This window comes from Streptomyces sp. NPDC014907 (assembly GCF_055562975.1).
The window spans coordinates 547,177-603,577 of record NZ_JBVHEG010000003.1 but is presented as its reverse complement, the minus strand read 5'-3'; the positions used below and the strand labels follow the sequence as shown (position 1 = coordinate 603,577).

Genomic DNA, 56,401 nt, shown 5'->3' with positions numbered 1-56,401 from the left:
CGGATGACGGGAATTGCGGACGGCAACGTTTCCCCCCGGAAGTTTCGCGAATTCCACGCACGATCCCTGCGAATTGCTGTGCCTGCTCTTCTGCCAGACGACACCCCGCAGTTCCTCGGCCGCCATGCCGTTGTACGCGTGATGCGCAGGATGCACTGGTAGCTCCCGGGTTGTTTGATGCAGGGGTCAACTTCCTCGGATCATAGCTGTGTTCACATGCCGATGCGTGAGCAGATGCACGTGCACGAGGGGTGGCGTAGCGGCTACGCGACAGAGCGTGCGACCGGTCGGCGCGACCCGCCCGCAGGGCCTCCCACCTGGCCGCTTTCCGGCCCGGGGGCCGGGGCGGCGGCGTCCGGTCAGGGTGTGCCGGACGGGCCCCCGCGGCTCCGGGCGGACGCCGTCAGGGCCGTCGTCAGGTCGTCCAGGGCCTCCAGGAGGAGGACGGCGCCCTTGTGCAGCAGGAAGTGGTCCGGCGGCTCGCCGGACCAGGCCCCGACCGTCTCCCGCAGCTCCTCCCAGGCCGGGTCCCCCCGCTCCCGCACCTCCTTCGCGCCCCGCTCCGTCGACCGGCGCAGGGACTCCGCGAGGACGGCGGCGTACGGGAGGGGCGCGGCGCCGTGGTCGGGCAGGTGCGCCTCCATGAGCATCGCCACCCGGCCGAACTCGCCGAGCGCCTCCTCGGCCTGCTCCACCGCCGCGTGCGAGAGGCCCCGGTGGCGCACCGGTTCGTGGGTGGCCCGCGCCAGCGCCTCCTGCCAGGCGACCCGGGCGGCGCGGGTCCGCAGGAGCGCCTCGCGGACCACCGGGTCGGCCGGTCCGGCCGGGTCGGCGTACCCGGCGGCGACCACGGCCGCGTACCGCCCGATCGCCTCCAGCCAGTCCGCGAGCCGGCCGCGCAGCCGGGGCGTCTCCCAGGCCGGGTAGACCGCGTACGCCAGCATCGCGAGGACCCCGCCGACCAGGGTCAGCAGCACCCTCTCCCGCACGGTCTGGTCCACCCCCGCGCCGCCCATGCCGAGGAGGAAGACGACGTAGGCGGAGACGCAGACCTGGCTCACCGCGTACCCCGTCCGCATCAGCAGGTACATCCCGAAGGCGCACAGCACCGCGAGCCCGGCGGAGGGGTACGTGCCCGGGTGGGCCCACCGCACCACCGCCGTCGCGAGGCCGACGCCGACCAGGGTGCCGCCGAACCGCGCCACCGAGCGGGCGTACGTCTGCGAGAAGTCCGGGCGCATCACCATCACCGAGGCCATCGGCGCCCAGTAGCCGTGGCCGAAGGGGAGCGCCGTGCCGAGGAGGTAGCCGGCGGCCGTGACCGCCGAGACGCGGACCGCGTGGCGCAGGACCGGGGAGCCGGGGCGGAGTTCGGCGCGGACCTCCGCGAGGACGACCGGGGCGAGGCGGAGCAGGGTCGGCCGGGAGCGGAGGGCCGTCCCGGCCGGCGCGTCCGCGCCCGGCTCGACCGTCTCCAGGACCTCGCCGAGGAGCGCGGCGAGACGGCGGGCGGCGCGGTGGGAGGGGCCGGCGAGGAGGGAGCCGGTGTCCGGGGTGCGGAGGGCGGCGAGGACGGACGCGGGCACGTCGGCGGGGTCGCCGTGCCGGACCGTGTGCGCGGCGGCGTCCAGGACGGAGGCGGCCGCGGCGAGCAGCTCCCGCACCCGGTCCCGCTCCGGCCCCTCGGCGGGGACGCCGACCGCCGGGTCCGCGAGCGAGGCGAGCACCGGGCGGACGCGTTCCGCGAGGCCCCGGACCCCGTGCAGCTCGGCCGGGCGGCGGCGGGCCTGCCGGGGCGTCACGGCGGCGGCGTTGCGGGCCGTCATGAGCGGTACGGGGTCGAAGGGGGCGACCGGGTCGCGGCACAGGCGGCGGGCGTAGTCGGCCTCGGCGGCGAGCGCGTCCGCGAGGGCGTCGCGCTGGGCGCCCCAGCGGCGGGACGGGAGGAGGACGACCAGGGCGGCCTGGACGAACCCGCCCGCGAAGATCACCAGGGCGTGGCCGGCGGCGGTGGCGACGGAGGTCGGGAGGGTGACCGTCACCAGCATCATCGCCACGTTGGAGGAGGCGATGAGGCCGGCGATCGGCCCCGCGGCCCAGGCGAGCCCCGCCAGGAACGTCCAGAGGAGCAGCAGGGCGAGGAAGAGCGCGTCGTGGGCGGCGGTGAGGTAGCCGAGGAACGTCGACACGGCGAGGCTGGCGCCGGAGGCGAGGGCGAGGACGGGGCGGGGGCGCCAGGAGCGCTGGAAGGTGGCGATGGCCGCCTGGAAGGCGCCGAAGGCGGAGGAGGCGGCGACGGCGGGGCCGAAGAAGGCGAGCGAGAACCCGACGACGAGCGCGAGCCCCAGGGCGCCCCGCGCCGCCCCGGCGGGCTCCAGCCGCCGCCGCTCGACGGCGAACCCGGAGCGGGCGGTCTCCTTCAGGGCCCGGAGCCAGCTCATGCGGGAAGCCTAACCACGATCCGCGCCGAATCGTCCGTTCGCCCCGTTCCGTCCCCCCGGCGGCCGCCCGCTACCGCCCGCCCTCCACCCGCCGCCGCTCCGGGTGGAGGGCCGCCCGGTCGGCCGCCGACGCGCCGTGGGTCCAGCCCGCCTCGTCCCAGGCCGCGCGGACGCGGGTCGCGCGGGTCTCCGGGAAGAGTTCGTCCGTGCGGGTGGTGACCGCCGCCTCGCGCGAGGCGAGGGCCGGGAGGAGCGTCGGCTCCCCGGCGGCCACCCGGCGGGACGTCGCCGAGAGCCGGGCGCCCAGCCGGTTCGCGTACGCGAGCAGGAAGGACTGCCGGAAGGACTTCGTGCGCCTGCGGCCGCCCGCCCGCTGCTCCGCCTCCGCCCGCGTCATCGCCGCCGTCCCCTGCACGAGCAGCGACGTGTACAGCAGTTCCACCGGGTCCAGGTCCGTCTCGAAGCCGACCACCGTCGAGAAGCCGTACGCCTCGTTCCACACCGCCCGGCAGTGGTTGGCCGTCGCCACCGCGTCGAGCAGGATCGCCTTCGCCTGCTCGTACGGGGGTTCCACCCCGATCCGGATCGCACCGGGCGTCTCCGGGGACGGCGCCCCCGCCGCGAGTGCCGCCCCGTCGAGGCTGTGGCGGGCCATCAGCTCCTGCGCCTTGGCCGTCAGCGCCTCCGCCTCCTCCGGGTAACCGGTCGCCTCCGCCTTCGCGAGCAGCGCCCTGATCCGGGTGAGCATCCGGGGCTCCCCCGCGGCGGCCGGGGGCAGCGTCTCCCCCGGCACCGGCCCCACCGCGTCCAGGCGCGGCAGCCGGACGAGCAGCCGGTACAGCTCCAGGACGGCCGTCGCGCGCGAGAAGCGGTCCGCCGGCCGGCCGGCCCCCGTCTCCAGCCCGTCCAGCTGCGCCCGCCAGCGGTGCGGCAGCCGTCCGTACCCCGCCGTCTCCGTCCTGATCAGGCCGGAGAGGAGCCGTACGTGCTCCTCCGCGAGGTCGCGGCGGGCCGCGCGGACGAGGTCCGCCGGCTGCCAGCCCCGCTCCCACAGGGTCCGCACGAACCCCTCGCCCCGCCGCGCGAGCTCCGCGTCCGCGCCCGGGTCGGCGGCGAGCAGCGAGGCCGCCGTGTCGAGCGAGTCGTCGTCGCTCGCGTACAGCGCCTCGAAGGCCTTGTCGATGGTGGTGCCCACGCCGTCCTCGCGTCCCGTTCCGCGTCCCCGCCGGGCGTTCCGCCGTCCGGCGGGGTCGTGCCGGCTCCCTGGCGGCCGGCGCGTACCCGTCCCTCCGATGGTCTCAGCCGCCGCCGCGCGTCCGCGAAGGGCGGGGGGGCGGGGGGGCGGGGGGGGCGGGGGGCTGGGGGGCGTGCGGGTGTCCGGGGGTGGGTCTGGCCCCACCCCGGGGACGCCCCTCAGCGGTCGTGCCCGGCGGCGCCGGAAACGGTTCGATCGATCCATGACCCCGACTGCCACCACCGCCGCCGCCCCGACCGCCGTACGGCTCCGCGGGCTCGTCCGCCACCACGGGGAGGTCCGTGCCCTCGACGGCGTCGACCTCGACTTCCGGGCCGGGACCTTCACCGCCGTCATGGGGCCCTCGGGCTCCGGCAAGTCCACGCTCCTCCAGTGCGCCGCCGGGCTCGACCGGCCGGCCTCCGGGACCGTGGAGGTGGACGGCGTCTCCCTGGAGGGACTGGGCGAACGGCGGCTGACGCTGCTGCGGCGGGACCGGATCGGTTTCGTCTTCCAGTCCTTCAACCTGCTGCCCTCCCTGACCGCCGCGCAGAACGTGGCCCTGCCGCTGCGGCTCGCGGGCCGCCGCCCGTCCCGTACGGAGGTGCGGGAGGCCCTGGCCCGGGTCGGCCTCGCCGGGCGCGAGCGGCACCGGCCCGGTGAGCTGTCCGGCGGGCAGCAGCAGCGCGTCGCGCTCGCCCGGGCGCTGATCACCCGGCCGGCCGTCCTCTTCGGCGACGAACCGACCGGCGCGCTCGACTCGGTGACGAGCCACGAGATCCTCGGCCTGCTGCGGGACCTGGTCGACCGGGAGGGCCGGACGATCGTCATGGTCACCCACGACCCGGTGGCGGCGGCCCGCGCGGACCGCGTGGTCTTCCTGGTCGACGGCCGGGTGGCGGGCGAACTGTCCGCCCCGACGGCGGAGGCCGTCGCGGCCCGGACGGCCTCCCTGGAGACGGCCGCGGCCCGGACGTCCTCCCCGCGGACGGCCTCCCTGGAGACGGCCGCCGTCCGGACGCTCCCCCCGCGGACGGCGGCCCTCCCGCACGCCCCCGGAGGCATCACGTGCTGACCGTCGTCCTCTCCGGCCTCCGCACCCGCTGGGCCTCCTTCCTCGGCGGCTTCGTGGCCCTGGCCCTCGGGGCGGGGCTGCTCGCCGCCACCGGGCTCTGTCTCGACGCCACCTTTCACGCGCCCGAGCGTTCTCCCCAGAGGTTCGCCTCCTCGCCCGTCGTCGTCCGGGGCCACGACCGGCTGACCCTCGACGTGCGGCGCGGGCCCGGCACCGTCCCGGTGGAACGGCGGCTCGACCGTCCACAGCCTGTGGACGCCGGACTCCTCCGCGCACTCCGCGACCGCTGGACCGTGACCACGGCGGGCGGCCCCGACGCCGTCGGCGTCGACGCCCCCGCCGAGGAGGTCCGGGCCCTCGCCGGCGACCGGGCGCAGGTCCTCACCGGCGCCGACCGGGTGCGCGCCGACCCCGACCCCGAGCGGGACGCCCGTGCCCTGACCTCGCTCAACGCCCTCCTCGGCACCTCGGGCGGCGTCACCTCCTTCGTCTCCGTCTTCGTGGTCGCCTCGACGTTCGCGTTCGCCGTCGCGCTGCGGCGCCGCGAGTTCGGGCTCCTGAGGACCGCCGGGGCCACCCCCGGCCAGGTCCGGCGCCTCCTCCTCGCCGAGGCCGCCGTGCTCGGCGTGCTCGCCTCCGCCACCGGGTGCGCGCTCGGCGCCCTGGGCGCTCCCCCGCTCGCCCGGGCACTCGTGGACAGCGGCCTCGCGCCCGCGTGGTTCACGGTCGGCGACGCCTCCTGGCCCTTCCACGCCGCCTTCTGGACGGGCACGGCCGTCGCCCTCGCCGGGGCGGCCGCCGCCTCCCGCCGGGCCGGCCGGATCGGGCCCGCGGCCGCGCTGCGCGAGGCGGACCTCGACACGGACGTCCTGCCCCCGGGCCGGGCCCTGGCCGGCGCGCTCCTCCTCCTGGCCGGCCTGGGGCTCCTCGTCCACACCTGGGCGACGGAACCGTCCGAACTGCTCAAGCGGAAGACGTACACGACCCTCCCCATGCTCCTGATCACGGGCGTGGCCCTGCTCTCCCCGCTCCTCGTCCGGCCCGTGGCACGGCTGGTGCGCCTGCCGGGGGCCGTGGGAACGCTCGTGCGGGAGAACGGCGCGGCCTCCGTGCGCCGCACCGCCGCCGTCGCCGCGCCCGTCCTGGTGACCGTGGCGCTCGCCGGGACGCTCTTCGGTTCGGCGGCGAGCGTCACGCGCGCGAAGGGCGTCGAGGCGCGGGAGCGGACGACCGCCGCGTACGTGGCGCGCGGGGCGGACCTGGGACCGGTGACGGCGCCGGCCGGGGCCGTCGTCTCCGCCACCGGGCCGACCTCCGTCTTCGTGCGGGACGGGGAGGAGGCCCTCGTGAAGTACGGGGCGCGGGCGGTCGCCGATCCGGCGGCCTTCGCGGAACTGTCCCGGCTCCCGGTGGTCGCGGGGGACGTGCGGGACCTGGACGACCGGTCGATCGTCGTCAACGAGGAGTTCGAGCGGCGGCGGGTCGGGGAGACCGTGGAGGTGTGGCGGGCGGACGGAAGCGGCCCGGTGCGGCTCCGGGTGGCGGCCGTCCTGGCGCTCGGGACCGGCGACAACGGCCCGTACGTCACCCGGGCGAACGCCCCGGGCTCCGTCCTCGACCGGATCGAGGCGCGCGGGGGCGGGGCGGCGACGGTCCGGGCCCTGGAGGCGGGCGGCGGAACGGTCGCGACCGCCGACGCGTGGGCGGCGGCCGAACGCCCCGCGAGCGGCCCGCAGACCCGGCTCGGCCTGCTCCTCGTCCTCGGCATCGCCCTCGTCCACACGGTGATCGCCCTCGCCAGCACCCTGCTCATGGCGGTCTCGGCACGGGGCGGGGAACTGTCCTCGCTGCGGCTCGCCGGGGCCACCCGGACCCAGGTCCTGCGGGTGGTGGCGGGCGAGGCGTCGTTCGCCGTGGCGATCGGCGCGGTCCTCGGCCTGGCGGTGACGGCGGTCGTCCTCGGCACCCTGGGCGCGGGCCTGGCCGCCCTCTCGGCCCCGGTCGCCCTGGTCCTGCCCTGGACCGCGGTCGGCGCGGCGGCGGGCGTGTGCGCGGTGGTGGCGGTCGCCGCGTCGGTCCTTCCCGCGTGGCGCCTGACGCGCTGACCGGCCATGGTGGGACGACGGGGCGGTGACCGGGGTCGGAGCCGGGTCGCCGCCCCGCCCCGTGCCGCCGCCGTACCCCACCTCCTGGGCCGCGCGCCGCCGTCCCCGGGCCCCGTACCCCGTACCCCGTGCCGCGCGCCGCCGTCCCCATGGCCCGGCCCTCCTGCCCCGTACCGCCGTGCCCGCGCCCCGTCCCCGTGTCCCGCGTCGCCGGGCTCCGGCCTGTCAGTGGCTGCTGCCAGACTCGCCCCATGAGCGAGAGGTGGGCGCTGGCGGCCGAGGCCGAGGGGGACGGGGCGCTGCTGGCGCCCCTCGGCCCGGACGGGGCGCCCGCCGGTCCGGTGCGGCGCGAGCCCGACCTGGTGGCGGCCGTGCGGGCCCGCCCGGAGGTGACCCGCTGGGTGTGGCGGTCGACGGCCGAGGTGTACCCGCGGCTCCTCGCCGCGGGGGTGCGGGTCGAGCGGTGCTACGACGTGGAGGGCGCCGAGCAGCTGCTCCTCGGCCACGAGGGACGGCTCGGCGAGCCCCGCTCGGCCGCCGCCGCCTGGGCGCGCCTGCGGAACGCCCCCGTACCGCCCGACCCCCCGCAGCGCGGGGCCGCCGGGCCCGGTCCGCAGGACTCGCTCTTCGAGCCGCGCCCGGTGGCGTCCGTGCCCTTCGAGGGGCTGCTCGCGGTCTACGCGGAGCAGCTGCGCCGCCACGACCGGGCCGAGCACCCGGGCAGGATGCGGCTGCTCACGGCCGCCGAGTCGGCGGGGACGCTGGTGGCCGCCGAGATGCACCGGGCGGGACTGCCCTGGCGGGCCGACGCGCACCGGGAGCTGCTGACGGAGCTGCTCGGCGAGCGGTACGCGGGCGGGGGCGAGCCGCGCCGGCTCGCCGAACTGGCGGACGAGGTGTCGGCGGCGTTCGGCCGCCGCGTCCGGCCCGACCTCCCGGCCGACGTGGTGAAGGCCTTCGCGGGGGCCGGAATCCGGCTGCGGTCCACGCGCCGCTGGGAACTGGCGGAGATCGACCACCCGGCGGTGGAGCCGCTGATCGCGTACAAGAAGCTGTACCGGATCTGGACGGCGCACGGCTGGTCGTGGCTGGCCGACTGGGTGCGGGACGGCCGCTTCCGGCCGGAGTACCTGCCCGGGGGCACGGTCAGCGGGCGCTGGACCACCAGCGGCGGCGGGGCCCTCCAGATCCCGAAGGTGATCCGGCGGGCCGTGATCGCCGACGAGGGGTGGCGGTTCGTCGTGGCCGACGCCGACCAGATGGAGCCGCGCGTCCTCGCCGCGATCTCCCGCGACCCGGGCCTGATGGAGGTCGCGGGCCACCCCGACGACCTGTACACCCGGCTCTCGGCCCGCGCCTTCTCCGGCGACCGCGACCACGCCAAGCTCGCGCTCCTGGGCGCGATCTACGGGCAGACCAGCGGGGACGGCCTGAAGAACCTGGCGGCCCTGCGCCGCCGCTTCCCGCGCGCGGTGGCGTACGTGGACGAGGCCGCGCGGGCGGGCGAGGAGGGCCGGCTCGTCCGGACCTGGCTCGGCCGGACCAGCCCGCGCGCGGCCGGCGCGGGCGACGCGGAGGAGGCGGGCCTGCCCCAGGAGGACGGCGCCGCGGCGGACGGCGGGCCCGTCCCCGGGTACGCCTCCGGCGACGCCCGGGCGCGCGGCCGCTTCACCCGCAACTTCGTCGTCCAGGGCAGCGCCGCCGACTGGGCGCTCCTGATGCTGGCGGCCCTGCGGCGCTCGCTCGCCGGGATGCGGGCGGAGCTGGTCTTCTTCCAGCACGACGAGGTGATCGTGCACTGCCCGGCGGAGGAGGCGGAGGCGGTCACGGAGGCGGTCCGCGCGGCGGGCGACGAGGCGGGGAGGATCACGTTCGGCGACACGCCGGTGAGGTTCCCGTTCACGACGGCGACGGTGGAGCGGTACGCGGACGCCAAGTAACGGCGGGGCGGTGGACACCGGACGGGGGCGCCGGGTGGGGGCGGGCACGGGGGCGGTGTCCGCCGGACGGGGGCGGGGGAACGGAGGCGGCGGACCCCCGTACCGCCACCCCCGTTCCCCCGCGTGACCGGCCTATCCGGCGTACTTCAGCCACTTCGGGCTGAGCGCGACGTCCTTCAGCTCCTTCACGCTCAGCGCGGGCTCGGCGCGCGTGGCGTCCTCGTGCTGCGCCCCGGTGTTGAAGGCGGAGACCACGACCCGGAAGCCCCCGGGCGTCAGGGTGTCGACGGTCCACATGACGACGCCGGCGCCGCCCTTCTCGCCCGGTCCCCGGCTGACCCCGACCATGCGGCCGTCGGGCAGCGTGGTGACGTCCCCGCTGTCGGACAGGTGCCCGGCGACGTCCTGCATGCGGGACTGGACGTTGATCTGGACGAAGCTGCGGCCCTTGCCGTCGTCGACGACGACGTAGGCGTAGCCGTCCTGGCCGCCCCGGTCCTCCACCTTCACGTCCCGGGGCAGGAGGGAGCGCAGGATCGCCTGCGTGGCGGCGGCGTCGGGCCCGGCGGGCGTCCGGTACGTGTCCGGAGCGGGCTTCCGCCGCGGGAGTGCGGGCAGCTTCGCGAGGAGCGGGCGCCAGGCGTCGGCCGTGACGAGGGCCTTGAGCTGGGCGGGGGTGAAGGGCGGGTTCGGGCGGCTGACGGGGGACCCCTTCTGGGCCGGGGCGTTGTACTCGCTCACGTCGACGAGGAACCCGTCCCGGGTGAGCAGGACCGCCCGCCAGCTCTTGGTGTCCTCCCGCCTGTCGGGGTACTCGTACCCCTGGAGGACCATGAGCCGGCCGCCGCCCGGCAGCCTCTCGGTCTCGCAGGCGTCGAAGGGCGTGAAGACCTTTTCGGGGCACGTGACCTGTTCCTCGCCCGCCTTCCCCGAGCCGGCGGCGCGGTAGAGGCCGACGGTGACGGCCGCCTCGCCGCGGCCGTCGTCGTAGACGCCGCCGGCGCTCTGTCCCGTGCCGTCGGGGTTGTCGATCCGCCACGTGCCGGCCGGGGTGTGGGCCCGGAGGACGGCCGCGATGTCCTTCACCGGGATGCGCGCCTCCTCCGGCTCCCGGTCCGCGGGGGCGCTGGTGGCGGGCGGCTTCGGGGGCGCCGCCACGGTGGCGGTCGTCGTTTCCCCGGCGGGGCCGAGGAGCGAGCCGCCGTACACCCCGCCGACGGTGACGGCGGCGAGCGCGAGGACGCCTCCGGACACCGCGAGCCGGCGGCGCACCAGCCGGCGCCGGCCGCGCCGGAGCCCGCCGTCGACCAGTTCGCGTCGGTCGTCGGCGGGGAAGCCCTCGCCGGCGCGGCGCAGCACCGTGCCGAGCTCCTGCTCGAAGCCGTCGGGCCGGAGGTCTTCGGGCCGGGACCCCCCGTGCTGGGGGTCTCCGGACTGGGGGTCTCTGTGCTGGGGGTCTCTGTGCTGGGGGTCTCTGTGCTGGGACATGGGGGATCACCGATTCCGGTTCGTGGCGGGAGCGCGGAGGAGGGGGATGGCCGGCCGGACCGCCGGAGGGAAGGGAGGAAGGAAAGGGAAGAGGAGGAAGAAGGGGGCGCGGGGCGGGCGGGTCAGCGGGTGGCGAACTCGGCGATGCCGCCGCCGAGCCGTTCCCGCAGCTTCGCGAGGGCCCGTACGGACCGGGTGCGGACGGCGGCGGAGCTGACGTGCAGGACGTCGGCGGTCTCCTCGATGCTGCGGTCCTCCCAGTAGCGCAGCACCACGACCGCCCGGTCCTTGGGCGCGAGCGCGGCGAGCGCGTCGAGGAGGGCGATCCGGAGCGCCGGGTCCTCCCCGGTGTCGGAGGCGCGGTCGGGCAGTTCGCCGAGCGGGCGTTCGGTGGCGGAACGGCGCCGCCGGTGGCTGAGGAACGTGCGGACGAGCACGGTCTGGGCGTACGCGGCGGGGTTCCCGACCCGCGCCATACGGCCCCAGTGGACGTACATCCGGCCGAGCGTCTCCTGGGTGAGGTCCTCGGCGAGGTGGGTGTCACCGCTGGTCAGCAGGCATGCCGAGCGGAACAGGTGTCCCGTGCGTGCGGACGCGAACTCCAGGAACGCGTCCGCGCGGGCCTGTCTCATGCCCCTCCCCCGTTCTCCGGCCACCGGTGTGGTCGCCGTACACCTCATAGACGCGCCGGGGAGGGCCACATGTTTCAGGTGAATCCGAAGAGATGTCCGCCGAGCGCATCCAAAGAAGCGGAATCGGGTAATCCGTAGACATGAACACTCTCAGCGCAGCAGAGAACCTGGCCGCTGGGGTTTGGCAGTCAGGCCTGGCACAGGTTCTCGGCGGTCTCGTCGTCGTCGCCGTCCTCATCGGCGCGTTCGCCTTCGGCATCCGGCTCCGCAACCGCGAACCGGCGCCGCCGAAGGCGGAGGAACAGCCGCACCGGCCCGACGACGCCGGACTGCCCGGCGAGGCGACCGAGTACCGCAGGCCCACCGAGATGCCGCACACCGACAGCGAACACCGGCTCATGCCCTACCAGCTGAACGGTCCCGGCAGCTCCGGGTCGGAGACCTCTCCCGAGCCCCCGAACGAGGAGAAGCGCAAGTGGGGCGGGATCTCCAGCGGCGGCTTCGGCAGCGGGGGCACCGGCCACGGCGACTGACGCGGGACGGACGGCCGGACGACCGGACGGAAGAGCCGACCGGACGGACGGAAGAGCCGACCGGACGACCCGGACGGACGATCCGGCGGCCGGGACACGACCCGGCCGCCGGATTCTCCATGCCGTCCACCGGCCCCGGCCGCCGGATTCCCTCATGACGCCCACCGGCCCGGCCGCCGGATTCCCCGTACCGCCCACCGGCACCGGCGAACGGGGCCGGTGATTCTCCCCGTCCAGGGTTCGTGAATGCGCAGTGCGCATTCACGAAGCCTGGACGCCCTTCTCCCGGAGTGCCCCGCCGGGCGAGAGTTCCTGCGTGAAGCGATTTCCGTGAGCGTAGGGACCCGGGAGGTATGGAGGCATGACCACCACGGCGCAAGCCACTGCTGACATCGAGGAGCTGCGCACGCGGCTCGACCGGATCGACGAACGATTCCTGGAGATCGTGCGGGAACGCGTCGGGATCTGTGTGGAGATCGCCCGCGTGAAGAAGGAGAACGGCATTCCGATGATGCAGCCGCACCGCATCGGACTGGTCCAGGAAAGGGCGGCGGCCTTCGGCACGGAACACGGAATGGACCTCGGTTTCCTGCGCCGGCTCTACGACCTGGTCATCGAGGAGACCTGCCGGGTCGAGGACCTCGTCATCGCGGGCGCCTCCCCGGCCCCCGGGTCCCCCGCCCCCGCCGCTTCCGGGAGCGCGATATGAGGACCCTGCTGATCGACAACCACGACTCGTTCACCTACAACCTCTACCAGCTCCTCGGGGAGGTGAACGGCCGCCCGCCGGTCGTCGTCCCCAACGAGACCGACTGGTCCACCCTCGACATGGCCGACTACGACGCCGTCGTCGTCTCCCCCGGCCCCGGCCGCCCCGAGCGCGAGCGCGACTTCGGCATCAGCCGCCGCGCCATCCTGGAGAGCGGACTGCCCGTCCTCGGCGTCTGCCTCGGCCACCAGGGCATCTGCCACCTCTTCGGCGGCGAGGTCGGCCACGCGCCGCTGCCGATGCACGGCCGGATCTCGTCCGTCACCCACGACGGCACCGAACTCTTCGCGGGCATCCCGTCGCCCTACGACGTGGTGCGCTACCACTCGCTGGCCGCCGTCCGGCTGCCCGACGAACTGGAGCCGACCGCCTGGACCTCCGACGGCGTGGTCATGGCCGTCCGCCACCGCAGCCTGCCGGTGTGGGGCGTGCAGTTCCACCCGGAGTCCATCAGCAGCGAGTACGGCCGCGAACTCCTGGCCAACTTCCGCGACCAGGCGCTGGCGCACGGCGCGCGGCGCGCGGCCGCGGGGACCCGGCACGACGCGTCACGGCCCCGCGAGCCGTACCGGACGCACGTGAGGAAACTGTCCCTGCTGCCGGACACCGAAGTCGCCTACCGGGAACTCTTCGCCGGCCGGGAACACAGTTTCTGGCTGGACAGCAGCCGGGTCGTGGACGGCCTTTCGCGTTTCTCCTTCATGGGCGACGGAACCGGCCCGCTCTCCGAATACCTCACGTATCAGGTGCTCGAACAAACGGTCCGCGTGCACCGCCCCGGAGGGCGGGACGAACTCGTCGCGCAGAACGTCTTCACCTATCTGGAGGAACAGCTCGCGCAACGCCGCGTTCCGGTTCCCGAAGGCCTTCCCTTCGCCTTCAACCTCGGATACGTGGGATATCTCGGCTACGAACTGAAGGCCGACAGCGGGGGCCGGCAGGCGCACAAGGCCGACACCCCCGACGCCGCCCTGCTGTTCGCGGACCGGATGGTGGCCTTCGACCACGCCGGGGGCGAGACCTATCTGCTCGCCCTGTCCGCGGGCGACGACGACCGCGACGCCCGCGCCTGGCTGGACCGCACCGCGGCCCGGCTGCGCGCCCTCGGCCCGGCGGCCCCCGCCGCGCGGCCCGGCGGCCGGAGCGCCTTCGCCACCACCGGGATGACCGACCCGGCGCTCGACGGGATGATCCGCATGCGCCACGACCGCGAGGGCTACCTGGACCGGATCGCCGAGATCCACCGGGAGATCCGCGACGGCGAGAGCTACGAGGTCTGCCTGACCAACCAGGTCGGGATGGACGCGCGGATCGACCCCGTGACGACCTTCTCCGAACTGCGCCGGATCAGCCCCGTCCCGTACGGCGCGCTCCTCGACTTCCCCGGGGTCGCCGTCCTCAGCGCCTCCCCCGAGCGCTTCATGACGGTGGGCACCGACCGGACGGTCGAGTCCAAGCCGATCAAGGGCACCCGGCCGCGCGGGGCGACGCCGGCGGAGGACGAACTGCTCCGGCGGGACCTGCTCGGCAACGAGAAGGACCGCGCCGAGAACCTGATGATCGTGGACCTGATCCGCAACGACCTCAACGTCGTCTCCGAGGTCGGCTCGGTCCACGTGCCCAAGCTGTTCGACGTGGAGACGTACGCGCCCGTGCACCAGCTGGTGTCGACCATCCGGGGCACCCTGCGCGACGGCGAGTCCGCGGTGTCGGCGGTGCGGGCGGCCTTCCCCGGCGGCTCGATGACCGGGGCGCCGAAGGAACGGACGATGGAGATCATCGACCGGCTCGAAGAGGGCGCCCGGGGCGTCTACTCGGGGTCGCTGGGCTGGTTCTCGCTGGGCGGCGCCGCCGACCTGAACATCGTCATCCGCACCCTGGTCGCCACCGGGGACCGGGTCACGTTCGGCGTCGGCGGCGCGGTGATCGCGCTCTCCGACCCGGACGAGGAGTTCGAGGAGACGGTGGTCAAGTCGCGGGCCATGGTCCAGGCGGTGGTCGGCACCGCGCTGGAGCGGCCCGCGGCGGGGCGGGCCCGGTCCGCCGCCCTGGCCCCCGCCGGGAGTCCGGCGTGATAGGCAGCGCGGTGATCGCCGGGGGCCGCGGCGCGGTCGGCCGGCTGTTCGCCGAGAAGCTGCTGGGCAGCGGCGTCCGGGTCCGCGTCGTGGACCCGGCCGGGGCGGGCCCGCCCGTCCCCGACGGCGTCCGCGCCCTCCCCGGCGACATCACCGACCTCTCCCCCGCGCTGGCCCGGGAGCTGGGCGAGGCCGACATGGTCGTCCTGGCCGTGCCGGAACCGGTGGCGCTCGCCGCCGTCGAGGGGGTGGCCGCCGCGCTGCGGCCCGGCGCCCTGCTCGTCGACACGCTGTCCGTGAAGCAGCGGATCGACGAGGAGTTCCGGAAGCACCTGCGCGGGGTGGAGGGCGTGGGCCTGAACCCCATGTTCGCCCCGGCGCTCGGCTTCGAGGGGCGCGTGGTCGCCGCGTCGGTGTCGTTCGACGGACCGATGGCCGCCGCCCTGCTGAAGCTGGTGGAGTCCTGGGGCAGCCGGATCGTCCGGGTGGACGCGGCCGAGCACGACCGGCTGACGGCCGTGTCCCAGGCACTCACCCACGCGACCGTCCTCTCCTTCGGGCTCGCCCTGTCGGGCATGGGCACCGACGCGGAGGAGGTCGCGCGGATCGCGCCGCCCCCGCACAAGACGCTGGCCTCACTGGTGGCCCGGGTCTCCTCCGGCACGCCGGAGGTGTACTGGGACGTGCAGGCGGCCAATCCGCAGGCGGTGGCCGCCCGCACGGCCCTGGCGGAGGCGGCGCGCCGCCTCGCCGACACCGTCAGGGACGGCACCGAGGAGGACTTCACGTCGCTGATGTCCACGGTCCGCGGGGCCCTGGGCGCCGAGCTCGACAACTACCGCGACCTCTGCGCGCGCCTCTTCTCGTCCGTCTGACTCGCGGGGTGCGCCGAAAGGCCCGCCCCCGCGCCACCGCCGCGCACCCGCGCGCACTCCGGCCCCGCGCCACCGCCGCGCATCCCGGCCCCGCACCACCGCCGCGCACCCGCGCGCGCACTCCGACCTCCCCATCAAGAGAGGCACGACATGACCGACTCCCGCACGGGCTTCGCCGCGACCGTCCTCGACCCCGAGCAGCGCGCGGCGCTGGCCGCCGACACCACCGTCGGCGGCGGCAACCTGCTGCGCGCGGCCCTCGCCGCGAGCCCGAGCCCCACGACCCCCTTCGTCCACTCCACCCGCCCGCTCACCAACCTGGCGGGCGCCGAACAGCACGACTGGAGCCTGGCCGAGGTGGACCGGCTGGCACAGGCCTGGTCCGCCTGGTACCTCGCGCGGGGCGTCCGGCCCAAGGACCGGGTCGCGGTCTGGTTCGAGGACTCCTTCGCGTACTCCGTGCACTTCTACGCGCTGGCCCAGATCGGCGCCGTCGCCGTCCTCGTCAACAGCAAGGCCACGGCGCCGATCGCCGCGTCCCTCATCGAGCAGACCGCCCCCGTGGGCCTCTACGCGGACCGGGCCCGGCTCGCCGACCTGCGCGCCCACGGCGGGGTCCTCGACCGGCTCGTCTGGACCCAGGAGGAGGAGGACCTGCCGTCGCCGCCGGCGGCGGCGCTGCCCCCGGGCGCGTACTGGCGGCACGTCAAGGAGGACCCGGTCGTCGTCCTGCACTCCTCCGGCACGACGGGCCGGCCGAAGCCGACGATCCACACCCACGGCACGATCGTCGCCGGGCCGCAGTTCCGGCTGGTGGACTTCGTGGAGCAGCCGAACTCGCTGATGCTGACGGCGCTTCCGCAGTCGCACCTCGGCTGCATCGCCTTCACCGTGTACGCGGTCCTGGCGGGGACCCCGATCGTCGCGCACAGCGACCGCAGCGGCGAGGAACTGGCCGAGGCGGTGGCCGAGCACAAGCCGACCGCGGTGATGGCGTTCGCGCACTCCTACGCCGAACTGGCCGCGCTCGAGAACGCGAAGGGCCGCCTCGACAGCGTCGGCACCTGGGTGTCGATCGGCGACGCCGTGCACCAGGCGCACATCACCCGGACCCTGGAGCACCGCTCCCCGCACCTGCCGTCGGCGCAGTTCTTCGACCGGCTCGGCACGACCGAGCTGGGCTGGGGCGTGCTGCTGAAGATCCGCACGAAGGAGACCGAGCGCAACGACCGCTGCGCCGGGAAGCCGGTCGGGGTCGCCGAGGTGACGATCCTGCGCGAGGACGGCAGCCACGCGGACGACGGCGAGGTCGGCTTCCTGGCCGCCCGGGGCCCGGCGATCACGCCCGGGTACTGGGGCGACTCCGAGACCACCTACCGGTACAAGCTGGCCGGGTACTGGCTGCCGGGCGACATGGCCTACCGGGACGCGAACGGCGACTTCTACCTGGTGGACCGGACCGCCGACCAGATCCGGACCGCCACCGGCCCGGCGTACTCCACGCTCATGGAGGAGGTGCTGCTCAACGACGTGCCCGAGTTCGACGACGTCGCCGTGGTCGCGGGCGGCGAGGGCGGGGCCGCGGTGCCGGTCGCCGTGGTGACCACGCAGGACGCCGGGGCCGACGCGGAGAAGCTGCTGCTGCGCGCCAACGAGGCGCTGGCGGCGGCGGGCCAGCCGGCGCTGCGGCTCCTCGAAGTGGCCCTCGGCGCTGAGGACTTCCCGGTCGGGGTGACCGGGAAGGTGCTGAAGCGGAAGCTGCGCGACAAGTACGCCGACCTGGGGGCGTACGCCGCGGACGGTGCCGCCGCCGGGAAGGTGCTCGCCCTCGCGGCGGGCTGACGGACGGCCCCGTACCGGCCCGGCGAGGGGCGGGCCGGGACGGGGCGGCGCCCCGCGCGCGGACGGGCCGCGAGGCCGAGGGGCCGGCTCCCGGCGGGAGCCGGCCCCTCGGGTCCGGGCGGGGCGGAGGATTCAGACGACCGACGGGACGAAGGAGGCGGCCACCGTGAGGAGGACGTCGTTGGCCTCGCGGGTGCCCACGGTGACGCGGACGCCCTCGCCGGGGAAGGCGCGGACCGCGAGGCCCGCGTCGGCGCAGGCCGCGGCGAAGGACGCCGTGCGGCCGGCCAGCGGGAGCCAGAGGAAGTTGGCCTCGCTCCGGGGGACCGCGAGGCCCCCGGCCCGCAGGGCGGCCGCGACCCGCTCGCGCTCCCGGACCAGTGCCCCCACCCGCTCCAGGAGTTCGTCCTCCGCCTCCAGGGAGGCGACGGCGCCCGTCTGGGCGGCCGAGTTGACGCCGAACGGCACGGCGGAGGAGCGGATCGCGGCGGCGAGGGCCTCGTGGGCGACCGCGTAGCCGACGCGCAGGCCGGCCAGGCCGTACGCCTTGGAGAAGGTGCGGACGACCACCAGGTGGGGGCGGTCGCGGTGGAGCTCGACGCCGTCGGGCGAGTCCGGGTCGGTGACGAACTCGCGGTAGGCCTCGTCGAGGACGACGGTCACCCCGGCCGGCACCCGGTCGAGGAAGCGTTCCAGGGCGGCCCGGCCGACCACCGTGCCGGTCGGGTTGTTCGGGTTGCAGACGAGGACCACCCGGGTGCGCGGGCCGATCGCCCCGGCCATGGCGTCCAGGTCGTGGGCGGCGTCCGCGCCCGACAGGGGCACCCGGACCGGAACCGCCCGGTTCACCTCCGTCAGGTGCGGATACGCCTCGAACGACGGCCAGGCGAACAGCACTTCGTCGCCGTCGCGGAGCAGGGCGTGCAGCAGGTGCTGGAGCACCGCCACCGAACCGGCGCCGACCGCCAGATGGGCGGCCGGCACGCCGAGGCGGCGGGCCAGGGCCTCCGTCAGGCCGGTGGAGAAGCGGTCGGGATAGCGGTGGGCGCGGCCGGCCGCCCCGGCGAGGGCCGCGCGGACCGAGGGCAGCGGGGGGTAGGGGTTCTCGTTGGCGTCGAGCCGGTGCATGGTCGGGATTCCTTCAGTCGATGGCGGGCAGGGCGCTCTCGCCCCGGCCCACCAGGTAGCCGAGCTGGAAACGGTGCTGTGCTCCGTACTGGTCGCGCAGGCACGAGACGTGGCCCTGGACCGACCGCAGGCTGACCCCGAGCCGGCGCGCGATGGCCTTGTCGGAGCAGCCCTCGATGAGCAGCTTGCGGATGGCGAGCCGCATGTCCGGCACCACCTCGGAGGCGGCGCGGACGGCCCGCACCGGGCGGTAGGGGAAGGGCTCGGCCCGGTCCCAGGCCTTCTCGAACACGTCGGCGAGGAAGCCGGTGACCGCCCGGTCGCGGATCACGACGGCGGAGGTCCGGGTGGCGTCCGCGGGGATGAAGGACACCTCGCCGTCGATGACGATGAGCCGGTCGAAGAACTCGGGCAGGGTACGGACCTGCGCGCCGTGCTTCTGGACCGCCTGGACGTAGCGCCGGGTGTCCTCGTGGAAGCGGGAGCTGTGCTGGTAGAGCGTGCGCATGGAGACGCCCCGGGAGAGGTGGTCCCGGACGGCCGTGTAGGCCTCGTCGAGGACGGCGCCCGGGCGGGGGCCGTCGGGCTGGGCGGTGAGGATCTCCTCGCGGGCCCGGCCGAGGGCCTCGCGGATGGCGTGCGCGATCCGGTCGGCGCCGTGGACGTACTCGACGCGGGCCGGGCCGGGGCCGGGCGCGGGCCCCGGGGCCGGGACCGGCTCGGGTGGCCGGGCCTGGGTGCGGGCGGCCTCGGCGGCGTACCGGGACAGGTCCTCCAGGGTGTCGGCCATCCGCCGGAGGGTGTCCTGCGGGGAGACCGCGGGTTCGGCCGGCGGGGGGACCAGGGCGAGGTTGCTGCGCATGCGATTCCTTCCGGGAGGGGGGAACACGGGGGTGGAACGGGCGGAGGGCCGCGGGGAGACCCGCGGCCCTCCGCCCGGTGCGGTCACGCTCCCCGCCGCCCGGTGGCGCCGGAACCTCCCAGCGCCACCAGGACGAGCAGGGTGGCGAGGAGCGAGGCCCCGCCGAGGACGAACCAGAACGAGTGGCCCAGCCCGGCGAGGAGCCAGCCGCCGGCCACCGGGCCGACGGCCGAACCGAGGCCGAAGGCGAAGTGGAAGCTGCCGAGGTAGTGGCTCTTGAGGTGGGCGGGGGCGACGACGGCGGGGTACGAGAAGATCGCCGGACCGCCGATGATCTCGCCGAGGGTCCACACGAGGGTGCCCGCGACGATCACCGCCGGGCCCATCGGCAGCCCGTACAGGGCGACTCCGGTGCCCAGCAGGGCGAACGCCACCCCGATGGTGACCCGCACCGGCCACGCCTGGGTGATCCGGGTGAGCACCAGCTCGAAGGCGATGACCAGGAAGCCGTTGAGGGAGACCGCGACGGTGTACCAGAAGACGGCCAGGCCGGCCGCCGCCACGTCGAGCGGGAGCGTGGAGAGGTACTGGGCGTAGACCGCGGTGTGGACGAGGGTGGCGACCAGGTAGAGGGAGAACCTCCGGTCGCGCAGGACCGCGAGGTAGCTCCCGGTGGCCTCCCCGGTCTTCCGGGCGCCGCCGGCCCGGTCGGCCGGCAGGGTGCGCCAGGCGAGCACGGCGAAGGCCAGGGCGATCACCGCCTCCCCCCAGAACAGCAGGTGGTAGCTGTCGCCGCCGAGGCGGAACAGTCCGAAGCCGACCAGCGGCGCGGCCATCGCGCCGAGGTTCAGGCCGAAGCGGTACATGGCGAAGACCATGACCTGCCGGTCCTCGCCGGCCAGTTCGGACAGCAGCGCCGCGGAGGCGGGCCGGAACATCTGCCCGGCCAGGCCGGCGAGGACGACGACGGCCAGCAGGGTGCCGTAGTCGCCGAGGTACAGCAGGGCGGCGGTCAGCACGGCCGAGGCCGCCATGCTGACCGCGGTGGTGTTGCGGGCCCCCATCCGGTCGGAGAGGGAACCGCCGATGAGCACCCCGAGGACGGTCCCGGCCCCGTAGGCGCCGAGCGCGAGGGTGGCCCGGCCCGGGGAGTGGCCGAGGGAGGTCAGGTAGAGGACCAGGAAGATGTTCAGGAAGCCGCCGAGGCGGTTGATGAACACCCCGGCGAGCAGCGTCTTGACGGCGAGCGGCGCCTCGGCGAACGCCCGGCGCGCGGACACCGCTTCCGGGGCGGGGCGCGCGTCCTGGGTGGTGTCCGCGTCCGGGGTGGGGACCGCTTCCGGAGGAGCGACCGCTTCCGGGGCGGTGTCCGCGTCCGGGACGGCGGCGGTGTCCGGCGTGGTGTCCGCGTCCGCCGTCCGTACGGGTGAGGAGGGCCCTCCGGCCCCGTGCGCACTCATCCGGCCGGCTCCGCGGGTGCGGTGCGCACGGTGACGGCCGCGCGGACCCTCGCCTCCAGCTCGTCCAGCTCGGCGGGCCCGGGGGCGTCGATGAAGAAGTTCGCCACCCGGTCCTCGCTGCTGTGCAGCGGGCCGACGTAGGAGCCCTTCTCCTTCTGCGTGAAGACGGCCCGCAGGGTCGGCGGGTCGTCGGCACGGCCGACGCGCACCTCGGGCCAGAGGTCGCCCTCGCCCGCCCACTCGACGCCGACGCCCGGCCAGTCGACCGACACCTCCTCCAGGATGCCGGGCTCGTGCTCCACGTACACCTGGCGGGCGTAACGCGTCGGCGCGGGGTACTCGGCGGTCTCGCCGAGGGCGATGCGGATGATCTCCGGTTCGACGGGCCGCCCGGTGGCGAGGTGGTAGAGGACGGTGAGGCCGTCCCCGGGGGTGCGGGCGGCGATCTCCATCAGGCGGGGGCGGCCCCCGGCGTCCAGGCGCCACTCGGAGTGCGTCATGCCGTCCCGGAAGTCCAGCAGGCGCAGCAGGCGCTCGTTGACGTCGAGGAGCGCGTCGCGTTCCGGGCCGGGGGCGCCGGAGACGGTGTGGGACAGCTCCACGAAGGTGTCGGCGTGCGCGTCGGTGGTCTGCTTGACGGTGACGGAGCTCCACACGGGCCGGCCGTGCTGGACGAGCGCCTCGACGGAGAACTCCTGGCCGGGGACCTTCTCCTCGACCAGGACCGTCTCGTGTGCGGGGTACTCGGCCAGGGCCGCCGCCAGCGCGCCGGCGTCGGTGACCGTCCGCACGCCCGAGCTGGAGTGCCGGGTGGCGGGCTTGACGACGGCCGGGAAGGGGACGGCGGACAGGTCGGCGCCGGCCCGGCCGCCGGGCGGGACGACCAGCGCGCGGGGGCTGAACTCGGCGAGGTAGAGCCGCTGGAGGTACTTGCTGCGGCAGACCCGGCTGGCGCGCAGCCCCGGGGAGGGCAGGCCGAGGGCGTCGGCGACCAGGCCGGTGGGTTCGACGAGGGTCTCCCCCGCCGCGTAGGCGCCGGTGATCTCGTAGCGGGACTGCCAGGCGCGGACGGCGGCCACGACGCCCGCGTTGAAGGAGCCCTCGCGGTCCACGGAGCCCTCGACGAACGCGAAGTCGTCGATGGCGGCGGCCGGGTGGCCGGGCTCGGACCGGGAGGCCAGGGCCTGCTCCCGCCACGCGGCGGGGGTGATCAGCAGGATTCTCAGACCGCGCCGGGTCAGTTCCTCCAGGTAGAGCGGGGCGCGGCAGACGGCGAGGAAGGAGCCGGTGAGGAGGAAGGCGGCGGGCTTGCCGGACGCCGGGGACGGACCGGACGCCGGGGCGGGACCGGGGGTGGGGGCCGGGGCGGAGCCGGACGCCGGGGCCGGTCCGGGCGTCGGGGTCGGGGCTGTGTTCATCGGTCGGGCCTCCACAGGTCGGCGGCCAGGAAGGCCAGGTCGAGGGCCTGGCCGCGGTTGAGGCGCGGGTCGCAGGCGGTGGTGTAGCGCAGGTCGAGGTCGTCGAGGGCCACCGGGTCGGTGCCGCCGACGCACTCGGTGACGTGGGCGCCGGTGAGTTCCAGGTGCAGGCCGCCGGGGTGGGTGCCGAGCTCCCGGTGGATCTCCACGAAGGCCCGGAGCTCGGCGGTGATGTCGTCGAGCAGACGGGTCTTCCGGCCGCCGGGGGCGACCCGGGTGTTGCCGTGCATCGGGTCGGACACCCACAGCGCGGGCGAACCGGCGGCGGTGACCTTCTCCACCAGGCCGGGCAGCACGTCGCGGACGGCGCCCGCGCCCATGCGGGTGATGAAGGTGAGCCGGCCGGGCTCGTTGTCGGGGTCGAGGACCTCGGCGAGGGCGAGCAGTTCGTCGGCGGTCGCGGTCGGGCCGACCTTGACGCCGACGGGGTTGGCGATCCGCGCGGCGAACGCCACGTGCCCGCCGTCGAGCTGGCGGGTGCGCTCGCCGATCCACACGAAGTGGCCGGAACCGGCCCAGCGGCGGCCGGTCTCCTCGTCGGTGCGCACCAGCGGCGTCTCGTAGTCGAGGAGCAGCGCCTCGTGGCTGACGTGCAGCGGGAGGCCGTCCGGGGCGTCGGGACCGCCGAGCAGGCGGATGCGGTCCAGGGTCCGGGCGGCGGTGTCGTAGGCGGTCGTCATCCGCCACGGGTCGGCGGCGCGCTCGGCGGCGGTGAACCCCAGGCCGTTGACCGCGGCGCCCCGGTAGGCGGGGAGTTCGGTGCCGTCGCGCGACTCGGTGGGACTGGAGCGCGGTTTGGCGTACTGGCCCGCCATCCGGCCGAGCGGCACCACGGGCACGGCGGCGCCGTAGGAGACGATCTCGGCCATCTGGCGCAGGGTGGTGGCGGTGCTCTCGGCCTCGCCGAGGGCGCGTTCGCCGAACTCCTCGGCGCAGTGGCCTCCCTGGAGCAGGAGCGCCTCGCCGCGGGCGGCGGCGGCCAGCCGCGCGCGCAGCGCGTCGCTCTCCGCGAGGGGTGTGAGCGGGGGGAGTTCGCTCAGGAGGCCGACGACCGTGGCGAGGGCGGCGGGATCGGGCCAGTCGGGCTGCTGCGCCGACTTCAGTGCCTCCAGGGCTGTACCGGTCATGACGTGTTCGCTCCTCGTCTCAGGGCCCGGTCGGTCAGGGGACCGGCCGCTCCTGTGTAGTGGGCGGGTTCCAGCAGGTCGCGCAGTTCCTCCGGGCCGAGGACGCCGCGCAGCCGGGGGTCGGCGGCGAGGACGTCCCCGAGGGGTCTTCCGGTGGCGTGGACGGTGAGGGAGGCCTCGGTCAGCAGGCGGCGGGCCGCCGCCCTGCCGAGCCTCGGGGCGAGGACGGCGGCGACCCGCTCGGTGACGGACAGGCCGCCGGTCAGGGCGAGGTTGGCCCGCATCCGGGCGGGGTCGACGGTCAGCCCGGCGGCGAGCTCGGCGGCGGTGTGCGCGGCGCCGCCGGTCAGCCGGAGGCATTCGCGCAGGGTGTGCCACTCGCTGTGCCAGACGCCGGCCGACCGCTCGTCCTCGGTGACGAGCGCCTGGGCGAGGGTGCCCGCCAGGGCCGGGACGACCAGGGCGGCGGACCGGATCATGGTGGCGAGCACCGGGTTGCGCTTGTGGGGCATGGCGGAGGAGGCGCCCCGGCCGGCCGGGGCGGGTTCCGCCACCTCGGCGGTCTCGGTGCGCGCCAGGACCAGGACGTCCACGGCGAACTTCCCCAGCGCGCCGGCCGCGTGGGCCAGTACGGCGCCCAGATCGGCGACCGGGGTGCGCAGGGCGTGCCAGGGCAGGGAGGGCGCGCAGAGCCCGGTCTCGGAGGCGAACGCGGCGCCGAGGCGGGCGGCGTAGTCGTCCCCGGTCCGGGACGCGTCCGCGCCGGGGCCGGCGGGACGGCCGTCCCCGGCCGGGGGCGCGTCGAGGCGGGCGTACTCCAGGTACCCGGCCAGGGTGCCGGCCGCGCCGCCGACCGACACCGGCAGCCGGAGGCGGTCGACGCGCTGGACGGCGTCGAGCAGCAGGTGCCGCCAGCCCGCCGCCTTCAGGCCGAAGGTGGTGGGGACGGCGTGCAGGGCGAGGGTGCGTCCGGCCAGCGGGGTGTCGCGGTGCCCGGCGGCCAGGACGGCCAGCGATTCCGCGGTGCGCAGCAGGTCGGCGCGGAGCAGCCGCAGGGTGCGGGCGGCGACCAGCATCATGCCGGTGTCCAGGATGTCCTGGCTGGTGGAGCCCCGGTGCACGTACTCGGCGGCGGCGGGGTCGCGCTCGGCCACGAGCCGGGTGAGGGCGGCGACCAGGCCGACGACGGGGTTGGCGTTCTCCCGCGCGGCCAGGGCCAGCGCCCGGACGTCGAGCCGCCGGGCGTCGGCCGCCTCCGTGATCACCCGGGCGGCCTCCCCGGGCAGCGTCCCGAGCCGTGCCTGTGCCCGTGCCAGTGCCGCCTCGGCGTCGAGCATGGCCTGGAGCCAGGCCGTGTCGCCGGTCGCCGCCTCGGCGGGCGTGCCGGCCCGTACGGGTGACAGCAGCCCGGCGTCGGGCGCGGCGGGCGGCACGGAGTCCGGCGCGGAGTCCGGCGGGTGCGGCACGGAGTCCGGCGCGGAGTCCGGCGGGTGCGGCACGGAGTCCGGCGCGGGGGCGGACGGAGCCGCCGACGGGTGCGGGGCGGGGCGGGCCGGGGCGGTCATGAGCGGACCTCGGCGCGGGGGGCGGCCGGGGACAGGGCGACGGCGGGGAGGGCGAGGGCCGCGCGGGCGATGGCGTCGGAGTCCTCCAAGGTCACCGAGCCGACGCCGGGCCGGATGCCGGCGGCCGTGACCCAGTGCACGCCCTCGGTGGGGACGCCGTAGGCGAACCGGCGCGGGTGCGGGACGCCCGCCGCGTCGACCAGCCGGTAGGGCCGCTCGGAGACGGCGAGGCCGCCGGTCTCGTACGCGGTGCCGTCGCGGCCGGGGACCGTGTACGGGCGGCACTGGCCGGTCTCCAGGAGCTGCGTCAGCAGCGGGTCGGTGGTGCGGCGGACGTCCGGTTGCGGCAGCCGGGCCTCGATGAGCGCGGTCAGCCGGATGTCGTCGCCGTCCACCCCGTCGGCGGCGGCCACGAACACCGGCCCGTCGGGTCCCCCGGCCTCGGTGCGCACGCGCAGGCCGGGCCCGGTGAACTCGACGACGCCGGCCGAGGCCAGCGCGATCAGCTCGTCGATGCGGGAGACCGGCGGGCCGATGGACAGGAAGGCGTTGAGCGGGGTGTACCAGCCGTCGAGCTCCTCGCGGTGCGAGCCGGCCTCCAGGCCGCCGTGGTCGACGGCGAGTCGGATCTCGTTGCGCAGGTCGCGCAGGACGTCGAGGGCGGCCTTCAGCGGGCCGTTGACGTTGCCCTCGCGGGCCTCCTTGGCGTCGCGCAGCAGGTAGGCGAGCATCCAGCGCCGGAAGTCGTCGCGGTCGGTGAAGCGCAGGTCGCCGTAGGGGCGGGAGAGGGTCCGCCAGTTCCACCGCTCCTCGCCGTCGATGCCGGCCCCGGCGAGCAGGGCCTCCTCGGCCTCGTCGTCGGCGGCCAGGTAACGGGCGGTGAAGTCCTCGATCCGGCCGGGCGTCCAGGAGCCGCCGCGCGCCGCGAGCAGCCGCTCGTAGTAGACGCTCTGCACCTCCTTGCGGACCAGCGGCCAGATGTGGACGCCGAAGTCGATCCAGTCGCCGTCCCTGGCGGCGGCGCGCATCGCCGCGACCCGTTCGACGGTGAGCAGGCGCGGCGCGTGACGGCCGTGGGCGCCCTTCTCGTTCTCGCCGCGCGCCTGGTGGGGGACGCCCCGGCGGGAGCCGACGTACATCCGGGGCTCGAGGCCGGAGGGGCGGTAGACCAGCCGGCCGTTGGCCCCCCGCTCGAAGAAGCCGCCGCGGCCGTGGGTGAGCAGGGCCATGTAGTCGAAGAAGTTCAGGCCGAGGCCCCGCAGCAGCACCGGCCGGCCGGGGCCTATGCCGCCGAGGTCGACGTCCGCCGGGTTGGCGGGGCCGATGTACGTGAGGCCGTGCGCGGCGGCGAACTCCGCGAGGTGCCGCTCCTCGGGTTCCGGCCCGGCGGGCAGGTGGCCCTGGGCGAGGACGACGGCGGAGAGGCCGGTCAGGCGGGCGCCGTCGGCGAGGTCGAGGGTCTGCGGGCCGTCGGGGGTGCGCGCGTCGTGCAGGGCGACGGCCCGGGTGCGGTGCACGTGGAAGGTGATGTGCCCGGGGGCCTCGCCCAGCACCCGCTCGAACGCCCACTGGAGGTAGTGGCCGTAGAAGGCGCGGGTCGGGTAGGCGTCGGGCCCGAGTTCGCGGGCCTCGGCGAGGGTCTGGGCGCCGAAGCGCCGTTCGGTGGCGGCGGGGTCGGCGGCGATCCGGCGCGCCCACTCGTGGAGGCTGGGCCCCTCCTCGATGGGCCCCTCGACGGTGACGCTGTCGTCCGTGTACAGGGTGATCTGCGAGGAGACCGTGTTCATCAGCAGGTGGCGCGACTGGGCCGGACGCCACACCGCGCCGGAACCCGGTGGGGAGGGGTCTATGACGTGGACGGTCAGCGCGTCGTGGGCCGGGGACTTGCGTTCCTGGGCGCAGATGCGCTCCAGGACGGACAGGCCCCGGGGACCGGCCCCGACGAGGGCGATCCGGGCATGGCTGTGCTGCGGCATGTGTTCCTCTCCCGCCGGCGGAAAAAGGTTTCTGGTGGACTGGCCCGCGCCGGAACGGCGGGGCCGGGTCAGACGGAGGTGTTCCAGCCGACGTCGGACAGCGCGCAGGGGGTGTGCACGGTCCTCTCCTCTCGGTCGTGTGCGGTCGTGGGCGGTCGTTCGTGGTCGTGGGCGGGCCGCCGGTCGTTCGCGGTCGGACGGCCGGTCGTTCGCGGTCGGGCGGCCGGTCGTGGCCGGCCCCGGCCGGTCGCGGGAGGTCGCGGTCGGTCGTGGTCAGTCGCGGATCACGGTCTTGGCGCGCATGAGGAACTCCGCGAGGTACCCGTCGTGCGGGAGCCCGGGGCCCATCCAGTACGTGGGGTGGTCCCCGGCGTGGACGTTGCCGATGGAGGGTTCGTCGATCAGGTCCCCGAGGAGCCGCCGGTCGGCGGTGAGGGCGGTGACGACGAGGCTGCCGCGCAGCGGGGCGGTGCCGGCGGACCGGTCGTAGGGGGCCACCCACACGCAGGGGAAGGGGAGTTCGGTGCCGGCCTGCGGGGCGTCGGCCCGGTCGAGCTGGTGAACCGCCGGGCGCAGGACGGCGCTTCCGTCGCCGAGGTCCTCCGCGACGCCGTCCCCGCCGAGCCAGGCCCGGGTCCCGGCGGCCCGGGAGAGCAGGTGGGCCTCGAGCGCGCGGGCGGTGGCGGCGTTCTGCACGGGCAGAACGGCCCTCTCGTCCTCGGGCGGGAGGACGGGCAGGGCGGCGAGGCGCTCCGCGAGGGCCTCGGCCAGGGGGGCCGGGTCGCCCTCGACGAGGACGGCGGTGGTGTTGACGCAGCCGGTGCCGCCGTGACCGGCGACGGAGGCGGTGATCGTGTCGAGGTGGTCGCGCCAGTCGGTGTCGGCGGTGACGAGGATCTTGCTGCGGCCGGGCCCCTGGGTCAGGACCCCCGGGTCGGAGCCGTACTTCCGCACCACGTCGTCTCCGCCGTAGACGAGGGAGCGGTCGGCGGCCCGCAGCAGGACGTCGGCCTCGGTGTGCCCGGTGGGCAGGTAGGCGACCCGGTCGTCCCCGAAACCGGCCGCGCGCAGGGCGGTGACCAGCCGGAACGGGGTGAAGGGCTCGCGCCGGGAGGGGCGCAGGGCGACCCGGTAGCCCAGGGCGAGGGCCTCGGGCCACAGGCTGTGGGTGCCGGGGTGGTTGCCGGCCGCGAGGACGGCGAGGGTCTCGGCGCGCCGGGTCCACACGGCGCGGCCGGTACGGGTGAGCGGGGAGCGCCAGTCCTCGGCCGCGCCGGCGGGGCGGGCCTGGGAGAGGCTGTCGTAGACCCGGGTGAGGCGGGCGCGGATGTTCTGGACGGTGGCGCGGACGACACCGATCGGGACGCCGCCGACGCGGCTGACGGTGTGCTCGTACTCCGCCGGCCCCTGCCCCCCGAGTTCGGCGGTGGCGAACAGTTCGGCGGCGCGGACGAGGGCGGCGATCCGCTCGTCGGGGGCGAGCGGGCGGGCCCGCCGCAGGGTCGTGACGGTGCGGTCGACGAAGAGGGAGGGGACCAGGCCGAGTTCGGCCACGGGCGTGCCGGAGACGTCGGTGACGACGGTGCGGCGGCGGGGCCGGAAGGCGCCCCGGGGGCCGAGCGCGTCCAGGTGGACCGCCCCGGAGGAGGGCGGGGCGGACGCGAACGCGGATGAGGTGGACGCGAACTGGGTGGCCGTGGACGGGGTGGCCGTCGGCGGGCCGGACATCGGCCGGGAGGGCACGGGCGGGGCGGCCGTGAGCGGGGCGGACGCGGGCCGGGCGGACATCAGTAGACCCCCTCGATCACGGCCTCGTTCTCGAACGTGGCCACGGGGGCGATGTCGGCGACGGCGTCGCCCACCCCGCCGGGGAACGGGACCCGGGTGGCCAGGTCGCGTTCCAGGTTGTTGGGGAGCAGGAACGTCTTGCTGACGTGGCTGACGAGGACCCGGCCGCGCTCGCCGTACGCCACGGGCTCGCGGGTGGCGGGGTCGACCACGGAGAAGGTGACGTAGGGACTGAGCGGGTCGAAGACGCACGGGTCCTCGTCCGACAGGCCCGGCCGCTCGCCGGCGAAGCCGAGGATCATCGTGCTGCCGTAGTTCCCGCAGAAGACGGTGTCCGGGAAGATCTCCGTCCGGTACAGGTGGCGGGAGTCGGGGTCGAGCTGGGTGCCGCCCCAGCGGATCGCCTTCACCTTCTTGTGGACCAGCTCCACCAGGTCCTCGCGGCCGGCCAGCCGCTCCAGCACCGAGGGGGTGATGGTGAGGACTTCGACGTCCTGGGTGGCGAGCACGAACTCCGCCTGGTCCAGGAGGTGTTCCGCGTAGGCACCGGCGTCGGCGCCGCGGCCGGAGGCGATCAGCTTCTTCACCCAGCGCGGGTCGAGGTCGATGGTGAAGCCGCGGCGGCCGTGGGTGGCGGCCGAGCGGCGGAAGAACTCGCCGACGATGTGCGGGCCCGTCGGGACCAGGCCCAGCCAGTCGGCGCCGCGCGGGAAGCCGTGCGCGTCCAGGTTGGCGTTCGACCAGGCGATCATGCGGTCGAGCCAGTCGCGGGTGAGGACGACCCGCTTGGGCGCGCCGGTGGTGCCGCCGCTCTCGAAGACGCCGACCACGTCGGGGCGGGCGCCGTAGCCGCGCGGGACGAGGTCCTCGGCGCGGACGTGGCGCAGTTCTCCGGTGACGTCGGGGAAGCGGGCGAGGTCGGCGTGGGTGCGGATGTCGGTGCGCGGGTCGAAGTCCAGGGTCTCCGCGCGCCGCAGCCAGAACGGGGAGCCGGTCTCCGGGTCGAAGTGCCACGCCATCGCCGCCCGCAGGAACTCGTCGGGGTCGGGCCGCGCGTCGTACGGGAGGTCCAGGATCGGGTGGTCGGGCGAGGGCACGGTGTCTCCTTGTCGGGGCGCACGGCGGACGGACACGGGGCACGGCGGGTGGGCGGGGCCGGGCCCCGGGAGGGCACGGTGGACGGGCAGGAACCGGGCCCCGGGGGGCACGGCGGGCGGAAGCGGTCGGGGCGGCGGGTACGCCGACGGGACCCGGCACGGGGGGTGGGTTCGGTCCCGTCGGCGTACCCGCCGGTCTGGGGGGAGGGCGGCCCGGAAGGGGGCCCTAGATCCGGATCAGCGTGGCGCACCAGCGGCCCGTGGAGATGCCGCACAGGGCGACGAGGTCTCCGGGCGCCAGTTCGCCGCGTTCCAGCTGGAGTCCCAGCGAGATCAGCTGGTCCGCGCCGCCCATGTGCCCGTGGTCGGGCGCCAGGGCGGCGTTGGTCCGTTCCAGCGGGACGCCGAGCGGGGTCGCGACGGCGGCGATGCTGGTGGGGACGTCGTTGAGGTAGATGACGTGGTCGATGTCCTCCCGGCCGACGCCGGCCCGGGCGGCGGCCCCGTCGACGACCTCGACGAGCCGGGTGTAGCGCTCGCCGATGAACCTGCGCAGCTTGGCCGGGTCCCCGGCGAACTGCTCGCGCACCTGGTCGTAGGCGGACGGCGCGTCCGCGCTGGTCCAGCCGGCCGGCGGGAGCGGGGCGACCGCGCCGCCGAAGTCCAGGCGCAGCAGGTCGCTGTACTCGGGGTCGGTGAACTGCTCGCTGGACAGCCACCGGACGGACCCGTGGCCGCGGCTGACGACGACGGCCACGGCCGCGTCGCTGAGCACGGTGTTGATGACGTTCATCCGGTTGCGGTGGAACTCGCTGACCCGGTTGACGACCACGAACAGCGCGTGCCGCGCCTCGGGCTGCATCGCCAGCGTCGAGGCCACGTAGAACAGGCCGTTGACGCCGGAGCCGCAGCCCTCGTTGAGCAGCAGCGTCTGGGTGCGCTCGATCTTCAGCTCGCGGGCCAGGGCCGAGGCGCTGTCCCAGTAGGCGTACTCGGGCATGTCGGTGGTGGCGACGACCACGAGGTCCAGGGCGTCGGCGGTGATGCCGGCGCGGTCCAGGGCCTGCTGAGCGGCCTCCCGCGAGAGGTCGGTGGCGGTGACCCCGTCCGGGGCCCGGTGGAAGGTGCGGTAGCCCCACTTGAGCACGCGGCCGGGGTCGGGCACGTAGTCGGCGGCGACGGACGCGACGTCCTGGTCCTCGCCGAAGGCGTAGCCGAAGGCCGCGATGCCGATGTCCGGGGCGGCGGTGGCCGGGGTGGCGGTGTCCGGTGCCATCGTCACGCCGCCTCGGGGGCGGCCGCCGCGGCGAGGCGGGCGGCGAGTTCGTCGGCGGCCTCGGCGAGGGTGCCGTCGAAGAGGACCATGATGTCGTACTCGTCGCCGAAGCGTTCCCGGGCGTACTCGCCGAGCTGGAGGGCGAGGGCCGAGTGGCCGCCGAGCTCCAGGAAGCCGTCGCCGGGCTCGACCTCCGGCTCCTCCAGCAGTTCGGCGACCCACCTCAGGGTCTGTGCGCGGATCTCCTCGGCCTGCGCGGAGGGTGCGGGTGCGGTGCTCATCGGGTCCGGCTCCTCTCTTCTTCCCAGATCCGGGCCACGGCGGCCCGGTCGACCTTTCCGTTGACGGTGCGCGGCAGGTGGGGCACCGGCAGGGCCCGGTAGGACGACGGGTGCATGTACGAGGGCAGCAGCCCCCGCACGTGGCCGCGCAGCGTCCGCGCGCCGGGGTCCCCGGCGTCCCCGGCGACGACGTAGGCGCAGACCAGCCGGTCGTCGCCGGGCTTGAACGTGTGGACCCAGACCACCGCGTCGGCGACGTCCGGGTGGGCCTGCACGGCGACCTCGACGTCGCTGAGCTCGATGCGGTGGCCGCGCAGCTTGACCTGGAGGTCGGCGCGGCCGACGTAGAGGTAGGTGCCGTCCGGGCGGGGCACGACCAGGTCGCCGGTGCGGTAGTGGCGGACGCCGTCGACGACCGGGAAGCGTTCGGCGGTCAGCTCGGGGCGGCCCAGGTAGCCGTCGGCGACCTGGGGCCCGGCCAGCCAGAGTTCGCCCTGCTCGCCGGGGGCGGCGTCGCGGCCGTCGTCGGTGACGACCCGGGCGGAGCCGGAGAGCAGCCGCCCGACGGAGAGGGTGTCGCCGTCGAGGTCCGCGGCGGTCACCGTGTGGTGGGTGCTGAGCACGGCCGCCTCGGTGACCCCGTACATGTTGACCAGGTACGGGGCGGTGAAGCCGAACCGGGCGGTCCAGCCCCGGACCGTCTCCGGGGTGAGCTTCTCCCCGCCGAAGATCACGTAGCGCAGGGCCGGCAGCTCGGTCCGGTCGCGCAGCACGACGCCCGCCATCGCGCCGAACGCCGTCGGGGTCTGGTTGAGCACGGTGACGCCCTCCGCCGCGACGAAGCGCGCGCACGCCTCCGGGGAGCGCGAGGTGCCCGGAGGCAGCACCACCAGGCGGGCGCCGGTGGCCAGCGGCCCCCAGATCTCCCACACCGAGAAGTCGAAGGCGATGGAGTGGAACAGGAGCCAGCTGTCGTGCTCGTCGAAGGCGAACGGGCCCCGCGCGGAGGCCAGCAGGGCCGTGATCGCGCCGTGCGGGACCAGGACGCCCTTGGGACGGCCGGTGGTGCCCGAGGTGTAGATGATGTACGCGGTGTCGTGCGGTTCCGGGGCCCGCCGGTCCGGCGCGGCGGACGGCGGCGCGTCCGCCAGGGCGGCGACGCGGTCCCCGGGCACGAGCGGGACGTCGCCGAGGTCGCAGCCGTCGGGGTCCCCGACGAAGGCGGTGACCCCGCTGTCGGCGACGATGAACCGGTTGCGCGAGGGCGGGTTGCGCACCTCCAGCGGCACGTACGCGGCGCCCGCCTTCATGATGCCGATCATCGTCGCGACGGCGGCGGCGCCCGGCGGCATCCGCAGGGCGACCCGGTCCCCGCCGCCCACGCCCAGGTCCTCCAGGAGCGCGGCCACCGCGTCCGACCAGGCGTCGAGCCGGCGGTAGCTGTACGAGGTCCCGTCCGCGGTGAGCGCGGGACGGTCGGGGAAGCGCGCGGCGGAGGCGGCGAACAGCGCGGGCAGGGTGCGGTGGTCGGCGGGCGGCTCGGTGCGCGGCGGGCTGATCGTGGGCAGGGTCATGGCGTCCTCCGGGGAGGTGGGCGGTTCGGTTCGGGTTCGGGGCGGGGGCCGGCGGTGTCCGTGGTCGCGGGCGCCCTCACCAGTCGGCGATGTGCGAGGCGCGGATGTCCCGCTCGGCCCGGTCCGGGGCGGGCTCGGGCCGGGCGAAGCCCCGGTTGTAGTAGACGAGCGGGGTGCGGTCGCTCGTGTGGGCCTCCTCGACGAAGCCGATGAGGATGCTGTGGTCGCCGGCGTCGACGACGGAGTACATGGAGCAGGCCACCCGGACGCTGGTGTGGTGCAGGCCGGGCAGGCCCAGTTCGCAGCGCTCCATGGCGCCGTCGGCGAACCGGTCGATGCCGGAGGTCGCGAACCTGCGGGCCACGCCGTGCTGTTCCTCGGCCAGGACGTTGATCAGGAAGCGCCGCGCCGTGCTGAACGCGGCGTGCGTGCTGGCCTCCTTGTCCAGGCAGACCGAGACCAGCGGCGGGTCGAGCGAGACGGAGCTGAACGAGCTGGCCGTGAAGCCCCAGGGCCGGCCGTCGGCGTCGACGGTGGTGACCACCGTCACCGGGGCGGGCACCAGGGCCATCGTGCGGGTGAGCAGGGAGCGCTCCATGAGGGGTCCACTCTCCGATCAGGGTTGCAGTCGGGCGGTGCGCCACCGGGCGCCGTCCCGCGTGTAGGCGAGCCGGCGGTGCAGCCGGTCCGAGGCGGCGCTCCAGAACTCCGCCTCGGCCGGTGCGAGGAGGTATCCGGTGAAGCGGTCGGGGCGGGGCAGCGGCCGCCCGGTCTCCAGGAGCCGGTACGCCTCGGCGCGCATCCCCTCCGGGTCGTCGAGGGGTTCGCTCTGGCGGGAGACGGCCGTCATGGAGTGCAGCGGGACCGGGCGGGCCGCCCACAGCGCGTCGGACGCGGCCGGTTCCAGGGGGGTGACCGGGCCGGAGAGGACGATCTGCCGCCCGGTCTCCCGCCAGTACAGGAGGCCCGAGGCCCAGCCGTTGGCGGCCAGTTCGCGGCCCTTGCGGCTGGTGCTGTGGGTGGCGAAGACCAGCCCCTCGCCGGTCTCGCGGACGACGGTGACGATCCGGTTGGAGGCGCGGCCGTCGGCGGTCGCGGTGGCCAGCGCCATCGAGCGGGGCTCGCGCACTCCGTGCCGCACCGCTCCGGCCAGCCACCGCCGGACCAGGTCCATGGGTTCGGCGGGCGGGTCGTCGTACTCGGGGAAGGCGAGGTCGGTGTCCCCGGAGAGGGACTCGAACCTGCTGGTGTCGACGGCGGGTCCGCCGGTGCTGGTGGTCATGGGGTGCCGCTCCCTAGACGTAGAGGGTTCCGCGGGCGACGACGGCGCCGTGGCCGCCCACCCGTACGCCGTCGGTCCGGTCCGCCGCGCCCCGCGCGACGGCGTGCATGCGGGACGGGCGGCCCATCTCCACCCCCTGGGTGATGTCGACGCGCCGGCCGTACGGGACCAGGCCGTGGCGGGCGAGGTGGAGGGCGAGCGGGCCGGCGGCCGAGCCGGTGGCCGCGTCCTCGACGACGCCGTACGCGGGCGAGAACATCCGGGTGCGCCAGTGGGTGCCCCCGCCCGCGAAACAGTTGGCGGCCATGTCGGGGAAGCGGGACAGGGCCCGGTGGTCGGGCCGGAGCGCGGAGAGCGCCTCGACGCTCTCCAGGCCCACGAAGACGTGCCGGGGGCCGTTGCGGTAGGCCTCCACCGGGACGGTGGACTCCTTCACGCCGAGCGCGGCGAGGAGTTCGTCCGCGTGCTCGTACGGCTCCCGGGACGGGTACGGCTGGCGCATCTCCACGCCGACCGCGCCGTCGTCGCCCAGGGTGACGTCGAACGGGACGACGCCCATCCCCGTCTCCAGCCGCAGCCGCTGCTCCTCACCGGCGGCGCCCAGCGCCCGGCGGCTCAGCCCCAGGGCGACGGCGGTGCCCAGCAGCGGGTGCCCGGCGAAGGGCAGTTCGTTGACGGGCGTGAAGATCCGGACGCGGGCGTCCGCCTCCTCCGACCCGGCCGGCAGGACGAAGGTCACCTCGGAGAGGTTCATCTCCCGCGCGATGGCCTGCATCCGTTCCGGGTCCAGGTCCCCGGCGTCGAAGAAGACGGCCACCGGGTTGCCCTGGAGCGGAGTGCGCGCGAAGGCGTCCACCACCGTGTAGTCATGCATCGGAGAGGGCTCCTCGGTCGTGTGCGGGGGCCGTGGCGGGCGGGTGCCCGCCCGCCACGGCGGCCCCGACCTCGAACACGGAACGGTGCGTCGGCGGGCGGCCGATCAGCTCGGCGGCCCGGTTGGGCGGCAGCGCGGAGTCCGCGGGACGGTCGGTCCAGAGCATCACCGCGCCCCACCGGTTGGCCGCCCGGTCGGACAGCCACAGCTTCAGGACCAGGCCGGGCACCCCGGCCCAGGCGTCGGTGCCCTCGTCCCGCAGGTGCGCGGCCATCGCGTCGACGTCCGGGTCCGTCCCGTCCAGGTCCCACCAGGCGATGTCCATCCTCATGACACCCGCACCCCCACGACGCCGAGGAGGGCCTCGCCGAGGATGCGCGGGCCGTCGACGGTGAGCACCGACTCGGCGTGGAACTGCATGGAGGCGAAGTGCGGGCCGCGCAGGGCGTGGACCTCGCGGGTCCGCCGGTCCCGGCTGACCTCGACGGTGCCGAGGGTGCCGGCGTCGAGCTCGTCGACGGCGCACCGGGCGGCGTAGGTGTTGTAGAAGCCGACCCGTTCGCGGTTGCCGAAGAGGTCGATCACGCGCTGCGCGCCCTGGTTGGGCACGTCCCGGCGGACCAGGTCCAGGCCGAGCCGGGTGCAGAGCACCTGGTGGCTCAGGCAGACCGCGACGAAGGGCCGCCGCTCGGCGAGGAGCCGCTGGGCCGCCGCGTGCAGCCGGACGATCCGCGGGTCGCCGAGGTCGCGGGGGTCGCCCGGGCCGGGACCGAGGACCACCACGTCGTGGGCGGCGAGGTCGTACGGCTCGTCGAAGCGGCGCACGGTGACGGCGAGGCCGAGGGACTCCAGCTGCTGGCCGATCATCGCGGTGAAGGTGTCCTCCGCGTCGACGACCAGGGCGTTCAGGCCGGCCAGGCCCGGGACCGGGGCGCACGGCGGCCGGGTGGCGTCGCGCAGCCAGAAGTCGGCGATGCCGGCGTTCCGGGAGGCCAGGGCGGCCCGCACCAGGGGGTGCTGGGCGAACCGCGCGGGCCGGTCGGGCTCCAGGACGCTCAGCAGCCCGGCGGCCTTGGCGCGGGTCTCGGCGACCTCGGACTCGGGGTCGGAGTGCCGGACGAGGGTGGCGCCGACGCCGATGCGCAGGTTTCCGGCGGCGTCGATGTCGGCGGTGCGGATGAGGATGGCGGAGTCCAGGGTCCGCTCGCCGCCGGCGTCACGGCCGACGAGGGCGGCGACGCCGCCGTAGTAACCGCGTCCGCCGGGTTCGTGGCGGGCGATGACCCGGGCCGCGCTCTCCAGCGGGCTGCCGGTGACGGTCGGCGCGAACATCGTCTCGCGCAGGATCTCGCGCACGTCGCGGCGCGTGGTCCCCTCGATGAAGTACTCGGTGTGGGCGAGGCGGGCCATCTCCTTGAGGTAGGGGCCGGTGACCCGGACGCCCGCCCCGCAGATCCGGGACATCATCTTCAGTTCCTCGTCCACCACCATGTACAGCTCGTCGGCCTCCTTGCGGTCGGCGAGGAAGCGGGTGACGCCGTCGAGGGTGGGTCCGGTCGCCGGGTAGCGGTAGGTGCCGCTGATCGGGTTCATCACGGCGGTGCCGCCGTGCAGCGACACGTGCCGCTCGGGGGTGGCGCCGACGAAGGTCCGGCCGCCGGCACGGATGACGAAGGTCCAGTACGCGCCCTGTTCGCGGGCGAGGAGCCGGCGGAAGAGGGCCAGGGCGGTGTGCGGCCCGTAGGAGTCGATCCGGGCCAGGTAGTCGCGCTTGACGACGAAGTTGGCGCCGGCGCCGGTGCCGATCTCGTCCTCGACGACGCGCCGCACGGTGGCGGCGTAGGCCGGGTCGTCGACGTCGAACCGGCCGCCGGTCAGGGTGACCGGGGTGTCCGCGATCCGGCCGGGCACCGCGTCCAGCGGCAGGCTGTCCTGCTCGGAGACGGAGAGGGCCAGCAGCGGCGCGCCGTCGTCGGGCGCGGCGAACCCGCGTTCGGCGAGCTGCCGGTGGGGGACGAGGACCAGGACCTGTTCGGCGTCGAGGGGGACGTCGGCGAGGGTGCCGGGGCGGGTGACGCGGCCGGTGAGGACCGTGACGGTGCCCGGGGCGGCCTCGGGCCGGTGCAGCAGGGCGAAGTCCGCGACCTCGCCGGCCAGGACGCGGTCCAGCAGGTCGGTGCGGCGGGCACGGCTCATGCGAAGACCTCCTGGGCGGTGACGACGCTGCCGCAGCGCTGTGCGACGTAGGTCAGGGCGAGCATGTGGTGGGCCTCGGAGAAGTCGCCGACCGCGTCGGCGACGAGGAACGTCCGGATGTCGTGGCTGTAGGCCTCCATGGCGGTGGCCAGCACCCCGACGTGGGCGTACACCCCGCACAGGAGCAGCTGGTCGCGGCCGGCCGCGCGCATCCGCTCCAGCAGGTCGGTGCGGAAGAAGGCGCTGTAGCGCCACTTGGTGAGGAGCCAGTCGCCCTCCCGGGGGGCCAGCTCGGGGACCACCTCGCGGTCCGCGACCTCCGTCCGCATGCCCGGGCCCCAGAAGTCCTTGAGCAGGCCGCGCTCCTCGTCCGTCATCCGGCCCGGCTGCGCGGTGTACGCGACGGGCACGCCGAGGGACGCGGCCCGTTCGCGCAGCAGTGCGGCGCGGCGCACCAGGGCGGAGCGCAGCGGGTCGGGCAGGGCGGCGAGGAAGTAGCGCTGCATGTCGTGGACGAGCAGGACCGCCCGGTCCGGGTCCGGGGTCCAGCGGGCGACGTTCTCCGGCAGGGCCCCGGGGGAAGGCAGGGGGTAGGACTCCACGGTCGGCAGGCCGGCCATCGGGTTCTCCTTAGGTGGGGATTCCTTCGCGCCGGACCCGCGGGACGTCGATCCCGAGGGCGCGGAACTGGTTCGTGGGGTTCATGAACTCGCGCTGGAGCTTGATCCGCCCGTTCTCGAACTGGAACGAGTGGATGAAGTGGTTGCGGTAGTGGCCCACCGGGTAGCCGGGGTAGACGATCTTGCCCTCGCCCCGGCACTCGACCCAGAAGCGGTCGGGGTCCTGGGTGTCGTGGATCTCGATGTCGGTCCAGACCCAGTCGGGGAAGCAGCGCAGCGACCACACCGCGTGCTCGCCGAGCCGGTCCCGGCCGGTGATGGTGATCGGCTCGCCGGTCTCGGTGGTCCACAGGCCGCCGACGCCGTCCTCGGTGAAGAGGAGGTGGCGGCGCAGCCGGTCCTCGCCGCGGGTGTTCATGTACTGCTCCACGACGGCGCGGTTGCGGGCGCGCACCGCCTGTTCGTCCTGGGGGCCGGCCTGGTCCTCGGTGGTCGCGGGGTCGCTCACGGGAGTGCCTTCCTCGGGCGTCGGGGTGGTGGGGTCGTCCTGCCGGCGGGTCAGACCAGCAGGCTGATGTCGCGCGGGTCCTTGCCGACCAGCGCCCGGCCGTAGAGCTGGGCGGGGATGCCCATGCCGAAGCCGGCGTGGCGGCTGCCGACGTTGACGTCGCGCCAGATCCGCTGGAGGGGGTTGGACTCGCTGAACGCGGAGGAGCCGTAGGCCGTCATCAGCCGGTCCACCGCCTCGCGGCACAGCTGGGCGACCCTGGTGGAGTTCTGCCGGGCGGCGGCCCGGGTCAGCACGTCGGGGAACTCGCCCGCGTAGGCGGCCTCGTCGACGCCGTCGGCGATCCGCGCGGCCAGCAGCCTCGCGGTCTCGATCGCGGTGGCGGCCTCGGCGAGGTCGAGCTGGAGGGTGGGCGACTCGGCCTGGCGGGAGAACGTCGACCCGGCGGCGGGCCGGTGGGGCGCGGCCTCGCGGACGAGGTCGAACGCGGCGGTGGCGCCGCCGACGAGGGAGCCGAGCAGGCCGATGGAGAAGAGCCCGACCAGGCTGTTGCGGTAGCGGTGGGAGGCGTCGACCAGGCCGTCGGTCTCGCCGTCGAGCAGCGGCGCGTACGGCAGGAGCCGGCGTTCGGGCACGAAGACGGAGGCGGCGGTGACGGTGTTGCTGCCGGTGCCGCGCATCCCGGCGAAGTGCCAGGTGTCCTCGATCCCCACCTCGTCGGCGCGCAGCAGCGCGAAGTGGACGGCGCTCTCCCCGGCCGGGGTGGGCACGGCGACCAGGACGCCCACCCAGTCGGCGTGCAGCGAGCCGGAGACGTAGCCCCATTCGCCGGTGACGGTGACGCCGCCGTCGGCGGGCTCCACGCCGCGGGCCGGCCTGCCGAGCACCAGGGCGGTGCGGGCGTCCGGGTTCGTACCCCACACCTCGTCCTGGACCTCGGCGGGGAAGAGGGAGGCCACGAAGTTGCCCGCGTTCAGCACGCCGGTGATCCAGGCGGCGGAGGAGCAGCCCCGGCCGATCTCGGTGGCGACATCGAGCAGGGTGCGCACGTCCGCCTCGTAGCCGCCGAGGCGGCGGGGGGTCATCAGGCGCATCAGGCCGGCGCCGGTCAGGGCGGTGACGCCCCGCTCGGTGAGGCGGCGGGTCCGGTCGCTCTCCGCCGCGTCCTCCCACAGGACCTCGCGCAGTCCGGCGGCCCTGGCCACCAGTTCGTCACGGCCCGGGACCTGGTTCCCGGGGGCCGTCGTGCCGTTCACCGCTGTCGTCAGCACGGTGCTGTTCCCTTCGCGTCGGATGGTTCGGTGTGGTGCCGGACGGTGTGTCAGGCGCCCTGGGCGGCGCGGGCGAGCGCGTCCCACTGCTTCCAGCCGGCCAGCCGCTCCTCGTACGAGGCGGTGACGGTGTCGAGCACGGAGGAGCCGAGCGGCAGCCGGAGCGGCGGGTTCGGGGTGTCCACCAGTTCGAGGACCGCGCCGGCGGTGGCGGCCGGGTCGCCGGGGGCGGCACCGGCCGAGGGCGCGTGGGCGAACTCCGCGTACGCCTCGCCGGGTTCGGCCCAGACGGCGGAGGCGCCGCGCCAGTCGGTCCGGTACGGGCCGGGCTCGACCAGCGTGACGTGGATGCCGAAGCGGCCGACCTCCTGGGCCAGGGCGTCGCTCAGGCCCTCCACCGCCCACTTGGAGGCGTGGTACAGGCCGAGCATCGGCCAGGAGGCGAGGCCCGCGATGGAGGACATCTGGAGGATGTGGCCGCCGCCCTGGGCCCGCAGGACGGGCAGGACGGCCTGGGTCACCCACAGCGTGCCGAAGAGGTTGGTGTCGATCTGGTCCCGGGCCTGGGCCTCGGTGACGTCCTCGACGGCGCCGAACAGGCCGTAGCCGGCGTTGTTGACGACGACGTCGAGCCGGCCGAACCGCTCGTGGGCGGCGGCGACGGCCGCGAAGGCGGCGTCCCGGTCCCGGACGTCGAGGGCGAGCGGCAGGACCGCGTCGCCGTACGCCGCCACCAGGCCGTCCAGGCTCGCGGTGTCGCGGGCGGTGGCGGCGACGAGGTCCCCGCGCTCCAGCGCGGCCTCGGCCCAGACCCTGCCGAATCCCCGGGACGTGCCGGTGATGAACCAGACCTTGCCAGCCACAGTCGAACTCCTTCTCCGCACGGCCCTTTCGGGTTTTCCGGTCGTCCCGCAGTGCCCCTTATTCACCCCGAAGGGCGCGGGGGTGTCCATGTGTCCGGATGCGGACAGACGGTCCGGTGCGCGTTTTCCGGTGTCCGTCCGAGGAAATTCCTCGGACGGACACCGGGAAGGGACCGGTCCGTTCCGGAAAAGGCGCGGGGAGAGGGGCGCGGAAACCCTCCGGACATTCCTGGACGGCCCGGCGGCGCGCCATACTGCGGCGGATACCGCGAGCCATCGACGCCAAGGAGATCCGCGTGAGCGCCACGGAACAGTCCTTCGACTACGCCGCCGCCGACTTCAACGCCGTCTACACGGGCGGGGAGCTGCTCGAAGGGGCCTCCATCAAGGTCGTGCCCTGGGACATCGGCGAGCCGCAGCCCGCCGTCGTCGCCCTGGAGGAGCGGGGCCGGTTCCGCGGCGCCGTGCTCGACATCGGCTGCGGGCCGGGCGACAACGCCGTCTTCCTGGCCCGCCGCGGCCACCGGGTGACGGCGATCGACGCCGCCTCCGCCGCCATCGAGCAGGCCCGGCTGCGGGCCGGCGACCTGCCCGTCGAGTTCGCCGTCGCGGACGCCACCGACCTGTCCGGCTACGAGGGCCGCTTCGACTCGGTGCTGGACAGCGCCCTGTTCCACACCCTGCCCGGCCCGGCCCGGCCGCTGTACGCGGCGGCCCTGCACCGGGTCACCCGCCCCGGCGCGCTGCTGAGCGTGCTGTGCTTCGCCGACGTCCCCGGGGGGATGCCCGCCCCCCTGTCGGTGTCCGGGGACGAGCTGAGCACCACGCTGACGGAGGCGGGCTGGCGGATCACCTCCATGGACCTGTCGGAGTACGCGGGCGTGGCCACCGGCATGGAGAAGTTCTTCGAGCGCACCGGCCGGCGCCCCGAGCTCGACGCCAGGGGACGCACCCGGCTGCCGGTCTGGAAGGTCTTCGCCGACCGCGCCGGGGCCGCCGGTCCGGCCGCCGGCGGGGAGGCCGCGTGAGCCCGGCGGCCGGCGGCGGCCGGGCCCCGGCGCGGCGTGCCTTCCCGGTCCTGCGCACCCGCCGGGTGGCGGCCACGGCCGCCTTCTACGAGCGGCTCGGCTTCGCACCCGTCCACCGCCATCCCGCCGCGGGCGAGCCGGACTTCGTCGCGATGCGCCGGGACGGCGCGGAACTCGCGGTGAGCCGGGACGACGACGCCCCGGACGAGCCGGCCGGCGCCGTCGACCTGTTCGTCTTCGTCGGGTCCGTGGACTCGGCGGTGGAGGAGCTGCGGGCCGCCGGCACGCCCGTGCTGCGGGAGCCCGCCGACACCTCCTGGGGCGAGCGGGTGGCGTACGTGCGGGACCCGGCGGGCAACCGGGTGGGGCTCGGCCGCCCGTCGGCGTGACGGCCCGTTCCCGGGCGCCCCGCACCCCCGGGGCGCCCGGGAACGGGGCCGGGACCGGTGGACGGCGGACGGCGGACGGCGGACGGCGGACGGGGAGAACGGGAGGCCGGGAGAACGGAAGGTGCCCCGGGGCCGACGCGGCCCCGGGGCACCTCCGTACGGGCGGGCGCTACGCGGCCGGCGCGATGTTGAGGTTGCTCCGGAACAGGTTGCCCGGGTCGTACACGGCCTTCAGACGGGCCAGCCGGGCCCGGGTCGCCGGGTCGTAGAGCTCATCGGCGAAGTCGCCCGCGGAGCGCTCGCCGTAGACGAAGTTCAGCGAGCGGCCCAGCGTCCAGGGCCGCACCGCCTCGTCCAGGGCCGCGTGGGCGGCGCGGACGTCCCCGGCGGGCGCGTCGTCGGAGCCGGACAGCACCCGCAGGATGTACCGCGCCTCCCGGTACGGGACCGCGTTGGGCACCCGGGGCTCGCGGGACAGGGCCCCGCCGAGGTGGCGCAGGTCCACGACGCAGGGCACCGGGGCGCCGGGCCCGGCCAGGGTGCGCACGGCCTCCAGGACGGTGTCGTTCAGCTCGCTGAGCAGCACCGCGTTGCCGTCGTAGGCGTGGCTGAAGGAGGGCTCGGCGTAGATGGAGCCGACCTCGGTGAAGTCCATCTCGCCCAGGTGGTCGTGGAGGACCTCGACGCCGCACTCCCGCCAGGAGCGGGCCAGCCCGGGCCCGGCGGCGAGGTCGGTGGTGGCCAGGCGGACGTGCACCACGTGGCGGCCGCGCAGCGGCTCCGGGAAGACCGGGATCGGCGGGTACTCGATCATGCCGACGGAGGCGGTGACCGTCTCGGGCACGGTCTCCGTCCAGGTCCTGAAGTGGGCGAGGACCTCCTCCGCCCGGCCGGCGTCGAAGTACAGTCCGCCGCCGTAGACCCGGGCGACCGGGAGCAGGTCGATCTCCAGGGCGGTGACCAGGCCGAAGTTGTCCCGGCCGCCGCGCAGCGCCCAGAAGAGGTCGGGGTCGTCGTCGGCGGTGACGGTGCGCAGCCGCCCGTCGGCGGTGACCACGTCCAGGGAGCGGACCAGGTCGGCGGCGTAGCCGAACTCGCGGGCCAGCAGGCCCAGGCCGCCGGCCAGGGTGTAGCCGGCGACGCCGACGTGCCCGGCGGAACCGCAGAGCGGGGCGAGGCCGTGCGGCGCGGTCCGCGCGACGACCTGTTCCCAGCGGACGCCCGCGCCGATCCGCGCGGTGCGGGCGTCCGGGTCGACGGTGATCCCGTCCAGGCGCCCGGTGGTGATCACCAGGCCGCCCCGGTCGAGGACGGTGACGCCGTGCCCGGTGGACTGCACGGCGACGGGGAGCCCCCGTCCGGCGGCCCAGGCGACGGCGGCGCGCACGTCCTCGGCGGTGGCCGCGCCGACGACCACGGCCGGGTCGTGGCGGTAGCCGGCCTGGAATCCGGTGAGTTCCTCCTCGTAACCCTTCTGCCCCGGTGTCAGGACGGGCCCTGTCACCTTTTCCGCGAGGGAGGTGACGTCGATCCGTGCACGGTCGCCAGACATCAGCCGTGTTCCTTTCATGGTGTTTCAGAATTGCTTCGTGCTGCGTCGACCGACCTTTTCGAGGCCGGAATTCTCGGTGGTTCCCTCCGGTGTTCCGGAAACCGGCGCGTGGTCCTTTCCGGACGGGTCGGAGGGCATGAGGAGACACGCGGCGGCACCGACGAGGAGGACGGCGACGGGCAGCAGCAGGGTGGTGCCCGCGGCCCGGCCGAGGTCGTCGGGGAACCGCTCGACCCGCGCCTGCGTCAGCACGCCGACGGCGGCGGCGCCGATGACGCAGCCGACCTGCCGCACGGCGTTGTACACGCCCGCTCCGGCGCCGATGACCTCGGCGGGCAGCGCGCCGGTGGCGACGTTCGCCATCGGCCCGAACGCCGCCCCCGTGCCGATGCCCGCGAGGAACAGGGCCCCGGCGGTCGGCCAGACGCCCGCGTGGGCGTCCATCGCGAGGGCGAGCAGGCCGAGGCCGGCGGCGAAGACCAGGAAGCCGCCGAGGACCACCCACTTGCCGGGGACCCGGTCGGAGAGCGTGCCGGCGAAGGGGCCGGTCAGGCCGCTGGAGACGGCGATGGGCACCATCAGCAGGCCCGCCTGCTGCGGGCTGAGCCCCATGACGTCCTGCATGAACAGGGTCAGCGGCAGGTAGAGGCCCGTGACGGAGAAGCCGATGGCGGCGGCGGCGAAGGCGGCGGAGCCGAAGTGGCGGCGGCGGAGGACCGACAGCGGCATCAGCGGCTCGCGCGGGTTGACGCGCTGCCACACGACGAACGCCGCGAGCAGCACGAGGCCGGCGGCGATGACGGTGACGACGTCCAGCGGGCCGGTGATCGTGCCCCAGTCGTAGTGCTGGCCGTTCTGTAGGCCGAAGACGAGGGCGAACAGGCCGAGTCCGGAGAGCAGGGTGCCCGGCAGGTCGAAGCGGCGGTGGTTGCGGGGCTGGCCGCCGGGGACCAGCCGCGCGGTCATGACGAGGCCGGCCAGTCCGATCGGCACGTTCACCAGGAAGATCCACTCCCAGCCGGCGGAGCCGGTGAGGAAGCCGCCGAGCAGCGGCCCCGCGGTGGTGGCCAGGCCCGCGACGGCCCCCCACACGCCGAGGGCGGCGCCCCGGCGGTGCGGCGGGAAGAGAGTGGTGACGAAGGCCATCGTCTGCGGCGCCATGAGGGCCGCGCCGAACCCCTGGACCGCGCGGGCGGCCATGAGGGTCCCCGCGGTGCCGGAGAGACCGCACCCCAGGGAGGCGGCCGTGAAGACGGCCATGCCGGTCAGGAAGACGGGCTTGCGGCCGAAGCGGTCGCCGAGCCGGCCGGCGACGAGCAGCGGGACGGCGTAGGTGAGCAGGTAGACGCTGTGCACCCAGGTGATCTGGTTGAGGTCGGCGTCGAGGCCGGCCATCATGCCGGGGATGGCGACGGTCACGATGGTGGTGTCCATCATGATCAGGAAGAAGCCGACGCAGAGGGCCGACAGCGCGGCCCAGGGGTTGCCGGGGGCGGGGGCGGTGTTCGGGGCGGCGTCCGTCATCTCATCATCTCCCGGGGGTGGTTACGGGTGGCGCGCGTCGCGCCGTTCCAGCTCGGTGGCTATCGCCTCCCAGTAGGCGGCGCAGGCGCGGGCCATGGCGGCGATCTTCGGGGCCTGGTGGGCGGGGGCGCGCAGCGGCAGTCCGCTCTCCTCCTCGCGCACGATCCGGTGCTCCAGCCAGCGGATCAGCGCCCGGCCCTCGTCGCTGTACTTGAGGGCGGGGTCGCGCCTGAGCGAGTCCAGGACGGTCGGCAGGTCGGCGGGCGCCACGCTTCCGGCGCACCCGCGCGGTTCCCGCGCCCGCGCGCCCCGGGAGCCGGTGCCGCCGGGGGGCAGCGGGCCCTCGCCCCGGCCGAGCCGGTCGCGCACGTCGCGGGCGGTCTCCACGGAGATGCCGGCGGAGCGGGCGATCTCGCGCAGTGAGGCGTCGGGCCGCACGGCGAGGTAGTCCACGGCCCGCAGCCGCCCCTCGGTGGCGCTCAGGGGCCGGGCCCGGCCGTCGCAGCCCACGCGCACGGCGGGCGTCTCGCCGGTCCCGGCGTCGGCGCGGCGCAGCACGCCGACGGTCTTGCCGGAGAGCCCCACCTTCGCCGCGACCGCCCGGTCGGACCACTCGGGCCAGAGGCGCAGGATGCGGCGGGCCGAGGCGCGGCGGTCGGCGAGGGTGAGCGGCAGGCCGTGCCCGTTGTTGGCCTCGACGGCCAGCAGGAACGCCTCCCGCTCGGTGCCGTCGAACCACTGGACGGGGATCGTCTCGCGGCGGTTGAGGCGGGCCGCGCGCAGCCGGTGCGCGCCGTCGACCACGCGCATCGTGGGGCGGTGCACCACGATCGGCGGGAGGGCGGTCTCCAGTCCGGCGAGCAGCAGCACGTGGTCGTGGTCGATCCCGGCCAGCCGGGGGGAGTCCGCCTCCAGGAGCGCGTCGACCGGCACGTGGTCCACCTCCGCGGCCGGCGCCGGTGTCCCGGGGGCGTGTACGGACGGGTGGTGCGGGGCGGGCGGCGGTACGGACGGGTGGTGCGGGGCCCCGGAGGGGCCGGCCGCCGTCGGCACGGCGTCGCGGGCGGGGGTTTCCGCCGTCAGGACGTACATGTCGGCTCCTCGGGTCAGAGCGCGGTCGGCAGGACGGAGTCCCGGCCCAGCAGCCGGTGGGCGGCGGCGGCCGCGACGAAGGTCATGTGGCGGTGCCAGCCGGGGAAGGAGCGCCCCTCGAAGTCGTGCAGCCCGCACTCCTCCAGGACCTCCAGGGGGAGCGCGGCGGCGGCGAGGCGGACGAGCGGGGCGGAGGCGCCGTCGGTCCCGGTGATCCAGTACCGCGCCGGCCCCCCGGACCCGGCGGTCCGCTCGGTGAGCAGCGCCAGCGGGACGGCGACTCCGGGCAGCCGGACGACGGCGGGGACGCGGCGCGCCCGGCTCCCGGCGGGGCCGGCCGGGGCCGGGCCGAGGCGGCGCACCAGATCGGCGAGGGGGGCCGTGCGCGCGGTCCGGTCGCAGGGCGGCCCGCACAGCGCGGGCGTGGCGGCCGGTACGGAGACGGCGAAGGGCAGGGACCGCCCGGCGAGGCCCGCGACGAGCCGGAGGGCCTCGTCGGGCGCCTCCGCCCCGGCGAGGACCGGGAGGCCGGCGGTGACGGGGTGGGCGGCCGCGGCGTCGATCAGGTCGAGGCCGGGCCGGCCGGGTAACCCGTCGCGGACGGTCTCCGGTATCCGGGCGCGCTCGCGCAGTCCGCCGTCCTCGCTCCAGCGGCCGGGCAGGCTCAGGCGCCAGTCGACGGGGACGGTGCCCCGGTCGGTGACGAGGAACGCCCCCAGGGCGAGCTGGCAGGTGAGGGACCGTCCGCCGGCCGGGTCGAAGCGGCGGTGCACCCCGGCGGAGTGCTCCCCGCGCTTGGGGACGGTCACGGGGGCCACCCGCAGGGCCCGCACCCGGGCCCGTTCCCCGCACCAGCCGGCCAGTTCGCGGCGCACCGGCTCCCACGCCCAGGGGCTGGAGTTGACGATCTGGTGCAGCGACTGCGCGGCGGTCTCGAAGGCACCGGCGGAGCGCGCCATGTTGCGCACGGACTTCCTGCCGGGCGTGGTGACGAGCCCCGACAGGTAGGCACCGGCCCAGCGGCGCTGGTCGGCACGCGGCAGGCGGTGGAACAGACGCCGGGCCAGCGGATCGGTCGGCACGGTCTCCGGCACGCGCGCGGCCTGCGGTACGGGCATGACGGGCTCCCTCCGGCGAGCGGGTCGTGTGGCCAGAGCCCAAGAATAGCGAGTGTTCTCTTTGTTTTGGGAGCCCGGGGACCCGGCCGGGCGACTTTGGCAAGTTCCCGCCGTGGCACCGCCACGGACACGGGAGGCGTACGGCACGGCGGACCGTACGGCACGGCGGGCCGCGCGAAGTCCCGTACGCCGCACGGGAGTCACGGCGTGGCGGGCCCCGTGGCACGGCACCCGCGACGCCCGGGCCCCCGGCACGGCGGACCGCGCCGCACCGGGCGGCGCACGGCGGCCGGCACGCGCGAACCCCGGCCGGGCGGGTCACCCGGCCGGGGTTCCGGAGCGCGCCCGCCTCAGGCGGCGAGTTCCGCGAGCACGGGGGCCCGCCGCGTCAGATCGGCGCGGTTGCCGCTGTACAGGCTCTCCATCGGCAGCCAGCGCAGGACGACCGGCCCCTGCGGGGCCCCGTCGTGGCCGATCGCCGCCGCCGCCGTGTGGCGCGGGCCGGCCGGCACGTCCACCACCGACCACCCCTCGGGGTGCTTCTCGGTCTCCCACCCCAGGTAGTCCAGGGACAGGTCCCGGCCCAGGCCGGTGCCCAGCCCCTTCAGATAGGCCTCCTTACGGGTCCAGAGCCGCCCGAACGCCGCCGTCCCCGCGCACTCGGGGACCCCGGCCAGCTCCGCGCGCTCCTCCGGGTGGAAGGCCTGCGCGCACACCCGCGCGGTCTCCGCGCTCGGGGTCCTCTCGACGTCCACGCCGATCGGCACCCGCGCCACCCCGATCAGCACCATCCCGCTGCTGTGCGACAGCGAGAAGTGCAGGTCGGACTCGGGGTTCACCAGCATCGGCCGCCCGTGCCGCAGATCGCAGCACGGGCACGGGCCCCGCCCGAAGACGAGGTCCTTCGCGGGCTCGCCCACGTAGGCGGACAGCACCCGCCGCAGCGCGATGTGCGCCGCCGCGTACAGGTACCCGCCGGCCTGGCGGCGGCAGGCCCGCGCCCGCTGGAGCTCCGCCTCGTCCAGCTCCCCCATCTCCAGGACACCGGTGATGCTGTCCGGCCCGGGCTGCCGCAGCAGCCACACGTCCGCGCCGGCCGGCGGCGCCAGGGTCGCGGTCATCCGCCATACCCGAGCCGGTCCACCAGCATCGAGGCCAGCGCGCGCGTGTCCTCCGCCGTCAGGATGTCCTTCAGCTCCGGCGCGACGCCCAGCGCGTCCAGGAGCCGGTACCGGAGTTCGCAGCCGAGCATCGACCCGACGCCGACGGCGGCCAGCGGCCGTCCGGTGTCCAGGTCCTCCGGGGCGAGGCCCACGGAGCGGGCCACCTCCCGGCGCACGTACGCGAAGACGATCTCCCCGCGCTCCGCCGGGTCCGCCGCCGCGAGCGCGGCCGCCGAGGGGGCGGTCACGTCCACGGCGAGCGGGCCTTCGGGGCCGGACTCCGGGAGATCCCAGTCGGGATCGGTATGGAGCCAGTCGAGCACTCCCTGGTCCACGGTCACGGTGCCTCCTTGTTCTCGTTGTTGTTCTCGTTGCTCCGGTTTTCCCGGTCGTCCCGGTCGTTCCGGTCGCTCCGCCCGTTCCGGCGGGACCGGACGAGCGACCGCACCCGGGCGGGGTGCAGGGGCAGGGCGCCGACGTCGCCGGTGAGCCCCAGGGCGTCCCGCACGGCGCCCGCGAGGACGGCGCCGCTGCCCGCGGTGCCCCCCTCGCCGGCGCCGCGCAGGCCGAGCGGATTGCCCGGTGCCGGCGCGTCCTCGTAGACCAGCACCCGGATCTCGGGGAGGTCGGCCGCGCGCGGCCACAGGTAGTCGTCGAGCGTCGGCGTCAGCGGGACGCCGTGCTCGTCGTAGCGGAACTCCTCGGACAGCGCGCCGCCGATGCCCTGCACCGCGCCGCCGAGCAGCTGGCCCCGGACGGACTCCGGGTGGACGGCGCGGCCGACCTCGTAGGTCACCGCGTAGCGCAGCAGCCGGACCGCACCGGTGTCCGGGTCCACCTCGACCTGCGCGAAGTGGGCCCCGTAGGGGTACGTCATGCCCTGCGCGGCGTACGTGGACCGCCCGATGAGACCGGGCTCGTCGCCGGTCGCCGTCCAGCGCGGCCCGAAGCTCGCGGCGGCGATCCGCCCCCAGTCCAGCCGGCGCCCGGGGTCCCCGGCGACCGCAAGGCCGCCGTCCCGGGGGACGAGCGACTCCGGTGCGGCGCCGAGCAGTTCGGCCGCCACCGCGCGCGCCTTCGCCAGGACCTTCAGGGCCGCCCCGCGCACCGCCGTCCCGCCGACCACGGTCGAGCGGCTGCCGAACGTGCCGCCGCCGTCGGACAGCAGGTCGGTGTCGGACAGCACCACGTGCACCGACCCCGCCGGCACGCCCAGCTCCTCGGCGGCGATCTGCGCCATGACGGTCTGAATGCCCTGGCCGACGCTGGCGCCGCCCATGACCACCCGGACCGCGCCCGTCACGCCGATGTCCACCACCGCGCTGTCGTAGCCCAGGCCCGCCTTCTCCAGGACGACCGCGCAACCGGTGCCGACCAGCCGGCCGGCGGCGCGCGCGGTCCGCGCCTCCGCCCGCCAGTCCTCGTAGCCGACGTCGGCCAGGGCCTTGTCGAAGTGCTCCAGGTGGTCCTTGCCGTCGAGGACCATCGGGGAGCCGAAGACCTCCATCGGGCGCCGGTGCGGGAGTTCGTCCGCCGTCAGCAGGTTGCGCCGGCGCAGCTCGACCGGGTCCAGGCCGAGCCGGCCGGCGGCCACGTCGAGGGCCTGCTCGCGCACGAAGTTGTGCTGGAAGCGGCCCGGGGCCCGGTAGGTGCCGATCGGGGTCTTGTGGGTCTTGACGATGTGCACCCGCGAGCGGCAGGCCGGCAGCCGGTACGGCCCGGAGATCATCGAGGCGGTGAGCGCGGCGACGACCGCGCCGTGCGTGCGGACGTAGGCGCCGTTGTCGAGCCAGGCCTCGTCGCGCAGCGCCAGCAGGTTCCCGTCGGCGTCCAGCGCCAGTTCGATCCGGTGCCGCTGCTCGCGGGCGTGGTTGGCGGCGGTCATGTGCTCGGCGCGGTCCTCGCTCCACTTCACCGGCCGGCCGGTGCGCAGCGCGAGGAAGGGGACGAGGAAGTCCTCGGGATAGAACTCGCCGCGGATGCCGAAGCTGCCGCCGGCGTCCGTCTCCCGCAGGTGGATGCGGTGTTCGGGCAGGTCGAGCAGGCCGGCCAGGACCCGCCGGTTGATGTGCGGGATCTTGGCGGCGCCCCAGACGGTGAGCCGTCCGGTGTCGCGGTCGGGTTCGGCGACCAGGCCGCGCGGCTCCAGCGGGGTGCCGCTGTGCCGTCCGGTGCGCAGGTCGGCGGCGACGACGTGGGCGGCCCCGGCGAAGGCGGCGTCGACGTCCCCGTACCCGAACTCGACGGTGCCGACCCCCTCGCCGGGGGGCGCGGTACGGGCGTCGAGGACGGGCTCGCGCGGGTCGAGGTCGAGCCGGACGAGGTCGGCGGCGTCCTCGGCGAGGTAGGGGTCCTCGGCGAGGACGGCGGCCACGGGCTCACCGGCGTAGCGGACCTCCCCGGTGGCCAGCGGCGGCTGGAGGTGGGGCGTGAAGTCGAGGCCGGGGTGCGGCTGGCGCACCGGTATCCGGGTGCCGGGCGGCAGGTCGGCGGCGGTGATCACGGCGACGACGCCGGGCAGCGCGGCGGCGCGCGCGACGTCGGTGCCGAGGAGCGCGGCGTGCGCGACGGGCGACCGCACGACGCGCATCCACAGCTGGCCCGGGCGGACCACGTCGTCGTGGAAGCGGCCGCGTCCGCGCAGCAGCCGGTCGTCCTCCAGGCGGGGCACGGACCGTCCGAGGGCGCTCACCGGCCCGCCGCCTCGATCGCGTCGATCACGGGCTGGTAGCCGGTGCAGCGGCAGAGGTTCGCGGACACGCACTCCCGGACGCGCGCCCGGTCCGGGTGCGGTTCGCGGCGCAGCAGGGCGGTGCCGAGCATGAGGAACCCGGGGGTGCAGAAGCCGCACTGGAGCGCGAAGTGGTCCCGGAACGCCCGCTGGAGCGGGCCGAGCGGCCCGTCGTCCCCGGCGAGCGACTCGACGGTCTCGACGTGCTGCCCGTCGGCCTGCGCCGCGAGCACGACGCAGGACCGTACGGGCTCCCCGTCCAGCAGGACGGTGCACGAGCCGCACACCCCGGTCTCGCACCCGACCCGCGTCCCGGTCAGCCCCAGGTCGCGCCGCAGCACGTCGGCGAGGCTGCGCCGGGGCTCGACGCCGAGGGTCCGGGGCGCGTCGCCGTTGACGGCGAGCACGACCGGAACGGTGCCGGCGGTGCCGCGACCGGGCGGGGGCGCGGGGTCGCCGTGTGCGGGCGAGGGCGCAAGGGCGCCGTACGCGGGCGGGGTGGTGCCGCCGTACGTGGGCGGGGGCGCGGGGTCGCCGGACGCGGTAGGGGTGGCGCCGCCGGACATGGGCGGGATGACGGGCGCGGCGGCGGGGCCGGGGCCGCTCGCGGGTTCCGGGAAGCCGTTCGCCGGAGGGGTGCCGGTGCTCATGCCGCCACCGCCTCGGGACGGCGCGCGGCCGCCGCGCGGGCCCGGCCGGCGGAGACGGCCAGGGCACGCCGCAGCAACGCCCCCGCGAGAGAGGCCAGTTCACCGCTCCCGAAGTGGCCACCGGGCGCTCCGGAGGAACCACCGGACGACTCGGAGGGACCGCCGGACACGCCGGAGGAACCACCGGACGGCTCGGAGGGACCGCCGGACGGGCCCCCCGCCGCGACCGCCGCGACCGCCGCCCCGGCCGCCGCCGCGAAGGCGTCCGGCTCCGGGCGGGCGCCGGTCAGCAGGGCCTCCGCCGCGTGCGCACGCACCGGCACGTCCCACGGGCCGGCCACCGCGATCCGGGCCGCCGCGATCCGCCCGGCGGCGTCCAGGGTCAGCGCGGCGGAGGCGGCCGCCTCCGGCAGCCGGCCCGCCTGGACCCCGTACTCGACGAGGGCGGCGGACGGTTCGGCGTGCGGGAAGCGGACGGCGGTGAGGATCTCCCCCGCCCGCAGCGCGGTGCGGTGGCGGCCCCGCAGGAACGCCGGCGCGCCCACCGTCCGCGTGCCGTCCGGCCCGAACAGCGTCAGCTCGGCGTCGAGCAGCACCGCGAGCAGGCACCACTCGGCGCACGGGTCGGCGTGCGCGAGGCTGCCGCCGACCGTGCCGCGCACCCGTACGGGCGGCTGCCCGATCAGGGCGGCGGCCTCCGGCAGCACCGGGAGCCGGTGGCGCAGCACGGGGTCGGCGCCGTGTTCCAGCACGGCATGGGGGGTCATCGCCCCGATCCGCACGCCGGTCCCGTCCGCCCGCAGGCCGGAGAGGCCGGGCAGCCGGCCGAGGTCCACGAGCAGGTCGGGCCGGACGAGGCGCCGGTTGAGGAGCGGGACCAGGGACTGGCCGCCGGCGAGGACCCGGGCCTCACGGCCGTCGCGGGCCGCCGCCGCGAGGTGGTCCACCGCCTCCGCGGCGGTGCGCGGGCGGACGTAGGAGAAGGGTGCGGGCTTCACGGCCGGTCCACCTCGGGCACCCGCAGTTCGGTGTGGCCGTACTTGCGCATCAGGTCGGCGAGGTCGAAGTGCGCCGAGCGCTCGATGACCTTGTCGCCGCGGAACCGGTCGATGCCGAGCGCCGCGAAGGTGGCCCTGCGGCCGCTCGGGGGCAGTCCCCGGAACGGTCCGAGCTGGGTGGCGGTGCACTCCACGCGGGTGATGACCGTGTCGCCCTCGGCCCACTGCTCGACGACCCGGTCGACCATGTCGGGGAAGGCCGTCCGGAAGGCGCGCACCCACTGCCGCACCCCTTCGGGTCCGCGCAGCCCGAACTGGGGCCAGGTGAAGTCCTCGTGGAACAGCTCGTCGGCGAGGTCGAGGTCGCCGTGGGTGATGATCCGCTCGAAGAGCAGGGCGATCTTCTTCTTCCGCGCTTCGGCCGTGTCCCGGGCCGGGTCTCCGGCCGGGCCCTCGGCGGACCTCCCCGCCGGGCCCTCGCCGAACGCCCCGGCCGGTCCTTCGGCGGGCCTCCCGGCCCGGTCTTCGGTGAGCGTTCCGGCCGGGTCCTGGGTGGGTGCCCCGGCCGGGGTCTGCGTCCGGTGCCGCATGTCATGCCTTTCCGGTGGTCTGGGGGACGGGGGCCGCGGCGGGTGCCGCGGGGCGGGGCAGCGAGCGGGCGGCCGCGGCCGCCACCAGCACCAGGGCGAACCCGATGCCCACGACCCAGCGCAGCGCCTCCGCGTGGGCGGCGGGTCCGGTCCGGCCGTCGAGGACGGCGAAGAAGACGGAGCCGATCAGCGCGACGCCCACCGCGCTCGCGAACTGCTGGGCGGTGGTGAGCACACCGGCGGCGGCACCGGCCTGGCCGGGCCGCACGCCGGACAGCACGGCGCCGGTCAGCGCGGGGACGGCGAACCCGTTGCCGAACCCGATGAGCACCATCGGCGGCAGCAGCCGCGCGAGGCCCGGGTCGCCGGGCAGGGCGAGGAGTTCGGCGAGGAGGGCGAGCAGTCCGGTCGCGGCGACGGCGATCCCGGTCAGCACGGTGCGGGTGCCCCTGCCGGGCGGGGTGCGCCGGGCGGCCATGGAGGCGACGGCGAACGCCACGCCGAGCGGCGCGAAGGCGAGGCCGGCGCCGAGCGGGGAGAGCCCGAGGCCGGACTGGAGCACCAGGGTGAGCGCGAACAGGAAGCTGAAGAAGGCGCCGAAGACGGCCCCGCTGACCACGAGGCCGCGGCGGAAGGAGCCGGCGGAGAACAGCGCCGGGTCGAGCAGCGGGGACCCGCCGCGCCGCCCGAGCCGCCGCTCCCACGCGAGCGTCCCGGCCAGTACGGGCACGGAGGCGGCCAGGCAGGTCCAGGACCAGGCGTGCCAGCCGCCGGACCCGCCGGTCATCAGCGGGACGAGGGCCAGTGCGAGGCCGGCCGGGACCCCGAGGGCGCCGACCGGGTCGAGGCCGGTGCCCGACCGCACCCTCGGGGGGCCCGGCACGACCCGCCGGGCGAGGAGGAGGGTCAGCAGCCCGGCCGGCACGTTGACCAGGAAGACGATCCGCCAGCCGGGCCCCGAGGACCCGGCCTCCAGGAGCGCGCCGCCGAGCACCTGTCCGGCGACGGCGCCGACCCCGATGGTGACCCCGAACCAGGCGAGCGCGCGCGGGCGTTCGGCCGGTCCGAACACGCCGGTGATCAGCGCGAGCACCTGCGGCACCATGGCGGCGCCGGCCAGTCCCTGGAGCAGCCGGGCGGCGACCAGCTGCCCGGGGCTCTGGGCCAGGCCGCACAGCAGCGAGGCCGCGGTGAAGGCGAGCGTCCCGCCGAGGAACATCACGCGGTTGCCGAGGAGGTCGCCGAGCCGGCCGCCGGTGATCAGGCCACCGGCGTAGGTGAAGGCGTAACCGGCGACGACGAGTTCGAGGGCGACGGGGCCGGCACCCAGGCGGTCCCCGAGGGTGGGGGCGGCGACGTTGACGACGTACAGGTCGAACTGGGCCATGAACAGGGCGGCCAGGACGACGGGGAGCATCAGCCGGCGGCGTTCGTACGGCACCGCGCCGCCGTTCACCGGGTCCTCGCCGCGGCCAGCGAGGCGGTGCTCTGCGTCCGGTCCCGCTCCAGGCGCCAGTCGATGGCGGCGTACTCCTCGGCGGCCAGCGCGAGGGCCTCCTCGGCGGGGCGGACGGGAGCGAGCCCGTACAGGACGGCGATGGTCCGCAGCCGCTCGGCCCGGTCCGGTTCCGCCACGACGTGGTACGGGAGGCCGAGGCCCTCCAGGGTCCGCAGCAGCATGTCGTCGCAGAACGCGCGGAAGGCGGGGTGCATCCTCCGGTGCCCTTCGGGCCTTCCGGCGGCGCCCGGCGGGGCCGTCAGGTGCACGAAGCCGTCGTACGTCTCCCGCACGTGCTGGCGGAAGGCGTGCCCGAGCTGGTCGACGGCCTCCGCGAAGAACTCCATGGCGGCGGAGCGCGGCGGGGCGGGGGCGGGGGCGGCCGGGTCCATTCCGAACCGGACGCGGGCGGCGGCGTAGATCCACTCCTGGAGCGAGGACCCGTCGGAGATCAGCCGCTCGCCGAGCCGCGCCTCGTTCCGCACCCGCCCGGCGTGCCGCCGGACCGCGAGCTGGAGGTACTCGGCGGGGGTCACCTCGGCGAGCGCCTTGCCCGGGACCGCGTCGGGCAGGATCTCCCGGATGGAGCGGGCGGGGGCGAAGGGGATGCCGGTGTAGTGGGAGAGCGCGGTGGCCGTGGAGGTCTTCCCCGCGGCGTAGGTCCCGGAGACGGCGAGACGCATCTGCTGGTGCTCCTTGGTCGGTGGGTGTACGGGGAGGCGGGTCGTTCCACGGCCGTGCGGGGGGGGGCGCCCGGCCCGGCCCGGCCCGGGAACACGGCACGGCGTGTTCCCGGGCACGGGGGGCGTCGGGTCCGGCGGGGGGAGGCGCCGGACTCCGGTACGGGGGTCCGGGACCGGTACGGGGGGTCCGGGACCGGTACGGGGGGTCCGGGACCGGTACGGGGGGGGTCCGGGACCGGTACGGGGGGGTCCGGGACCGGTACGGGGGTCCGGGACCGGTACGGGGGTCCAAGACCGAGAGGGGGGCCCGGGGCCGGTACGGGAGGGCCCCGGACCCGGAGCCGGGCCCCCGGAGTGGGACCGCCCGGGGTCAGACCGCCCGGGCGGCGGCCTCCGGCGGGAGTTCGTGCGCGAAGGAGCAGCGCACCCCGACCCCGGCCAGGTCCGCCTCGATCTCGACGCTGCGCCAGATGCCCCCGCGCAGTGGCAGCAGCCGCTTGGAGAGCAGCCGGGCCGTGGCCCGGGCCGGTTCCGAGGGGTCGGTCGGCAGCGGCGGGGCGGTGTCCGCCGCGGTCAGCACCGTCTGCATCATCCACAGCGTGTTGCTGTTGGCCCGGTCGATCCGGTCCAGTTCGTACATCAGCACCTGGACGAGCTGGAGGTTGACCACGAACGCGTCCACCGGCGACACCGCCGGCCCGGCGGCCGCGTCCACGCCGAGGGACACCCCGCCGGCGGGCCGGTCGTCCCGGAAGTGCACGTCCGCCCCGGCGGTCAGCTCCTCCATGTCGACCTCGACGTCGCTGATGACGTGCCGGCGCCGTTTGAACCCCTCGCCGTAGAAGCGGAACCGGCCGTCGCCGAGGCCCTCGTCGAGGCTGCCGAAGCGGCCCTCGCCGGTGGCCCGTCCGCCCGTGTCGTGCTCGATCTCGCAGCGCACCCGCAGGGAGCCCACCGCGCCGTCGTGGACGGACAGGAACCTGCCGGGGGCGCCCGGCACCTCCTCGGTGCGCACCAGGCGGGAGGAGGCCGGAATCCCCCGCAGCTCCTCCTGCGGCGCGCCGCCCGCCCGCAGCACGACCCGGCGCAGCCGCATGGTGGACCGGGCCGCGCCCCGCAGGCCGTACGCGTGGACCAGGTGCAGTTCGGC

General features: G+C 75.9%; 48 protein-coding genes and 1 pseudogene (2 of these 49 running past the window's edge). 10 read left to right on the top strand and 39 right to left on the bottom strand.

Annotated features, from left to right (window positions below; all coding sequences use genetic code 11):
* The 3 genes from ACZ3IL_RS11890 to ACZ3IL_RS11880 all read right to left on the bottom strand — a co-directional run.
* Positions 1–126, bottom strand: partial view of a DUF397 domain-containing protein gene (locus tag ACZ3IL_RS11890; protein WP_467389303.1) — the 5' portion only. 87 nt of this gene lie to the left of the window's left edge; the window shows 126 of its 213 coding nt (coding positions 1–126); its start codon is at positions 124–126; its stop codon lies off the left edge, out of view.
* Positions 127–359: 233 nt separating this feature from the next.
* Positions 360–2,441 (bottom strand): FUSC family protein, encoded by a 2,082-nt coding sequence (locus tag ACZ3IL_RS11885; RefSeq protein WP_467389131.1) that lies wholly within the window; start codon positions 2,439–2,441, stop codon positions 360–362.
* A 70-nt stretch (positions 2,442–2,511) separates the two neighbouring features.
* Positions 2,512–3,636, bottom strand: a complete 1,125-nt coding sequence (locus tag ACZ3IL_RS11880; protein ID WP_467389129.1) for a DUF2786 domain-containing protein — start codon at positions 3,634–3,636, stop codon at positions 2,512–2,514.
* A 262-nt stretch (positions 3,637–3,898) separates the two neighbouring features.
* Here ACZ3IL_RS11880 and ACZ3IL_RS11875 point away from each other — a divergent pair, with 262 nt between their 5' ends.
* The 3 genes from ACZ3IL_RS11875 (at position 3,899) to ACZ3IL_RS11865 (ending at position 8,795) form a co-directional block, all read left to right on the top strand.
* Positions 3,899–4,750, top strand: a complete 852-nt coding sequence (locus ACZ3IL_RS11875; protein ID WP_467389127.1) for an ABC transporter ATP-binding protein — start codon at positions 3,899–3,901, stop codon at positions 4,748–4,750.
* Complete coding sequence (locus ACZ3IL_RS11870) at positions 4,744–6,855, top strand: FtsX-like permease family protein (RefSeq protein WP_467389125.1); 2,112 nt, start codon at positions 4,744–4,746, stop codon at positions 6,853–6,855. The genes ACZ3IL_RS11875 and ACZ3IL_RS11870 overlap by 7 nt, the downstream gene beginning before the upstream one ends.
* A gap of 251 nt (positions 6,856–7,106) precedes the next feature.
* Positions 7,107–8,795: a bifunctional 3'-5' exonuclease/DNA polymerase gene (locus ACZ3IL_RS11865; protein ID WP_467389123.1), complete on the top strand. Its 1,689-nt coding sequence runs from the start codon at positions 7,107–7,109 to the stop codon at positions 8,793–8,795.
* A 132-nt stretch (positions 8,796–8,927) separates the two neighbouring features.
* Here ACZ3IL_RS11865 and ACZ3IL_RS11860 read toward each other — a convergent pair whose 3' ends face one another.
* Together ACZ3IL_RS11860 and ACZ3IL_RS11855 are read right to left on the bottom strand one after the other, a co-directional pair.
* Positions 8,928–10,283, bottom strand: coding sequence for a hypothetical protein (locus ACZ3IL_RS11860; RefSeq protein ID WP_467389121.1), 1,356 nt, complete (start codon positions 10,281–10,283; stop codon positions 8,928–8,930).
* 122 nt (positions 10,284–10,405) lie between these two features.
* A complete protein-coding gene (locus ACZ3IL_RS11855) occupies positions 10,406–10,915 on the bottom strand; it encodes a SigE family RNA polymerase sigma factor (protein ID WP_467389119.1) in 510 nt (169 codons plus the stop codon).
* Between the two features lie 140 nt (positions 10,916–11,055).
* On the opposite strand from ACZ3IL_RS11855, the gene ACZ3IL_RS11850 reads away from it, so the two are divergent.
* From ACZ3IL_RS11850 to ACZ3IL_RS11830, 5 genes are all read left to right on the top strand, one after another.
* On the top strand, positions 11,056–11,448 hold the full coding sequence (locus ACZ3IL_RS11850; RefSeq protein ID WP_467389118.1) for a DUF6479 family protein: 393 nt from the start codon (positions 11,056–11,058) through the stop codon (positions 11,446–11,448).
* A 361-nt stretch (positions 11,449–11,809) separates the two neighbouring features.
* Positions 11,810–12,157: a chorismate mutase family protein gene (locus tag ACZ3IL_RS11845; RefSeq protein ID WP_467389116.1), complete on the top strand. Its 348-nt coding sequence runs from the start codon at positions 11,810–11,812 to the stop codon at positions 12,155–12,157.
* The gene (pabB, locus tag ACZ3IL_RS11840; protein ID WP_467389114.1) at positions 12,154–14,292 is read left to right on the top strand and encodes an aminodeoxychorismate synthase component I; all 2,139 of its coding nucleotides are present in this window, start codon (positions 12,154–12,156) and stop codon (positions 14,290–14,292) included. Before ACZ3IL_RS11845 ends, pabB begins: the two co-directional genes overlap by 4 nt.
* On the top strand, positions 14,289–15,167 hold the full coding sequence (locus ACZ3IL_RS11835; protein WP_467389112.1) for a prephenate dehydrogenase/arogenate dehydrogenase family protein: 879 nt from the start codon (positions 14,289–14,291) through the stop codon (positions 15,165–15,167). Before pabB ends, ACZ3IL_RS11835 begins: the two co-directional genes overlap by 4 nt.
* A gap of 150 nt (positions 15,168–15,317) precedes the next feature.
* Positions 15,318–17,009, top strand: coding sequence for a class I adenylate-forming enzyme family protein (locus ACZ3IL_RS11830; RefSeq protein WP_467389110.1), 1,692 nt, complete (start codon positions 15,318–15,320; stop codon positions 17,007–17,009).
* Positions 17,010–17,141: 132 nt separating this feature from the next.
* Here ACZ3IL_RS11830 and ACZ3IL_RS11825 read toward each other — a convergent pair.
* From ACZ3IL_RS11825 to ACZ3IL_RS11725, 21 genes and pseudogenes are all read right to left on the bottom strand, one after another.
* Positions 17,142–18,170 (bottom strand): annotated as a pseudogene (locus ACZ3IL_RS11825) (histidinol-phosphate transaminase); the annotation flags it as partial.
* On the bottom strand, positions 18,151–18,999 hold the full coding sequence (locus ACZ3IL_RS11820; RefSeq protein WP_467389108.1) for a LuxR family transcriptional regulator: 849 nt from the start codon (positions 18,997–18,999) through the stop codon (positions 18,151–18,153). The pseudogene ACZ3IL_RS11825 and the gene ACZ3IL_RS11820, both read right to left, overlap by 20 nt.
* 83 nt (positions 19,000–19,082) lie before the next feature.
* The gene (locus ACZ3IL_RS11815; RefSeq protein ID WP_467389106.1) at positions 19,083–20,459 is read right to left on the bottom strand and encodes an MFS transporter; all 1,377 of its coding nucleotides are present in this window, start codon (positions 20,457–20,459) and stop codon (positions 19,083–19,085) included.
* Entirely contained in the window at positions 20,456–21,877 is a 1,422-nt protein-coding gene (locus ACZ3IL_RS11810) for an ATP-grasp domain-containing protein (protein ID WP_467389104.1), read from the bottom strand. Before ACZ3IL_RS11810 ends, ACZ3IL_RS11815 begins: the two co-directional genes overlap by 4 nt.
* Positions 21,874–23,064, bottom strand: coding sequence for a 3-deoxy-7-phosphoheptulonate synthase (locus ACZ3IL_RS11805; RefSeq protein WP_467389102.1), 1,191 nt, complete (start codon positions 23,062–23,064; stop codon positions 21,874–21,876). Before ACZ3IL_RS11805 ends, ACZ3IL_RS11810 begins: the two co-directional genes overlap by 4 nt.
* On the bottom strand, positions 23,061–24,629 hold the full coding sequence (locus ACZ3IL_RS11800) for a nitrosuccinate lyase (protein WP_467389100.1): 1,569 nt from the start codon (positions 24,627–24,629) through the stop codon (positions 23,061–23,063). The genes ACZ3IL_RS11805 and ACZ3IL_RS11800 overlap by 4 nt, the downstream gene beginning before the upstream one ends.
* Positions 24,626–26,605: an FAD/NAD(P)-binding protein gene (locus tag ACZ3IL_RS11795; RefSeq protein ID WP_467389098.1), complete on the bottom strand. Its 1,980-nt coding sequence runs from the start codon at positions 26,603–26,605 to the stop codon at positions 24,626–24,628. The genes ACZ3IL_RS11800 and ACZ3IL_RS11795 overlap by 4 nt, the downstream gene beginning before the upstream one ends.
* 273 nt (positions 26,606–26,878) lie before the next feature.
* Positions 26,879–28,393 carry an aldehyde dehydrogenase family protein gene (locus tag ACZ3IL_RS11790; protein WP_467389096.1) on the bottom strand — a complete coding sequence of 505 codons (1,515 nt, stop codon included), beginning with the start codon at positions 28,391–28,393 and terminating at the stop codon, positions 26,879–26,881.
* On the bottom strand, positions 28,393–29,490 hold the full coding sequence (locus ACZ3IL_RS11785; RefSeq protein WP_467389095.1) for a phenylacetate--CoA ligase family protein: 1,098 nt from the start codon (positions 29,488–29,490) through the stop codon (positions 28,393–28,395). Before ACZ3IL_RS11785 ends, ACZ3IL_RS11790 begins: the two co-directional genes overlap by 1 nt.
* A 226-nt stretch (positions 29,491–29,716) precedes the next feature.
* Positions 29,717–30,766 (bottom strand): 3-oxoacyl-ACP synthase III family protein, encoded by a 1,050-nt coding sequence (locus tag ACZ3IL_RS11780; RefSeq protein WP_467389300.1) that lies wholly within the window; start codon positions 30,764–30,766, stop codon positions 29,717–29,719.
* A 2-nt stretch (positions 30,767–30,768) separates the two neighbouring features.
* The gene (locus ACZ3IL_RS11775) at positions 30,769–31,047 is read right to left on the bottom strand and encodes a phosphopantetheine-binding protein (RefSeq protein ID WP_467389093.1); all 279 of its coding nucleotides are present in this window, start codon (positions 31,045–31,047) and stop codon (positions 30,769–30,771) included.
* Positions 31,044–32,621, bottom strand: coding sequence for an amino acid adenylation domain-containing protein (locus ACZ3IL_RS11770; protein WP_467389091.1), 1,578 nt, complete (start codon positions 32,619–32,621; stop codon positions 31,044–31,046). The genes ACZ3IL_RS11775 and ACZ3IL_RS11770 overlap by 4 nt, the downstream gene beginning before the upstream one ends.
* Positions 32,622–32,697: 76 nt before the next feature.
* Positions 32,698–33,219 carry a flavin reductase family protein gene (locus ACZ3IL_RS11765; RefSeq protein WP_467389089.1) on the bottom strand — a complete coding sequence of 174 codons (522 nt, stop codon included), beginning with the start codon at positions 33,217–33,219 and terminating at the stop codon, positions 32,698–32,700.
* 18 nt (positions 33,220–33,237) lie between these two features.
* Positions 33,238–33,903: a phenazine biosynthesis FMN-dependent oxidase PhzG gene (gene phzG / locus ACZ3IL_RS11760; RefSeq protein WP_467389087.1), complete on the bottom strand. Its 666-nt coding sequence runs from the start codon at positions 33,901–33,903 to the stop codon at positions 33,238–33,240.
* 13 nt (positions 33,904–33,916) lie between these two features.
* Positions 33,917–34,777 carry a PhzF family phenazine biosynthesis protein gene (locus ACZ3IL_RS11755; protein WP_467389085.1) on the bottom strand — a complete coding sequence of 287 codons (861 nt, stop codon included), beginning with the start codon at positions 34,775–34,777 and terminating at the stop codon, positions 33,917–33,919.
* Positions 34,770–35,108 (bottom strand): hypothetical protein, encoded by a 339-nt coding sequence (locus ACZ3IL_RS11750; RefSeq protein ID WP_467389083.1) that lies wholly within the window; start codon positions 35,106–35,108, stop codon positions 34,770–34,772. Before ACZ3IL_RS11750 ends, ACZ3IL_RS11755 begins: the two co-directional genes overlap by 8 nt.
* On the bottom strand, positions 35,105–36,973 hold the full coding sequence (locus tag ACZ3IL_RS11745; protein ID WP_467389081.1) for an anthranilate synthase family protein: 1,869 nt from the start codon (positions 36,971–36,973) through the stop codon (positions 35,105–35,107). The genes ACZ3IL_RS11750 and ACZ3IL_RS11745 overlap by 4 nt, the downstream gene beginning before the upstream one ends.
* On the bottom strand, positions 36,970–37,593 hold the full coding sequence (locus ACZ3IL_RS11740; protein WP_467389079.1) for an isochorismatase family protein: 624 nt from the start codon (positions 37,591–37,593) through the stop codon (positions 36,970–36,972). Before ACZ3IL_RS11740 ends, ACZ3IL_RS11745 begins: the two co-directional genes overlap by 4 nt.
* Positions 37,594–37,603: 10 nt before the next feature.
* Positions 37,604–38,101, bottom strand: a complete 498-nt coding sequence (locus ACZ3IL_RS11735) for a PhzA/PhzB family protein (protein WP_467389077.1) — start codon at positions 38,099–38,101, stop codon at positions 37,604–37,606.
* A gap of 50 nt (positions 38,102–38,151) precedes the next feature.
* Complete coding sequence (locus ACZ3IL_RS11730; RefSeq protein ID WP_467389075.1) at positions 38,152–39,372, bottom strand: acyl-CoA dehydrogenase family protein; 1,221 nt, start codon at positions 39,370–39,372, stop codon at positions 38,152–38,154.
* Between the two features lie 50 nt (positions 39,373–39,422).
* Complete coding sequence (locus ACZ3IL_RS11725; protein WP_467389073.1) at positions 39,423–40,235, bottom strand: SDR family NAD(P)-dependent oxidoreductase; 813 nt, start codon at positions 40,233–40,235, stop codon at positions 39,423–39,425.
* Positions 40,236–40,531: 296 nt separating this feature from the next.
* Between ACZ3IL_RS11725 and ACZ3IL_RS11720 the strand changes: the two genes are divergently transcribed.
* Positions 40,532–41,263 (top strand): class I SAM-dependent methyltransferase, encoded by a 732-nt coding sequence (locus ACZ3IL_RS11720; RefSeq protein WP_467389071.1) that lies wholly within the window; start codon positions 40,532–40,534, stop codon positions 41,261–41,263.
* The gene (locus ACZ3IL_RS11715) at positions 41,260–41,652 is read left to right on the top strand and encodes a VOC family protein (RefSeq protein WP_467389069.1); all 393 of its coding nucleotides are present in this window, start codon (positions 41,260–41,262) and stop codon (positions 41,650–41,652) included. Before ACZ3IL_RS11720 ends, ACZ3IL_RS11715 begins: the two co-directional genes overlap by 4 nt.
* Before the next feature lie 169 nt (positions 41,653–41,821).
* Here ACZ3IL_RS11715 and ACZ3IL_RS11710 read toward each other — a convergent pair whose 3' ends face one another.
* The 13 genes from ACZ3IL_RS11710 to ACZ3IL_RS11650 all read right to left on the bottom strand — a co-directional run.
* Positions 41,822–43,204, bottom strand: a complete 1,383-nt coding sequence (locus tag ACZ3IL_RS11710) for an FAD-binding oxidoreductase (protein ID WP_467389067.1) — start codon at positions 43,202–43,204, stop codon at positions 41,822–41,824.
* Between the two features lie 24 nt (positions 43,205–43,228).
* The gene (locus tag ACZ3IL_RS11705; protein ID WP_467389065.1) at positions 43,229–44,728 is read right to left on the bottom strand and encodes a DHA2 family efflux MFS transporter permease subunit; all 1,500 of its coding nucleotides are present in this window, start codon (positions 44,726–44,728) and stop codon (positions 43,229–43,231) included.
* Between the two features lie 21 nt (positions 44,729–44,749).
* The gene (locus tag ACZ3IL_RS11700) at positions 44,750–45,820 is read right to left on the bottom strand and encodes a ParB/RepB/Spo0J family partition protein (protein ID WP_467389063.1); all 1,071 of its coding nucleotides are present in this window, start codon (positions 45,818–45,820) and stop codon (positions 44,750–44,752) included.
* Between the two features lie 14 nt (positions 45,821–45,834).
* Positions 45,835–46,938, bottom strand: a complete 1,104-nt coding sequence (locus tag ACZ3IL_RS11695) for an IS701 family transposase (protein ID WP_467389061.1) — start codon at positions 46,936–46,938, stop codon at positions 45,835–45,837.
* A 350-nt stretch (positions 46,939–47,288) separates the two neighbouring features.
* Complete coding sequence (locus ACZ3IL_RS11690; RefSeq protein ID WP_467389059.1) at positions 47,289–48,059, bottom strand: 4'-phosphopantetheinyl transferase family protein; 771 nt, start codon at positions 48,057–48,059, stop codon at positions 47,289–47,291.
* A complete protein-coding gene (locus ACZ3IL_RS11685; protein ID WP_467389057.1) occupies positions 48,056–48,442 on the bottom strand; it encodes an acyl carrier protein in 387 nt (128 codons plus the stop codon). The genes ACZ3IL_RS11690 and ACZ3IL_RS11685 overlap by 4 nt, the downstream gene beginning before the upstream one ends.
* The gene (locus tag ACZ3IL_RS11680; protein ID WP_467389055.1) at positions 48,439–50,793 is read right to left on the bottom strand and encodes a xanthine dehydrogenase family protein molybdopterin-binding subunit; all 2,355 of its coding nucleotides are present in this window, start codon (positions 50,791–50,793) and stop codon (positions 48,439–48,441) included. The genes ACZ3IL_RS11685 and ACZ3IL_RS11680 overlap by 4 nt, the downstream gene beginning before the upstream one ends.
* Positions 50,790–51,482 carry a (2Fe-2S)-binding protein gene (locus tag ACZ3IL_RS11675; protein WP_467389053.1) on the bottom strand — a complete coding sequence of 231 codons (693 nt, stop codon included), beginning with the start codon at positions 51,480–51,482 and terminating at the stop codon, positions 50,790–50,792. The genes ACZ3IL_RS11680 and ACZ3IL_RS11675 overlap by 4 nt, the downstream gene beginning before the upstream one ends.
* Positions 51,479–52,480 carry an FAD binding domain-containing protein gene (locus ACZ3IL_RS11670; RefSeq protein WP_467389051.1) on the bottom strand — a complete coding sequence of 334 codons (1,002 nt, stop codon included), beginning with the start codon at positions 52,478–52,480 and terminating at the stop codon, positions 51,479–51,481. Before ACZ3IL_RS11670 ends, ACZ3IL_RS11675 begins: the two co-directional genes overlap by 4 nt.
* A complete protein-coding gene (locus ACZ3IL_RS11665) occupies positions 52,477–53,070 on the bottom strand; it encodes an ester cyclase (protein ID WP_467389049.1) in 594 nt (197 codons plus the stop codon). Before ACZ3IL_RS11665 ends, ACZ3IL_RS11670 begins: the two co-directional genes overlap by 4 nt.
* Position 53,071: 1 nt before the next feature.
* Positions 53,072–54,511 (bottom strand): MFS transporter, encoded by a 1,440-nt coding sequence (locus ACZ3IL_RS11660; RefSeq protein WP_467389047.1) that lies wholly within the window; start codon positions 54,509–54,511, stop codon positions 53,072–53,074.
* 11 nt (positions 54,512–54,522) lie between these two features.
* On the bottom strand, positions 54,523–55,251 hold the full coding sequence (locus ACZ3IL_RS11655; protein ID WP_467389045.1) for an AAA family ATPase: 729 nt from the start codon (positions 55,249–55,251) through the stop codon (positions 54,523–54,525).
* A gap of 370 nt (positions 55,252–55,621) precedes the next feature.
* A protein-coding gene (locus tag ACZ3IL_RS11650) for an AvrD family protein (RefSeq protein ID WP_467389044.1) crosses the window boundary here: on the bottom strand, positions 55,622–56,401 show its 3' portion. Its footprint extends 264 nt past the window's final position; the window shows 780 of its 1,044 coding nt (coding positions 265–1,044); the start codon falls outside the window, past its right edge — the gene reads right to left on this strand; its stop codon occupies positions 55,622–55,624.

Excerpts from the sequence above, each read along its gene's own strand:
- ACZ3IL_RS11700 (WP_467389063.1), bottom strand. The coding sequence starts at position 45,820 with ATGTACGTCCTGACGGCGGAAACCCCCGCCCGCGACGCCGTGCCGACG.
- ACZ3IL_RS11710 (WP_467389067.1), bottom strand. The coding sequence starts at position 43,204 with ATGTCTGGCGACCGTGCACGGATCGACGTCACCTCCCTCGCGGAAAAG.
- ACZ3IL_RS11875 (WP_467389127.1), top strand. The coding sequence starts at position 3,899 with ATGACCCCGACTGCCACCACCGCCGCCGCCCCGACCGCCGTACGGCTC.
- ACZ3IL_RS11690 (WP_467389059.1), bottom strand. The coding sequence starts at position 48,059 with ATGACCGCGACCCTGGCGCCGCCGGCCGGCGCGGACGTGTGGCTGCTG.
- ACZ3IL_RS11855 (WP_467389119.1), bottom strand. The coding sequence starts at position 10,915 with ATGAGACAGGCCCGCGCGGACGCGTTCCTGGAGTTCGCGTCCGCACGC.
- ACZ3IL_RS11780 (WP_467389300.1), bottom strand. The coding sequence starts at position 30,766 with ATGGCACCGGACACCGCCACCCCGGCCACCGCCGCCCCGGACATCGGC.
- ACZ3IL_RS11745 (WP_467389081.1), bottom strand. The coding sequence starts at position 36,973 with ATGAGCCGTGCCCGCCGCACCGACCTGCTGGACCGCGTCCTGGCCGGC.
- ACZ3IL_RS11805 (WP_467389102.1), bottom strand. The coding sequence starts at position 23,064 with ATGACCGGTACAGCCCTGGAGGCACTGAAGTCGGCGCAGCAGCCCGAC.
- phzG (WP_467389087.1), bottom strand. The coding sequence starts at position 33,903 with ATGACCACCAGCACCGGCGGACCCGCCGTCGACACCAGCAGGTTCGAG.
- ACZ3IL_RS11800 (WP_467389100.1), bottom strand. The coding sequence starts at position 24,629 with ATGACCGCCCCGGCCCGCCCCGCCCCGCACCCGTCGGCGGCTCCGTCC.
- ACZ3IL_RS11655 (WP_467389045.1), bottom strand. The coding sequence starts at position 55,251 with ATGCGTCTCGCCGTCTCCGGGACCTACGCCGCGGGGAAGACCTCCACG.
- pabB (WP_467389114.1), top strand. The coding sequence starts at position 12,154 with ATGAGGACCCTGCTGATCGACAACCACGACTCGTTCACCTACAACCTC.
- ACZ3IL_RS11770 (WP_467389091.1), bottom strand. The coding sequence starts at position 32,621 with ATGACCCTGCCCACGATCAGCCCGCCGCGCACCGAGCCGCCCGCCGAC.
- ACZ3IL_RS11775 (WP_467389093.1), bottom strand. The coding sequence starts at position 31,047 with ATGAGCACCGCACCCGCACCCTCCGCGCAGGCCGAGGAGATCCGCGCA.
- ACZ3IL_RS11790 (WP_467389096.1), bottom strand. The coding sequence starts at position 28,393 with ATGTCCGCCCGGCCCGCGTCCGCCCCGCTCACGGCCGCCCCGCCCGTG.
- ACZ3IL_RS11740 (WP_467389079.1), bottom strand. The coding sequence starts at position 37,593 with ATGGCCGGCCTGCCGACCGTGGAGTCCTACCCCCTGCCTTCCCCCGGG.
- ACZ3IL_RS11695 (WP_467389061.1), bottom strand. The coding sequence starts at position 46,938 with ATGCCCGTACCGCAGGCCGCGCGCGTGCCGGAGACCGTGCCGACCGAT.
- ACZ3IL_RS11820 (WP_467389108.1), bottom strand. The coding sequence starts at position 18,999 with ATGCGCAGCAACCTCGCCCTGGTCCCCCCGCCGGCCGAACCCGCGGTC.
- ACZ3IL_RS11795 (WP_467389098.1), bottom strand. The coding sequence starts at position 26,605 with ATGCCGCAGCACAGCCATGCCCGGATCGCCCTCGTCGGGGCCGGTCCC.
- ACZ3IL_RS11830 (WP_467389110.1), top strand. The coding sequence starts at position 15,318 with ATGACCGACTCCCGCACGGGCTTCGCCGCGACCGTCCTCGACCCCGAG.
- ACZ3IL_RS11765 (WP_467389089.1), bottom strand. The coding sequence starts at position 33,219 with ATGGAGCGCTCCCTGCTCACCCGCACGATGGCCCTGGTGCCCGCCCCG.
- ACZ3IL_RS11860 (WP_467389121.1), bottom strand. The coding sequence starts at position 10,283 with ATGTCCCAGCACAGAGACCCCCAGCACAGAGACCCCCAGCACAGAGAC.
- ACZ3IL_RS11675 (WP_467389053.1), bottom strand. The coding sequence starts at position 51,482 with ATGAGCACCGGCACCCCTCCGGCGAACGGCTTCCCGGAACCCGCGAGC.
- ACZ3IL_RS11885 (WP_467389131.1), bottom strand. The coding sequence starts at position 2,441 with ATGAGCTGGCTCCGGGCCCTGAAGGAGACCGCCCGCTCCGGGTTCGCC.
- ACZ3IL_RS11665 (WP_467389049.1), bottom strand. The coding sequence starts at position 53,070 with ATGCGGCACCGGACGCAGACCCCGGCCGGGGCACCCACCCAGGACCCG.
- ACZ3IL_RS11845 (WP_467389116.1), top strand. The coding sequence starts at position 11,810 with ATGACCACCACGGCGCAAGCCACTGCTGACATCGAGGAGCTGCGCACG.
- ACZ3IL_RS11865 (WP_467389123.1), top strand. The coding sequence starts at position 7,107 with ATGAGCGAGAGGTGGGCGCTGGCGGCCGAGGCCGAGGGGGACGGGGCG.
- ACZ3IL_RS11755 (WP_467389085.1), bottom strand. The coding sequence starts at position 34,777 with ATGCATGACTACACGGTGGTGGACGCCTTCGCGCGCACTCCGCTCCAG.
- ACZ3IL_RS11750 (WP_467389083.1), bottom strand. The coding sequence starts at position 35,108 with ATGAGGATGGACATCGCCTGGTGGGACCTGGACGGGACGGACCCGGAC.
- ACZ3IL_RS11810 (WP_467389104.1), bottom strand. The coding sequence starts at position 21,877 with ATGAACACAGCCCCGACCCCGACGCCCGGACCGGCCCCGGCGTCCGGC.
- ACZ3IL_RS11815 (WP_467389106.1), bottom strand. The coding sequence starts at position 20,459 with ATGAGTGCGCACGGGGCCGGAGGGCCCTCCTCACCCGTACGGACGGCG.
- ACZ3IL_RS11850 (WP_467389118.1), top strand. The coding sequence starts at position 11,056 with ATGAACACTCTCAGCGCAGCAGAGAACCTGGCCGCTGGGGTTTGGCAG.
- ACZ3IL_RS11705 (WP_467389065.1), bottom strand. The coding sequence starts at position 44,728 with ATGACGGACGCCGCCCCGAACACCGCCCCCGCCCCCGGCAACCCCTGG.